Genomic DNA, 49,696 nt, shown 5'->3' on the forward strand with positions numbered 1-49,696 from the left:
GAGCCTGTCTTCGGGCCAGCGCAGGCTGTCGGCGAACAGGCGCATGCGGTGCCCGGCGGGGGCCGCTTCGTCCTCTTCGATGCACCAGCCGATGCCCTCTTCGGCCAGCAGGCGCGAGACGAAGGCGAAATCCGATTCCCGGTACTGCACACAATAGCTGCGGATGCGCGCGTCCGAGAGAAACCCGGTCACTTCCGCGCTCCACTGCCACGCGGCCTGTTCGCGGTAGCTGGAAAACACAGTCTCGACAATCTCGATCACGCTCTTGTCCTGGAAGACGCGGTTGTGCCGGCCGCGCGAGAGCAGCCAGGTCCAGGGCACCAGAGTCAGGCGGTAACGGCAGAAGCCGCCGTCGGCGCCGAGCTTGAGCGCGGCGCGCACCAGGGCCGAGCGGCCCGCGCGGCTGCCGTCGGAGAGCGTGCTGTGCAGCGTGACCGTCTGGCCGAGCAGGGCTTTGAGTTCGATGAAGGCGTCGGTCGAGAGCAGGTCGACCACCAGCTCGAAGCCCGCCGAGAGCGCCTCAGTCCCCCACCACGCTTCGACCGGCAGATCGAACGGCGCGTCGCGCCAGGTGAGCGCGAACAGGCGGGTGTCGGAGGTGAACATGGGGCGGTCCTTGCAGCCGTGACGGGTAGCGATTCTACAGTCATAAATGACATTGGCAAGGAAAAATTTTCAGGTGAAGGCCGATGTGCCTGACGACCAGCAGCGATAGGCCCGTTCCAGCTCACGCCGCCCGGCACAACTGGCGCAACAGCGCCGGCAACGCTGCCGGACCACCGTCATATCGATGCAGCGCCACCGCCGCTGGGCTGCCGGCGCGGTTCGGCGAGTCGGCCGGCAGCGTGTGCCAGGCGTCGGCCAGCGTGCGCTGCAAGAAGCGCTCATCGGTGCGCTCGTCGACCAGCAACACGCAGCGCGACAACGGCACATGGTGCGCCAGGTAGGTGAGCTCGTGCACGCAGCCGGCATGGGCGGCGCTGAAGCTGCGCAGGTCCATCAGCACCCGGTCGCCATCGCGCACCAGGGCGGCCAGCACGCGCTGCCAGCTGTCGGCATGGCAGAAGAAATTGTTGATGCGGTAGAGGCCGTCGCGGTCGGGCAGGCGGTCGCGCGCGGCCAGCCGCTCGCCCAGCGACGCGGTGTCGGCAACGAAATGGCGGGCCAGCCGGCCGCTCAGGAAATCCAGCAGTTGGTGCGGCTGCAAGGTGCTGAGCGCCAGGTCGGGGCCGGTGATCAGCTGCAGGCTGCCGACATGGCGCCAGTGCCGCGCCAGCGCATCGAACAAGCGGTCGCTGTGCCGGCCGAGCGAAAACACCCGCAGATAGGTCAGCCCGCGCCCCGCCGGCGGCGCCGGGCAGCGGCGGGTGAGGCAGCGGCCGGCCAGCTTGTAGGCGCCGAAGGCCAGCAGCGGCACCGGCGCCCAGGCCAGGCCGGCGGGCGCGTAGTACATGGCGTAGATGCCGGCGAAGTAGAGCCACAGCGCATCGCGCGCCAGGCTGCGGTCGTTGAGGGTCTTGGCCAGGTAGGCGCGGCGCACCCGGCCGAGCAGCCAGGCGCCGAGCGCCATGAAGGCCAGCAGCGCCAACAGCAGCAGCGCCGGCACGATCACCGCCACCGACAGCCCGCTGGCCACGGCGAGCGCCACCGCCAGCGCGCTGCCGCGCTCGGAAAAGAGCCACAGCCAGACCATGACGCAGCCGGCGGTGGCGACGGTCATCAGCGCCAGCAGCAGCGGGCCGACGGCACGCAGTCGGCGGCTCAGGAAGATGAGCAGCACGAGAGTCGGTACGGCATTGGCCACCGACCAGGCATAGAGCACGGCAACCGGCGTGATCGCCACGCGCAGGGCGGCGACGTCTTCAGGGTTCGGCGGGGCGAGCAGCGCCACCCCGGTGTAGATCAGCAGCGGCAGAAAATACGCCGCCAGCAGCGCCGCGCCGCCGCGCCAGCCGGCCGGGCAGTGGATCGCCGCGGCCAGCACCAGCGGCCAGGCGTAGCCCCAGGCGAACAGCGCCACCTGCGCCGGCGCACGCAGCATGGGAAAGGCCAGCCACAGCGCGGTCGTCATCACCGCCACGGCGGCCAGCCCGGCCAGGGCATCGCGCCCCAGCGCCTGCCATGGCCGGTGCAGCACATGCTGGCAACACGCGGTCGCATCGTCCGGCGCGGTGGCCTCGGGCCGAACCGGGGCAGCGGTTTCGTCGGCCCCGGCCGGAAAGCCGCCGACGCTCTCGGCCATGGCTTGCAGCACGCGCCGCCGATAGCGCCAGCGCACGCCGAGGGCGATCAGCAGCGACAGCGCCGAGGCCAGCGCGATGATCAGCAGCAAGGCCACCGCCAGCAGTTGCGGGGTAAGGGCCTGGATCACCTCAGCGGCGGCGCACGGCGGTGGCGTCCTGGTCGAGCAGCACCGAGCCCTTCCAGTCCTTGACGACGGTCTGGCAGTGGCGGGTGTTGCGGTCCGGGAAGGTGCAGTGGCTGCGGTAGGAGATCGGCAGCGAGGGCGGATTCTCCCAGCTCAGGGTGCGGCGCCGGGCATCCCAGCTGCCGGGGGCCAGGTAATACCACGCCCCGGTGGAGGAAAAGATCCAGAACGGATAGCCCTGGCCGGGCGCGTCATAGGTGGCGATGACGATGTCGCGCGTGCCGTCGGATTTGACGCCGCTGTCGCCATGCAGGAAGTGGCCGTCCAAGTCCCAGCGGTAGTTCTCGGTGTAGGTGACCACCAAGGCCTGAGGCGCACGCACCTTGACCGTGACCGCCCAGGTGCCGACGAACTGGTCGAGCACCGCCAGCTCCGGCGCCGGTGGCCCCGCGGCCGACACGGTGCCGGCGGCCGCCAGCAGCGCACCGACCCATTGCATCGCCCTTGTCTGTTTTCGCCACTCGCGCATGGCACCGCCTCCCCGGCGCCACACACACGGCACCTGATGCTGACGGTTTCACCATAGCGGATCGTTCCCGCGGCGCAAGCGCCGGGCAGGTTACACGCGCAGCAACACGACCTTCAGCGGCGGGTTGTCGTCGGGGCTGGGGAAATCGGCTTCCGGTTCGATCCACTCGAATTCGCGCACCGGCCGGCCGATCTTCTTGGCGCTGCGCTGGAGCTGGTCGAGCCACGCGTCGCGCGCCACCTGGGCCACGTTGTTGCAGCAGATCAGCGTGCCGCCCTCGGCCGTGGTGCGCAGCGCGAGGTTGAACACCGCCGGATAGTCCTTGACCAGATCGACCACGCCGAACGGGCTCTTGGCATAGCGCGGCGGGTCGAGGAAGACGATGTCGAACTGCCGCGTTTCGAAGGGCGGGAAGGGCGGCATGCGCTTGCCGCGCACCATCGTCGCCTGCCCCTGGCCGGCCAGCTGGCGTAGCGCGGGGAAGACATCGCTCTTGACGAAACGCACGCGGATCGGCAGATCGTTGAGGCGGGCGTTGTCCTTGCCCACCCGCAGGCTCGACTCCGAAAAATCGATGTTCACCACGTGTTTCGCCCCGGCCTTGGCGGCAGCCACGCCGACGCCGCAGGTGTAGGCAAACAGGTTGAGCACCGACTTGCCCTCGGCCTCGGCCATCACCCGCCGGCGCGCGGCGCGCAGGTCGAGGAACAGCCACGGGTCCTGGCCCTCGTGCCGGCCCTGGAAGGCGTAGCTCACGCCCTGCTCGGAGAAGGTGCGCGGCAGCGCCGCCGCGTCAGCCGACACGCCCTCCAAGGCGTTGGCCACGCGGGAGTTGGCGGCGCTGCGGTCATTCCAGATGACGGTCAGGCCGGGCATCGCCTCGGCGTAGAAGGCGGTCAGCTCGGCCAGCTGCGCCTCCGACAGGCGCTGGTGGAAGGTCTGTACCAGCAAGGCGTCGCCATAGCGATCGACCGTCAGGCCGGGGGCGCCTTCCACACTGCCGTGGAACACCCGGTAGGCATCCGTGTCCTCCGCGGCCAGGCGTTCGATGAGCGGCGCGCGGGTACTCAGCGCGGCGGCGAGGAGGTCGGACAGGGCGGGGAGCATGGCGGACGCCGGCGGGAATCGACCCCCATGATAGCCCGTCGGGCCCGCCGGGCTGGAAAAAACCGCTGCCGAGTCGCCGATCGGTACGCCGAAAGGATGAGCCCCCCTTCCGCGACACGCCATCACACACCTCGAAAAATTGCCACGAGGGTGAAATTTATTACCCCATTAGTAATACAGCAAACAGTAATATTAGATCGTGAGCACAAAGACCTACGCCCCCTTTCGGCCCTGGGCCGAATGGCTTTTCCTGATCGCCACCCTGGTGGCGACGGGCGCAGGCATCGCCTACCTGGCCTACCGCGATCATGCCGATATCGCGGAGCGTGAGCGCCAGCAACTGACCAGTCACGCCCGCATCGTCCACGACGGCATCGCCCGCCAACTCGATGTGATGAACCGGACGCTGCTCAAGCTGCTGGCCGACATCCCCCGCTGGCGCGCCGATGCCGACGGACCGCAGCAGGCCAAGCGGCGGCTGGAGGACTTCGTCGGGGCCATGCGCAGCGTTCAGTCCTTGCTGATCGTGGATGCCGACGGCCGGGTTTTCGCGTCGGGCAACGGGCAATGGCTCGGCCAGAATGTCAGCGGGCAGGGGTTCTTCCAGGCGGCTCGCGCGCATCCCCGCGGCGATCTGCTGATGCTCAATTCTCCGGTCGAGACCGGGTTCGGCGTGTGGACGCTGACCGTGGCGCGGGTGATCACCGGGCCAGACGGCCAGTTCGACGGCCTGGTTGCCGCGACGATGGAGCCGGACGAGGTCGCAGCCGCCCTCACATCGGCCCGATACGCACCGGATGTGGCGGTCTCCCTGGCCCATGACGACGGCACGCTGATCATGAGCGCACCGCCGCAACCGTCGCGCTACGGCACGAACCTGGACACCGCCGGCAGCTTCTTCGCCCGGCACGCGGCCAGCCGCCTGCCGGTCAGCCTGCTGAACAGTCCGCCGGGCGACGACGCGCGCATCGCGGTGCTGCGCACCGTCCGGCCGAGCGCCGTCGCCGCCGACCACGGCCTGGTGGTGGATATCGGACGCCGCCGGGCCGCCATCTTCGCCAGCTGGCGTCAGAACACGGCCGTCAAGGCCGGGCTGCTCCTGCTCCTGGCCGCCACCACCACGCTCGGCCTGGGCGCGGCCCAGCGGCGCCGGCGGCTGAGTTCGCAACAGGCCACCGACGCGGCCCGGGCCCTGGCCGACAACGAACGCTTCCTGCTGTCGCTGATCGACATCCTGCCCGGCATGGTCGGCTACTGGGACGCCGACCTGCGCTGCGGCTTCGCCAACATCGCCTATCTCGAATGGTTCGGCAAGACGCCGGCGCAGATGCGCGGCATCCATCTCAAGGAGCTGCTGGGCCCGGCGCTGTTCGCCCGCAACGCGCCCCACATCCAGGCCGCCCTGCGCGGCGAGGCGCAACGCTACGAGCGGACGCTGACCAAGGCCGACGGCAGCACCGGCTACACCTGGGCTCACTACATTCCCGACAGGGTCGGCGGCGAGGTGCGCGGCTTTTTCGTCCTGATCTCGGACATCACCGAACTCAAGCAAACCGAACTGGCCTTGCGCGCGGCGCTGACCGAGGCCGGCCGCTTCCGCGAGGCACTCGATCATGTCACCGCCTACATCTACATGAAGGACCGGGACCACCGCTACGTCTATGCCAACCGGCCCACGCTCGAACTGTTCGGCGTCTCGGCCCAGGCCCTGCCGGGCAGCCCGGACACGCGCTTCTTCCCGCCCGAGACGGTCGAGCGCCTGCATGCGATCGACGACCGCGTGTTCGCCGGCGAACGCACCACCGAAGAGATCGACACCGTCGACGGGCAGGGCAGGCGACGCATCTACTGGGAGATCAAGACCCCGATCTACACCGACGAGCACCGTGACACGGTCTGGGGCCTGTGCGGCATTTCCACCGACATCACCGCCCGCAAGCTGGCCGAAGAGGCGCTGGAGCGCGCCCGGGCCGCAGCCGAAGCCGCCAGCGAGGCCAAGAGCAGCTTCGTGGCCAACATGAGCCACGAGATCCGCACCCCGATGAACGCGGTGCTCGGCTTCCTGGCACTGCTGCAGCAGTCCCGGCTGAGCCGGCAGCAGCAGGACTACGCCCACAAGGCACACACCGCCGCCCAGTCCCTGCTCGCCATCCTCAATGACATCCTCGATTTCTCCAAGGTGGAGTCCGGCAAGCTGGTGCTCGACGACGCCCCGTTCCGGCTCGAGGCGCTGCTGCGCAACCTGTCGGTGATGCTGTCCGCCGCACCGGCCAAGCCGGATGTCGAAGTGCTGTTCGACATCGATCCGGACATTCCCGCCACCCTGCGCGGCGATGCCCTGCGCCTGCAACAGGTGCTGCTCAACCTCGCCGGCAACAGCATCAAGTTCACCCTGCGCGGCGAAGTGCTGGTGCGCCTGCGCAAGCTGGGCGACACCCCCACGGCGACGCGGATCGAATTCTCCGTGCGCGACACCGGCATCGGCATCCCGGCCGACCGGCTGGCGGCGATCTTCGAAGGCTTCACCCAGGCCGAAGCCTCCACCACCCGGCGCTTCGGCGGCACCGGACTGGGTCTGGCGATCAGCCAGCGGCTGGTGGGCCTGATGGGCGGCCGGCTGGCGGTCGACAGCACCCCCGGCAAAGGCAGCTGCTTCCACTTCACGCTGGACCTCCCCCGCGGCGCCGACGATGCATCGCCCCTCGCCCCGCCGGTCGGGCTCCATCTGCTGATCGTCGACGACAATGCCGTCGCCCGTGACGTGCTGCAACGCATGGCCATCGCGTTCGGCTGGCGCGCCGACACCGCCGCCGGCGGCGTCGAGGCGGTCGAGTGCGTACGCGCCGCGGTCGCCGCCGATGACGATTTCGACGTGATCTGCATCGACCTGGTGATGCCCGACATGGACGGATGGACCACCATCCGGCACATCCGCGCGCTGCATACCGGCCGATCGGCACCGGCAATCCTGATGGTGTCGGCCTACGGTCACGAGGTGATCGCCGAGCGCCTGGCCCCCGACCACCACCCGCTCGACGCCTTCCTGGTCAAGCCGGTCACCCCCGCCATGCTGTTCGACGCCGTCGCCCAGGCCGCCGGCGGGCGTCGCGGCACCGGGCCCGCACCGTCCGCCACGGACACCCGGCTGGCCGGGCTGCGCCTGCTGGTTGTCGAAGACAACCCCCTCAGCCGCCAGGTGGCCGAAGCCTTGCTGTCGAGCGCCGGCGCCGAGGTGCAAATGGCCGAGGACGGCCGGCAGGCGATCGCCTGCGTGCAGGCGGCGCAACGGCCCTTCGACGCGGTGCTGATGGACATCCAGATGCCCGGGATGGACGGCCACGAGACCACCCGGATCCTGCGCGGCCAGCTGGGCCTGACGGCGCCGATCATCGCCATGACGGCCAACGCCCTGCCCGCCGACCGCGACGCCTGCCTGGCCGCCGGCATGAACGCCCATGTCGCCAAGCCCATCGACATGGAGACACTGATCGGCGTGCTCCAGACACACACCGGCCGCCCCGCCCACCCCGACACCACGCCCCCCGCGCCTGCCGGCACCGCCTTCGATCTGGCCACCGCCCGGCAGCGGCTCGGCCAGGACGAGGCCTTGTTCCAGCGCCTTGCACGCCAGTTCGCGAGCGATCAGGGCGACGCCGTGGTGCGCGCACGCGCCTGTCTGGCCGCTGGCGACCGGCCCGGCGCCGCGCAGGCCCTGCACGCGCTCAAGGGGCTGGCCGGCACCCTCGGTGCCCAGGCGCTGTCGCAGGCCGCGGGCACCGCGGAAGCCGCCATCCGCCGCGGCGACGCCGCCGAGGCCGTCGGCCTCGATCGCGCCCAGGCCTGTCTGGACGAGGCGATCGCCAGCTTCGCGCAACTCACCATCGTGCCCGCCCCGCCCGCCGAGGCGCCCGGCGCCGCGCCGTCGCCGGACGCCCCGCTGGAGACGCTCGACCACCTGCTCGCCACCCACAACATGCGCGCCGTCGACCAGTTCGCCGCCCTCCCGCGCCATGGCGCCATCGGACCGGAGGAGGCCTTCGGCCGCCTCGAGGCCGCCATGGCGCGGCTGGATTTTTCCGCCGCCCGCGCCATCGTCGCCGAACTGCGAGCGGCCCAGCCATGAACGCGCCGCGCGCGACCCCCGCATCGCCGCTGCTCGCGCTGCCCGAGCGCCCGCGCCTGCTGGTGGTGGACGACCAGCCGATCAACATCCGGGCGCTCTACCAGATGTTCCGCACCGACCACGAGGTGTTCGCGACCACCTCCGGCCAGCAGGCGCTGGCGATCTGCCAGGACGTCGCCCCCGACCTGATCCTGCTCGATATCGAGATGCCGCACATGGACGGGCTGGAAACCTGCCGGCGCCTCAAGGCCGATCCGGCCACCGCGGACATTCCGGTCATCTTCATCACCGCCCAGTCGGAGCCGGCCGACGAAACGCGCGGCCTGAACGCCGGCGCGGTCGACTTCATCTCCAAACCGGTCAACCCGGCGGTGGTCCGTGCCCGCGTCAAGACCCACCTGACGCTCAAGGCACAGAGCGACCTGCTGCGCTCGCTGGTGTTCATCGACGGCCTGACCGGCGTGGCCAACCGCCGCCGCTTCGACGAGGCGCTGCAGGTCGAATGGCAGCGTTGCCGGCGCAACCAGCTGCCGCTCACGCTGTTGATGATCGACATCGATCACTTCAAGCACTACAACGACCGCTACGGGCATCCGGCCGGCGACGCCTGCCTGCAGCGGGTGGCCGCCTGCCTGAAGGCCCGCCTGGGGCGCGCCCACGATCTGGTGGCGCGCTACGGCGGCGAGGAGTTCGCCTGCCTGATGCCCGAGTGCGACCTGGCCGCCGGCCACGCCAAGGCCGCCGAACTGCGCGAGGCGGTCATGGCGCTGGCCATCCCCCACGACCGCTCGCCCACCGCCGGCGTCATCACCATCAGCCTGGGCGTGGCCTCCCGGGTCCCGGACGGCCCGGACGGTGCCGCCGCCCTGGTGCAACACGCCGACGCCGCGCTCTATACCGCCAAGCACGAAGGACGTAACCGCGTCTGCGACGTCCCGGGCGAGAGCGCGTCATAGCACGGCGCGCTGGCGCCCTTCAGCCCGCCGACGGATCCTTGGGCGGATCGTCGACCTCCAGCCCCCAGTCGCCGTACTGATACCAGTCCTCGCCGAGCATCTCGGCCGGGTGCTGGGTGCGCCCCGAGCCGTTGCCGCACATCAGGGCATCGGCGGCGCAATACTTGTCGCAGCCCCAGCAGATGCGCTCGGGATGCTTGGGATGGAGCGGAAATTTCTTGGCCATGTCGATTTCTACCGGATGGGCGTGGCCAGCCACGCTTCGAGCGCCGCTGCAGTCAGCGGCCGCGCGAACAGGAACCCCTGCAGCACGTCGCAGCCGATGTCGGCCAGGAAGCGGCGCTGAGCCTCGGTTTCCACCCCCTCGGCGACCACCGACAGGCCGAGCCGGCGCGCCAGCGTCACCACCGCCTCGGCCACCGCGGCCTCGGTCTCGGCCTCGGGCAGGCGGTGGACGAAGCTGCGGTCGAGCTTGAGCACGTTAAGTGGCAGCTTGCACAGGGTGGCCAGCGAAGAGTGGCCGGTGCCGAAGTCGTCCATGGCGATCTGCAGGCCCTGGCGGCGCAGGTGCTGCAGCGCCTCGGCGGCATCGGCGGGATGCTGCATGGCGGCGCTTTCGGTGATTTCCAGTTCGATCCATTCGGCCGGCGCGCCGGCCTCGGCGAGGATGGCCTCGATCCGCCCGGCCAAGCCGGCGTCATGGAACTGGCGCGCCGACAGGTTGACCGCCACCCGCGGCACGGCAATGCCGCGCCGGCGCCAGTCGACCATCTGCCGCGCCGCCTCGGCCAGCGCCCACTCGCCCAGTTCGGCAATGATGCCGACCTCCTCGGCGATGGGGATGAAGTCCAGCGGCGAGACCGTGCCGCGCTCGGGATGCTGCCAGCGCAGCAGCGCCTCGACGCCGGCCAGGCGGCCGTCGGCCGCATGCACCTGGGGTTGATAGACCAGCATCAGTTGCCCGCGCGCCACCGCGCGGCGCAGGTCGGTCTCCAGCGCCAGGCGCTGGCTGGCGCGGCGGTTCATGGCCTCGTCGTAGAAGCGCCAGGTGTTGCGCCCGGCCGCCTTGGCCGCATACATGGCGGCATCGGCATTACGCAGCAGGGTGTCGGCATCGGCGCCGTCGTCGGGGCACAGGGCGATGCCGAGGCTGGCCGCCACGTCGATGTCGCGCCCCTGGGCGGCGACCGGCGGTGCCAGTTCGGCCAGCACGCGGCGCGCGATGCCGGCGGCGCGCTCGGCACAGCCAGCCCCTTCGACGAGGATCACGAACTCGTCGCCGGCCAGCCGCGCCAGGGTGTCGGCGTTGCGGCACACCGCCGCCATGCGACGCGCCACCTCGACCAGCACCGCGTCGCCGGCGCCATGGCCGAGGCTGTCGTTGATCAGCTTGAAGCGGTCCAGGTCGACAAAGCACAGCGCGAAGCCGTCGCCGCGTTCGGCCCGGGCTAGCGCCTGGGCCAGGCGGTCGTCAAACAGGCTGCGGTTGGGCAGGCCGGTGAGCGTGTCGTAGTGGGCCAGGAAGGCCAGCTGGGCCTCGGCATCCTTGCGCGCGGTGACGTCGTTGAGCACGCCGACATAGTGCGAGACGCTGCCGGCATCGCTGCGCACCGGGGCGAGGAACAGCTCGATCCACTGCTGCGAGCCGTCGGCGCGCTGGCGCGACAGGGTGGTGTAGCCGTTGCGCCCCTCGGCGATGGCGGCGCGGATCACCGCCAAGCCGTCGTCGGCGCCGGTGCACAGGCAGGGGCGGCCGAGCAGTGCGCCGGGGGCGATGCCGAGCGTGCTCGCCACGGCGGCATTGGCGTAGATGAGCCGGTAGTCGGGCGGCGCGGCGGCGGCGATGAAGACGCCGTTGACGCTCGACTCGATGGCCCGGTCGCGCAGCGCGATGGCGCGCTTGTCGGCATGGATGTAGGTGTCGAGCGTGAGCCCGAGGTCGAGCATGACGACCTTGAGCAGCGCGTCGAAAGCCGGCAGGAAGGCTTCGGCCTCGCCGCCGGTGGCCCGCCAGGTAGCGCGCAGCATGTCGGAGAGGTATTTGCGAAAGGCGCCGACATACCACTTCGGCGTCAGCCCGATGCGCGCGTGGGTCATGCCGACACGCAGCCGCCCGGCCACATAGGCTTCGCCGTAGTCGCCCTCGATCAGGCTGTCGAAGTAGCGGCCGTGGGCCTGCTTGAGGCGGGCCACGGTGGCCGCGTCGGGCAGCAGCGCGGCCAGCTCGGGCAGCTGGCGCAGGTAGGCGTAGAAGCCGTCGGCAAAGCCGTGCTGGGCGCCGGCGAGGCGGTCGCGGATGGCGCGCAGGCAGTCGGCATCGGCCTCGGTGAGTTCGAGAAAGGCCTTGCGCGCAGCGATCTCGGCCGCGTCGATGTGCATTTCGGCGGCCACGCTGTCGACCTCGACCGGGGCCAGCGCCGCCGTTTCGCCATGGCAGCCCATCACGCCGCCCGGCCCGGCCCTTGGGCGAGGATCCGCTCCATGCCGGCCATCACCGTCAGGTTGGCTTCCTCCATGCGCGTCAGTGCATCCAGCGCGCCCGGCGCGTCACCGGCCAGGTAGCGCTCCACCGCGCGGCGGGCGTAGTCATGCACCGCCTTGTGCGGCGCTTCCATCTCGCGGTAGCCGGGCATGTTCGAGAAGGTCTCGCGCCCGTCACCCTCGTAGTACCACTGGCCCAGGCGGCATTGCGTCTCGTCCGGCACGTCGCCCGGCTTGAGGTCCGAGAGGCCGAGCAGCACCTTGTACACCTCGAGCTTGAGCGTCAGCTCCTCGACGTTGGCCAACTCGGCGCTGGCGATGCGCGAGGAACTGGCGATGGTGCTCTGCATCATCTGCGACAGCCCCAGCAGGTGCTGCATGCTGCGCATGGCCGCCTCGCTCTCGGCGCTGTGGCTGGCGGCGTTGCCGGCGCCCACCTCCATGATCTTGCGGGCATTGCCGGTCTCCTGCTGGATGCCGGTCACCAGTGTGCCGATCTCGGTGGTGGCCTTGGCGGTGCGTTCGGCCAGCTTGCGCACTTCGTCGGCCACCACCGCAAAGCCTCGCCCGGCCTCGCCGGCGCGCGCCGCCTCGATGGCCGCGTTGAGCGCCAGCAGGTTGGTCTGCTCGGCGATTTCCTTGATCAGCTGGACGATGCCGCCGATCTCGCCGGCGCGGCGCGACAGGTCCTCGACGCTCGCGCCGGCCACGCTGATGCGCTCGAACATGGCGTGCAGGTTGGCGGCGATCTGCTCGAAGGCGGCGCGGTTGGCGTCGGACTCGGCGGCCGCGGTCAGCGCCATGGCCGAGTCCTCGCCCAGCTGCGCGGAGAGCCCGGCGAAGGACTGGCGGATGCCGGCCAGCGACTGGCCGAAGCGCGGGATGTTGCCGGTCACCCCGTCGAGCAGCGCCTGGCGAGCGGCCATCGCCTGCTGCTGCGCCTGCGTCTCGGCCAGGCGCGCCTCGGCGTCGGCCAGAGCGCCTTCGAGGGCCGCCGTCCGTGTCTTCAATGCGCTGTTTTCGGCCTGCGCCTCGGCCAGTGCCTGTTTTGCCTTGAACCCGAACATGCTGACTCCTCACCGGCCCCACGGCCTAAAAGTTGAGTAATTTACTACGGTATTCGGGTTCGCTGCATTGATACCGATCAACGGCTGGCCGGCGCCGCGCAACGGCCACGCCATGCCTCGCCTGCGCCGTCCCGGGCCACTAGGAGCAGTGGACATTTATCCAACGCGATCCGTCGGAGAAATGTCCACAGCCGCTAGAATCACGGCCTCAGCCTGCCCGCCGCCTTGCCATGCGACCGAAGCCCCCGCCCGATTACCTCGCCGGCTATCCCGCCGCGCTGGTCGCGCAGGTCACCGACCTGATCGCCTCGGCGCAGCTCGGCCCGGCCTTGCGCCGCAAATACCCCCGCGCCCATGAGGTTCGCACCGACAAGGCGCTGTACGACCATGTGCTCGAGCTCAAGAACACCTGTCTGCGCAACGCCCCGCCGCTGAGCAAGGTGGCCTACGACAGCAAGCTGAAAGTCATTGCCCAGGCGCTGGGCACGCACACCGCCATCTCCCGGGTGCAAGGCGGCAAGCTCAAGGCGAAGCGGGAGATCCGCGTGGCGACGGTGTTTCGCGACATGCCGCCCGAGTTTCTGCAGATGATCGTGGTGCACGAGCTGGCGCACCTGAAGGTGCGCGACCACGACAAGGCCTTCTACCAGCTGTGCCAACACATGGCGCCGGCCTACCACCAGTGGGAGTTCGATACGCGGGCCTATCTGGCGTATCTGGCCGCGGGCGGCACGCCGCTGTGGTCAGCGGCCAGCGATCCGCCGCCGGCCTGAGGCCGCCCTCAATACACCGCCGGCACGAACATTTCGTCCGGCACCGGGTGGCGGATGTAGTTGGTGTTGTACACCCGCGCCGGCAGTTCGACCTGTGCGCGCTCAACCTCACCGTAAGGCACCTGGCTGAGCAGGTGGTGGATGCAGTTGAGCCGCGCGCGCTTCTTGCCGCCGGGCTGGATCACCCACCATGGCGCCTCGGGGATGTGGGTGCGCTCAAGCATGATCTCCTTGGCGATGGTGTATTGCTCCCAGCGCCGGCGCGATTCCATGTCCATGGGGCTGAGCTTCCACTGCTTGAGCGGATCGTGGATGCGCATCTGGAAGCGGCGGTTCTGCTCGTCGTCGGTGACCGAGAACCAGTATTTGACGAGGATGATGCCGGAGCGCGTCAGCATCTTTTCGAACTCGGGCACCGAGCGGAAGAATTCTTCGTACTCCTCGTCCGAACAGAAACCCATGACACGCTCGACGCCGGCGCGGTTGTACCAGCTGCGGTCGAACAGCACGATCTCGCCGCCGGCCGGCAGGTGGGTGACATAGCGCTGGAAGTACCACTGCGACATCTCGCGCTCGCTCGGCGCCGGCAGCGCGGCCACCCGGCACACGCGCGGGTTGAGGCGCTGGGTGATGCGCTTGATGGCACCGCCCTTGCCGGCGGCATCGCGCCCCTCGAACAAGACCACCAGCTTGAGCTTGTGGTGCACCACCCAGTCCTGCAGCTTGACCAGTTCGCCCTGCAGGCGCAGCAGTTCCTGGAAGTACAGCCGGCGGTCCATGTCCCGCTCGGCGCTGTCGGCGCCGGCCGTGTCGTGCTCGAGCAAGGCCTCCATGCGATAGTCGTCGAGCTCCATCTCGAGCTCTTCGTCGAAGCTGTCGAGCAACTCGTCATGCAGGTGGGGGTCGCGACCGACATCGCGCGCAAAACTGTCGGAACTCATAGGGGAATTCTCCGGCCCGGGGGACAGCTACGATGATAACCGCCCGGATAAGTTCCGAATATGACGCCCGCTATCGCCGCATCTTGCAGCGCTTGCCCTCGTACTCGTGGCGGTGCAGCACATAGGCCTTGCCGTTGAAGCGCTCGACCGGAAAGCAGAAGCCCGGCCCGCCGATCTGGATGTCGGGCCAGCCGCCCACGCCGCGGGTGTCGAGGAAGATCGGCATGCCGATGGCCGCGGCCATCTGCCGCCAGCGCCCGTCGGCCTGCTGGCTGATGACCCAGTAGCCGGTGCCGGCCATGCCGTAGCAGTAGGTGCCGCCCTCGGTGATGACCGCTTCGGGCCGGCCGTCGCCGTTGAGGTCGAGCACCTGGTCGATGCGCCCGGGGGTGTAGGTCGGTGTGCCGGGGTCGTCGCAGCCGCTGCGCCACTGGCCGCCGCGCTGGGTGAAGCCGGCGGCCTTGAAGGCCGCGGCCTGGTCGGCGGCGGAGAGCGCCGCTGGCGCGCCGATGACCGGCGCCGAGCCGGCCGCCAGGGCCAGCATCACGGAACAAACGATTCTGCGCATGGTGGCCTCCATCGGTCGCCGCTCGGGGATCCGATCCCAGCCTAGATGGCGGCTCGCGCGCGGGCAAGGCGCTTTTTTGCCGCCGCGGCGCGCGTTGCGCGCAGCGCCCACGCCCGGGATGCCAGACGTGCCACGAGCGCTCAATCGGCCAGTGCGCGCACCTTCACCGACTTGCCCTTGACCTTGCCGCGCGAAAGCCGGCGCACCGCCTCGTCGGCGATCTCGCGCAGCACGGCCACATAGGTGCTCTGGTCGGTGACGGTGATCTTGCCGACCTGCTCGCGGGTGAAGCCGGCTTCGCCGGTGAGTGCGCCGAGCACGTCGCCGGGGCGGATCTTGTCCTTGCGCCCGCCGAGGAGCTGCAGCGTCACCATCGGCGGCACCAGGGGCGCGTCGTTGCCGCTTTGCAGCGACCCGAGGGTATGCCATTCGGGCTCGCTGTCCATCGCCTGCGCCAACGCGCCCACCCGGCGCCGGTCGGCCGGGCTGCACAGGCTCAGCGCCCAGCCGTCCTCGTCGCCGCGACCGGTGCGGCCGATGCGGTGGATGTGCACCTCGGGGTCGGGCGTCATGTCGACATTGATCACCGCTTCGAGCTGCGGGATGTCGAGCCCGCGCGCCGCCACGTCGGTGGCCACCAGCACCGAGCAGCTGCGGTTGGCGAACTGGATCAGCACCTGGTCGCGCTCGCGCTGCTCCATGTCGCCGTTGAGCGTGAGGGCGTGAAAGCCCTGCGCCTGCAGCAGCGCGACCAGGTCGCGGCATTGCTGCTTGGTGTTGCAGAAGGCCAGTGTGCTGACCGGGCGGTAGTGCTTGAGCAGCACGCCGACTGCCTGCAGGCGCTCCTCGTGCTTGATGTCGTAGAAGCGCTGGCGGATCTTGCTGCCGGCGTGTTGTTCGGTCAGCGTCACCGTCTGCGGGTCGCGCAGGAAACGCCCCGCCAGCTCGGCGATGCCGGGCGGATAGGTGGCAGAGAACAGCAAGGTCTGGCGCTTGGCCGGGCAATGGCTGGCGACGTACACGATGTCGTCATGAAAGCCCATGTCGAGCATGCGGTCGGCTTCGTCGAGCACCAAGGTGTTCAGCGCGTCGAGCGCGAGGCTGCCGCGCTCGAGGTGGTCCATGATGCGCCCCGGCGTGCCGACCACGATGTGGGCGCCATGCGCCAGGCTGTCGCGCTGCGGACGCATGGTGGTGCCGCCGCACAGGGTCAGCACCTTGATGTTGTCCTCGGCGCGGGCCAGGCGGCGGATCTCCTGCGCCACCTGGTCGGCCAGCTCTCGCGTGGGGCACAGCACCATTGCCTGCACCGCGAAGCGGCGCGGGTTGAGCCGGGTGAGCAGGGGCAGCGCGAAGGCGGCGGTCTTGCCGCTGCCGGTCTTGGCCTGGGCGATGAGGTCATGGCCGGCCAGCGCCAGCGGCAGGCTGGCGGCCTGGATCGGCGTCATGCGCAGGTAGCCGAGCTGGGCCAGCGTGGCCTGCAAGGCGGGCGACAGGGGCAGGTCGGTGAAGGGGGCGGTGGTGTCGGCGGTCGGGGCGATATCGGTCATGGCCGGATTATCCCGCCTCGCGCGCGCCGCGCCGGAAAAATCTTGTGCGTCGTGCCAAACGGCAACGCTCAGCCGTTGCGCTGCGCCTTGCGCCGACGTGCGGCGGCCGCATGGCGCCACCCCGCCGCGCGCTTGGCGGCCGCTTCGGCAGCCTTGGTCTTGGGCATCAGGAGGTTGCGGCCGGTGCCGGTTTTCGAGGCCTTGTGCGCCTGGATCGCCGCATAGACCACCTCCGAGGTCAGCACCACGGCCGGATGGTCGTCCGCCTGCGGATAGCCGGCGAGGTCTTCGCGAATGCTGTCCACCTTCTCGTCCGCGCTCGCCTTCTTGGGCAGGCCGACCACCAGCTTCTCGCCCTCGGCGCTCAGCACATAGCCACCGTCACGCTCGACGATCAGGCCGTGCGCGGAGAGGCGAGCAACCGCATCGATCAGCTTGAGCGGCGGCGGGATTGCGCCTTCGAGGATCAGATCGAGCGCGGCGACGATGCCGACAAGATCGGCCGCGCGGCGCTTGGACGCCATCAGGGTGGCCAGGAGGAGCGGAGCATCGGTATCACGGAAGGGGTGCATCGAAAGACCTTTTACACGGGCGGCGAACCGCATCACCATCGGGGGCCGGGCGGTGCCGCCCCCTGCAAGAGCGCCAGTGTAATGGTTTGCGCCGCCAATGCCGCGACCGTCAATCGCCTCAGCGCCCGGCTGGTCGCATCGCCGAACCCGGCGGGCAGCGCGCATTGCCGGGCAGCGGCGGCGCCGGGTCCTGCGGACACGGGCGAACGCAGGCGGACGAGCCATCGCAGGCCGCTACGGCCAGGCCGGCACCGGCGTGGCGCAGATCGAGCGTGTCGCAGCCGGCCAGCAGCAGGGCGCAAAGCGCAAACAGGCATTTCATGACAGGGAGTCCTCGTCGGTGTGATAGGCCAGCAGGTCGCCCGGCTGGCAGTCCAGGTACTGGCAGATCTTCGCCAGCGTCTCGAAGCGCACGCCGCGCACCTTGCCCTGCTTGAGCAGCGACAGGTTGGCCTCGGTGATGCCCACATGCTCGGCCAGATCCTTGGATTTGACCTTGCGACGGGCCAGCATGATGTCGAGTTGAACCACGATCGGCATGTGTGCTTGCGCCCGCCTCAGACGAAGGACTCGTTCTCTTCGGCCAGCGACCGCCCCTGGCCGATGACCGCCGCCATCAGCCACACCATGCCGGCGAATAGCAGCATGAACACCTCGTTGGAGCCCACGCCGATCGCCAGTTGACGCATGCCGGGCGGATTGTTGACGGTAAGCACCACCGACAGCACCGTGCTGCTCAGCATGCCGACCGCCACCGAGGCCGCGACCCGGCCGGCGAAGCGGCGCAGATAACCGGTCGACTCGGCCACGAACACCCGCCCCGCGGCAAACAACCGAAAGCACCGGCGCGCCTGCACCAGCCCCGATACCAGGAGCGCCACCGGCAACAAGGTGAGCATGCCGCCGAGTGCACGCTGCCAGGGCATGAGCGGCGCCATCACGGCGTCGGCCGACAGGTTGACCTGCCGCGCCAGTTCGACCGGTTCGGCCAGCCACCAGTACAGCAGCACGGTTGCCGGCAGGCCCCAGATCAGCACCAGGCAGACCGCCGCCAGCACACGGCTGGTGCGCTGGATGCGGCGGGTGGCGTCGGCAGCGGCGGAAGCGCGGACGGGCGGCATGACAGACCTCCAGAGACGTGCGTTCGCGATACTGTATATCAGCAATTAATTTCTGTAAAACAATAATTTTTTGCCAACCGCTGACGCTCCGTTGAGCGGCGGAACGCCCCAATGGCTGCAACACGCCCCCGGCGCCCGACGAAAAAAAGCCCGGCATCTGCCGGGCGGGTGTCGGTCGGTTGCGCCGTTCAACCGAGGAACAGGCGATAGGCCGGGTTGGCGGTTTCGTCCACGTATTCGTAACCGAGCCGGTCGAGGAAGGCCTGGAAGGCGGCCTTGTCGGCGGGCGGCACCTGCATGCCGACCAGCACGCGGCCGGAATCCGAGCCGTGGTTGCGGTAATGGAACAGCGAGATGTTCCAGTCCGAGCGCAGGTTGGTGAGGAAATTCATCAGCGCGCCCGGGCGCTCGGGAAAGATGAAGCGGTAGATGACTTCGTCTTCGGCCTGTGGCGCGTGGCCGCCGACCATGTAGCGCACATGGCTCTTGGCCATCTCGTCGTCGGTCAGGTCCATGCAGGGCAGGCCGTCGGCCACCAGGCTGGTGACCAGCGCGCGCGACTCCTCGCGGTTATGCACCGACACGCCGACGAAGATGTGCGCCTCGCGGCTGTCGGCGTAGCGGTAGTTGAACTCGGTGATGTTGCGATTGCCCAGCAGGCCGCAGAAGCGCTTGAAGGAGCCGGGCTGCTCGGGGATGCTGACCGCCAGCACGGCCTCGCGCTGCTCGCCGACCTCGGCGCGCTCGGCGACGAAGCGCAGGCGGTCGAAGTTCATGTTGGCGCCCGAGGCAATCGCCACCAGCGAAGCGTCGCGCAGGCCCTCGCGCTCAGCATAGGCCTTGGCGCCGGCCACCGCCAGTGCGCCGGCCGGCTCGAGGATCGAGCGGGTGTCCTCGAACACATCCTTGATGGCGGCGCAGATGGCGTCGTTGTCGACCCGGATCATCTCGTCCACATACAGCTGGCACAGGCGGAAGGTCTCCTCGCCCACCAGCTTGACCGCCGCGCCGTCGGCGAACAGGCCGACCTGGTCGAGCTCGACCCGCCGGCCGGCGGCCAGCGATTGCGTCATGGCGTCTGCGTCCACCGCTTCGACGCCAATGATCTTGATCTCCGGGCGCACCCGCTTCACATAGGCCGCAATGCCGGCGATCAGCCCGCCGCCGCCGACACAGCAGAAGATGGCCTCGATCGGCTTGGGATGCTGGCGCAGGATCTCCATGCCGATGGTGCCCTGCCCGGCGATCACCTCCGGGTCATCGAAGGGATGCACGAAGGTCAGACCCTCGGCCGCTTCGAGCTCCTTGGCATGGGTGTAGGCCTCGGAGAAGCTCTCGCCGGCCAGCACCACCTCGCCGCCGCGGCGGCGCACCGCGTCGACCTTGATCAGCGGCGTGGTGGTCGGCATCACGATCACCGCGCGCACGCCCATCTTCTGCGCCGACAGCGCCAGGCCTTGCGCATGGTTGCCGGCCGAGGCGCACACCAGGCCGCGTGCCAGCGCTTCGGGCGGCAGCTTGGACAGCTTGTTGTAGGCGCCGCGCAGCTTGAAGCTGAACACCGGCTGCAGATCTTCGCGCTTGAAATAGATGCGGTTGCCCGTGCGCGCCGACAGGCTGGCGGCAAAATCGAGTGGCGTTTCAATGGCGGCGTCGTACACCTGCGCGTTGAGGATGCGTTCAAGATAGTCAGGGTGCGCGGCGCTCATCGGAAAAGCCTGTGGATTCAAGGGAAACGTGCACGGTAGCAGGGCATGGCGCAGCGCGGCAAGGCACAATCCGGCCTCGGATGCGAGACAATCCCCCACCCCCCATCGACGAACCCTCATGGAACTACTGACCTGGCTCGACCCCGGCCCCGATGCCGGCCTCGGCGCGGTGTTCGTCGCCAGCTTCCTGGCCGCCACACTGCTGCCCGGCGGATCGGAAATCGTCTTTGCCGGCTTTGTGCAGCTGCATCCCGACCAGGCCTGGCCGGCATTGGCGCTGGCCGCCGTCGGCAACACCCTCGGCGGCATGACGACCTATGTCATGGCGCGGGCCATCCCGCACGCTGCCACGCCGCCACGCGCCGCCTGGATCGAACGCCACGGCGCCCCGGTATTGCTGCTCGCCTGGGCGCCGGTGATCGGCGACGCGCTGTGCGCCGCCGCCGGCTGGCTGCGCCTGCCGCCGATCGCCTGCGCCGTCTGGATGGGCCTCGGCAAGCTCGCGCGCTACGGGCTGATCCTCGCCGGCATGACGCTATAGCCCGCACACCCTGGAGACACGGGCGCAAGCAGCCGATCCGCGTCACTGGCTTGGCACGCTGACATGAATCCCGCCACAATCCGGCTCGCCATTCGCCCGTCCCGGTGAAAATGCCGGGCCGGAACCGCGCTACAGTGACGGCCAGATCCCCCGGCCGCATCCACACACGCAAGGACCCGACCATGTCGCTCACCCGCTTCGGCACCACCGCTCGCTATTCCGACATCGTGGTGCACAACCACACGCTATACACGGTCGAGGTGCCCGCCAGCATCGACACCAACATCGAGACCCAGACCAGCGAGATTCTCGGCAGCATCGACCGCCTGCTGGCCCAGGCCGGCAGTGACAAGTCGCGCATCCTGATGGCCACCATCTACCTCACCGACATGGACGACTACGCCGGCATGAACGCCGTCTGGGATGCCTGGCTGCCCGCCGGCACCGCGCCCTGCCGCGCCTGCGTTCAGGTGGCCGCGCTGGCGCAGACCGGCTGGCGAATCGAGATCGCGCTGACCGCCGCGGTCGACTAGGCGCAAGCCCGCCACGGCCCAGCCGGATTGCAGTAAATTAGCGTGTCGTGTCCGGGTATGCCGAGATGACACCGCCCCCCGTGCTCACCCCTGCGCTGGCCGATTTCGTCACCAGCCACCTGTCGATCCACATCGCCGCCAGCGACGCGCGGGGCATCGCCACGCTGGTGCGCGGCCTGGGCTGTCGGCGCGACCCGGCCGACCGCGACCGGCTGCGCCTGCTGGTCGCCGGCCCGCAGGCCGAGCCGGTGCTGCGCTGCCTGGCCGCCAACGGCCGGATCGCAGCGGTGTTCAGCGAGCCGGAAAGCCATCGCACCGTCCAGCTGAAGGGGCGCGATGCCGGCCCCTGTGCGCCCGACGCCGCGGATGCGGCCTTCCTCGCCCCCTACACCGACCGGCTGGTCGCCCGTCTCGCCACCCTCGGCACGCCGGAGCCCTTCGTGCGCACCTTGCTGGCCTGCCCGGTCGAGGATCTGCGGGTCATCCGCTTCACGCCCGACGAAGTCTTCGGCCAGACACCCGGACCGCAAGCGGGCCAACGCCTGAGCGCCGGCAGCGCCGTGCCATGAGTCCGGCCCTCACCCTCGACACCCTGCGCAACTGCCTGGAGGGCATCGTCCCGGCCGGGCTGGCCACCTGCGCGCCCGACGGCACGCCCAACGTCACCTACGTGTCGCAGCTGATGTACGTGGACCCGGAGCATGTGGCGCTGTCCTTCCAGTTCTTCAACAAGACGCGCGAGAACATCCTGGCCAATCCGCACGCCACCGTGCTGATGATGGACCCGGACACCGCCGCCCGCTACCGGCTGAGCATCCGCTACCTGCGCACCGAAACCGCCGGCCCGCTGTTCGAGCGCATGAAGGCCACGCTGGCCGGCATTGCCTCGCACACCGGCATGGCCGGCGTGTTCCGTCTGCGCGGCGCGGACATCTACCGGGTGCTGGCGATCGAGGCGGTGCCGGGCCGGCAGCTGCCGCCACCGGTCGCGCGCGCTCCGCTGTTGCCGGCGCTGCGCCGCAGCGTCGACGCCCTGAGCCGCTGTCGCAGCCTGGACCAGCTCATCGACACGCTGGCGCAGTGCCTGGAACGCCAATTCGGCATCGACTACCAGATGCTGCTGATGGCCGACGAGGCCGGCCATCGCCTGTACATCGTCGCCAGCCGCGGTTATGCCAGCTCGGGCGCCGGCGCCGAGATTCCCTACGGTGTCGGCGTAATCGGCGTGGCGGCACGCGAGCAGGCACCGATCCGCATCATCTTTCCGGCCGCCGAGTACGCCTACAGCCGCGCCATCCGCGAGCAGCTCGAAGGGGGCGAACTGGCCGAGCAGCTCGAAGCCGCCATCCCCCTGCCCGGCCTGCCCGACCCGTCCAGCCAGCTCGCCGTGCCGGTGCTCGCCGGCGACCGCCTGATGGCCGTGCTGTATGTCGAAAGCGACCAGCTGTGCCGTTTCGACTACGACATGGAAGACGCGCTGGTGGCCCTGTGCGCCCTGCTCGGCCCGAGCATGTGCGCCCTGCAGTCCGAGGCCCTCGACGACGACGGCACGCCGGCCCTGCCGGCGCAGCCGCCGCCCGACGCCGCCGCGCCGCCGCTGCGGGTGCGTTATTTCGACCAGGACGGCAGCCTCTTTCTCGACGACACCTACCTGATCAAGGGCGTGGCCGGCAGCATTCTGTGGACCCTGCTGCAGGATCACCAGATGCTGGGGCGCTGCGAGTTCTCGAAACGCGAGATGCGCCTCGACGCCCGCCTGCGCCTGCCCGAGGTGTGCGACAACCTCGACGCGCGGCTGATCCTGCTCAGCCGCCGGCTCGAAGACCGCCAGGCCGACCTGCGCATCGAGAAGGCCGGCCGCGGCCGCATCCGCCTGGTGCTGTCGCGACCGGTCAGCCTCATCGCCGGCAGCGCTCAGGCGGCCTGACGCAGAGCGGCGTCGAGCCGCTGCACGCCTTCGGCCCCCAGGCGCGGCCGCAAGCTCACCAGCAGATCGTCGAAGGCCGCCGCCGGCAACTTGGCGCGCAGCGGCGCCAACATCGCCAGCCGTTCGGCCGGACGCATCGCCGGGATCATCCACCCCATGGCCAGGCGCATGTCCGCCGGCGACAGCCCGGCCACGATGCGCTCGTGCAGCCCGAGGATCTGTGCATCGCTCAGCCCGGCCCACAGGATCTCGTTGTGCTCGGTTTCCTCCAGGTACATATGCAGCAGGTTCTCGCCGACAAACGCGCCGAACTGCCGGTACAGCCGCGCCGCGGCACGGGCGCGGGCCGGCCCGCGCGCATCGCGCAACTCCTCGCCCAGATGCCCCAGCAACTGCAGGCTGGCCGCGTGATCGGCATGGTCGTGCGCGGCGCGGCGGGCGCTGCCCGGCTGCAAGGCCTCGAGCGCCGGATGGATCACCTGGTCTTCATGGGTCAGGTGATCGCGGCACAAGCCGATCAGCACCTGCAGCGCGGCCAGCGCCTCGATCACTGCCGTCTCGTCATCGGTATCGAGCCGACCGAGTTCGGTCAGCACCTCGCCCATGAACAGGCGCAGCCCCTTGTGGATGCCGTGGTAGAGGTCGGGACGCTCGGGGGTGATGGAACGCAGGAATCGCATGGATGTTCTCCTCCTCAGTGCTTGCCCGCGGCGCTGGCAACCCGGGTCGGCGGCTGCGGCACGAAGACGAAATGCGCGGTGGGGATCGGCGCGCCCGGCGGCAGGGCACCCGGTGCCGCCACACCGGCCGGGCCGAGGGCGCGCAGGTAGGCGTAGATCGCGCGCAGATCCGTGTCGCTCATGGCTTTCAAGGCCGGCCACGGCATCGGCGGCAGGCCGCCGGCACGGGCCCGGGCCAGCCAGTCGCGCTCGCTCATGCCGGCGGCCGACAGGCGCAGGTTGGCCGGATAGCTCACGCCCCACGGGCCGCTGAAGCCGACATTCATGCCGGTCAGCCGGTCGGCCTCGGGCACCGCCCCGCCCGACTCGGCGAATCCGGCGGTGTGACAGCCGTTGCAGTCGGCCACTTCCACCAGGTAGCGGCCACGCGCCACCGCGTCTGTGGCGTCGGCCAGGGCCGGCAGGCTGCTGCACAGCGCGGCGGTCAGGATCGCTTGGGTAAACCGTTTCATGCTGGACTCCATCGATTGATTCGAGTGGCCAGCTTACGAAGGCGGCAGGCCTGCCGCTCTTAAGAGTTGCATCAGCAAAGCTTCAAATTTTGCTAAAGGCGAAAACACGCGGGACACGGGGCGGATCGGCCGCAGATATGCGTCGAAAATCAAAGCCTTGTTGGAAAGAGGGGTATCGATTGGGGCTGCATGGTGCACCGCAGTTCGATAGAATGCATCGTTTCCCCCCACCCCACCGCCAGACACGCCGATGACCCAGCGCCTGCGAGAGATTCCCTATAACTACACCTCGTTCTCCGACCGCGAGATCGTGATCCGCCTGCTCGGCGAAGAGAGCTGGCAGGTGCTCGACGCCCTGCGCAGCGAGCGCGTCACCGGCCGCTCGGCGCGCATGCTCTACGAGGTGCTCGGCGACATCTGGGTGGTGCAGCGCAACCCCTACCTGATGGACGACCTGCTGGCCAACCGCGACCGCCGCGCTGCGCTGGTCGGCGCATTGCGCCACCGGCTCAACGAGATCGACAAGCGGCGGGTCGATTCGCAGGCCGAGGATGAGGATCGCAGCGGCAAGGTCGAGCAACTGGTGCGCGCCGCACGCGAGGCGGTGGCGCGCTTCGAAGTGCAGTTCCAGGAAACCCTCGACCTGCGCCGCCAGGCCACCCGCGTGCTGTCGCGCCATACCCGCAAGGACAACATCTGCTTCGACGGCCATGCGCGCGTCTCGCATGTGACCGACGCCACCGACTGGCGGGTCGAGTACCCCTTCGTGGTGCTGTACCCGGACACCGAGGCCGAAATCGGCCATCTGGTGCGCGACTGTATCGAGCTGGGCCTGACCATCATCCCGCGCGGGGGCGGCACCGGCTACACCGGCGGCGCCGTGCCACTGGATGCGCGCTCGGTGGTGATCAACACCGAAAAGCTGATCGACATCGGCCCGGTCGAGGACAAGGTGCTGCCCGGCCTCGACGGCCCGATGCGCGAACCCTACGCCACCATCCGCACCAGCGCCGGCGTGGTCACCGCGCGTGTGGCCGAAGCGGCGACGGCGGCCGGGCGCGTGTTCGCGGTGGACCCGACCTCGGCCTCGGCCTCCTGTGTCGGCGGCAACGTGGCGATGAACGCCGGCGGCAAGAAGGCCGTGCTGTGGGGCACCGCGCTCGACAACCTGGCCTGGTGGAAGATGGTCACGCCGGACGGCACCTGGCTGGAGGTCGAGCGCCTCGACCACAACTTCGGCAAGATCCACGAGCAGGAGGTGGTGCGCTTCCGCCTCAAGCGCTTCGACGCCTCGGGCACCAAGCCGCTGGGCGAGGAAATCCTCGAAATGCCCGGCGCGGCCTGTCGCAAGGACGGCCTGGGCAAGGACGTGACCGACAAGTTCCTCGGCGGCCTGCCGGGCGTGCAAAAGGAAGGCACCGACGGCATCATCGTCGCCGCGCGCTGGGTGCTGCACAAGATGCCGCCGGTGACCCGCACGGTGTGCCTGGAGTTCTTCGGCCAGGTGCGCGAAGCGGTGCCGGCCATCGTCGAGATCACCGACTACTTCAAGCCCGGCGGCGAAGGCCACGGCCTGGGCGTGCAGCTGGCCGGCCTGGAGCACCTCGACGAGCGTTACGTGAAGGCGGTCGGCTACACCACCAAGGCCAAGCGCCACGGTCGGCCCAAGATGGTGCTGGTGGGCGACATCGTCGGCGCCGACGAAGACGCGGTGATGAAGGCCGCCTCGAGCGTGATCCGCATGACCAACGCGCGCGGCTCGGAGGGTTTCATTGCCGTCTCCGACGAGCAGCGCAAGAAGTTCTGGCTGGACCGCTCGCGCACCGCCGCCATCTCGCGCCACACCAACGCCTTCAAGATCAACGAAGACGTGGTGATTCCGCTGCCGCGCATGGGCGACTACTGCGACCACATCGAGCGCATCAACATCGAGCTGTCGACACAGAACAAGCTCGCCCTGTGCGATGCGCTGACCGAGGTGCTGCTCGGCGACCTGCCGCTGCACGCCCATGATGCCGACATCGACCCGGCCGAGATCATCGGCGACCGCCGCCAGGCCGCGCTCGACTACGTGTCGCGCGTGCGCACCCGCTGGCAGTGGCTGCTCAATCACCTCGACACCCCGCTGGCCGAGGCCGAGGCGCGCTTCGACGAGTTCGGCATCGTTGCCGGCGAGCTGACCAACACCGCGACCGACCCGGTGCTCTTCCACCGTCTGCAGGACTACTCGGTGCGCACCTCGTGGAAGAACGAGCTGCGCGCCCGCCTGGTCAAGATCTTCGACGGCGACGTGTTCCGCCCGGTGCGCGAAAAGATCGACGCCACCCATGCGCAGGTGCTGCGCGGCCGCCTCTTCGTGGCCCTGCACATGCATGCCGGCGACGGCAACGTGCACACCAACATCCCGGTCAACTCCGACAACTACGCCATGCTGCAGACCGCCAACGAGACGGTGGACCGCATCATGGCCATCGCCCGCGCGCTCGACGGCGTGATCTCCGGCGAACACGGCATCGGCATCACCAAGCTCGACTTCCTCACCGATGAGGAAATGGCCAGCTACTGGACCTACAAGCAGAAGGTCGACCCCGAAGGCCGCTTCAACCGCGGCAAGCTGCAGCGCGGCGCCAACCTCGACCGCGCCTATACCCCCAGCTTCGGGCTGATGGGCCACGAGTCGCTGATCATGGAGCAGACCGAGATCGGCGAGATCGCCCACGACATCAAGGACTGCCTGCGCTGCGGCAAGTGCAAGCCGGTGTGCTCCACCCATGTGCCGCGCGCCAACCTGCTCTACAGCCCGCGCAACAAGATCCTGTCCACCTCGCTGCTGGTCGAAGCCTTCCTCTACGAGGAGCAGACCCGCCGCGGCGTGTCGCTGGCGCACTGGGCCGAGTTCGAAGACGTGGCCGACCACTGCACCATCTGCCACAAGTGCGAGAAGCCCTGTCCGGTGGATATCGACTTCGGCGATGTCTCGGTCAAGATGCGCAACCTCTTGCGCAACCAGGGCAAGAAGTCCTTCAACCCCGGCAAGGCGGCCGCCATGGCCTTCCTCACCGTCAAGGACCCGGCGACCATCAAGCTGATGCGCAAGGGCATGATCGAGTGGGGCTACAAGGCGCAGCGCTGGGCGCACAAGGCCGCCCGCTCGCTCGGCCTGATCCAGTCGCAGGTCACGCAACCGCCGGCCACCTTGCACAAGGCACCGATCAAGGCGCAGGTGATCCACTTCATCAACAAGCCGATGCCGGGCAACCTGCCCAAGCGCACCAGCCGCGCGCTGATGGACATCGAGGACGACAAGGTCATCCCCGTCATCCGCAATCCGCAGGTGCCGGCCGAGCAGTCCGAGGCGGTGTTCTATTTCCCCGGCTGCGGCTCCGAGCGCCTGTTCAGCCAGGTCGGCCTGGCCACCCAGGCCATGCTCTATCACGTGGGCAGCACCACCGTGTTGCCGCCGGGCTACCTGTGCTGCGGCTATCCGCAGACCGCCGCCGGCGAGGAAGACAAGGGCCAGAAGATCACCACCGACAACCGCGTGCTCTTCCACCGTGTCGCCAACACGCTCAACTACCTCGACATCAAGACCGTGGTGGTGTCCTGCGGCACCTGCATGGATCAGCTGATGAAATATCAGTTCGACAAGATCTTCCCCGGCTGCCGCCTGATCGACATCCATGAATACCTGATGGAAAAGGGCGTCAAGCTGGAGGGCATTACCGGCCAGAAGTACATGTACCACGAGCCCTGCCATGCGCCGATGAAGATCTACTCGGGCATCAAGGTGGCCAACGAGCTGATGGGCACGCGGGTCGACCTCAACGACCGCTGCTGCGGCGAGTCGGGCACCCTGGCCGTGGCACGGCCGGATGTGTCCACCCAGGTGCGCTTCCGCAAGCAGGAAGAGATGGAAAAGGGCGCCGCCGCGCTGCGCGAGGGCGATGCCGACGCGCAGGTGAAGATCCTCACCTCCTGCCCCAGCTGCCTGCAGGGCCTGTCGCGCTACGCCAACGACGGCGGCGGCATCGAGGCCGACTACATCGTGGTCGAGATCGCCAAGCACCTGCTCGGCGACAACTGGCTGCCCGAGTATGTCGACCGCGCCAACCACGGCGGCATCGAGCGGGTGCTGCTGTGAACGCCCGCCGCTGAAGCGCTGACCGCCTCAGCCACCCATCCCGCCAGGGGCCGCGATCGCGGCCCCTTTTTTTGTTTTGTGCGGAACGCCGCCCCGGGCTTTCGGAATGCCAAATACCTCACACAAGGGCCGCCTCAGTCTATGACTTTAGTCATGTATGTTGAATAGCTCACGGTCGTAGAATCGCGCCTGAACTACCGTGCGCAGCGAAACAACCCAGGGCTCTTTCCATGACGTGCTTATACGACGTTTGGCTAGGAACAAGAGCCACTCTGAACATGACACGTTACAAGGACTGACACACCCATGGATCGCCCGAATCCTGCCGCCTTCATGCGGCCCGAAGACACCCACAAGCAGCCGGACGTCGCCGATCTGATCGTCGCCCACCTGGAACAGATCGGCGTCGAGTACGTGTTCGGCGTCCCCGGCGGCGCCATCGAACCGATCTACAACGCGCTCGCCCGCAGCGCCCGCCGCAACGGCCCGCGTGTCATCACCACGCGCCATGAGGCCGGCGCCGCCTACATGGCCGAAGGCTATGCGCGCGAGAGCGGCCGGCTCGGCGTGTGCATCGCCACCTCCGGCCCCGGCGCCACCAACCTGATCACCGGCGTCGCCTGCGCCCACGACAACGGCATCCCGCTGCTGGCCATCACCGGCCAGCCCAAGCTGACCGCCTTCGGCCGGCGCGCGCTGCAGGAATCGGGCTGCACCGGCGTCAACACGCTGGGCATGTTCCGCCACTGCACCGGCTACAACACGCTGCTGTCCCATCCGGAACAGGCCGAGCCGAAGATCGTCAGCGCGCTCGCCTATGCCTTCCAGAACCGCGGCGCCGCCCACCTGACCATCCCGGTGGACATCCAGCGCAGCGCCGCCCCCGCCGAATGGCAGGGGCCGGCCAAGGGGCTCCGGCGCATGCTGCGCTCGCCCGCGCTGGTGGACGAAGACGCCGTGCAGGCCGTCTTCGACGCCCTCGGCGCAGCGCGCCGGCCGGTCTTCCTGCTCGGCGGCGGCGCCGGCGGCGCGGTGGACCTGTTCCTGCAGCTCATCGAGCGTCACGGCGCCGCCTTCGTCACCACGCCGGACGCCAAGGGTTTCGTGAACCCCGCCCACCCGCTGTATCACGGCGTCTTCGGTTTTGCCGGCCACCCGCAGGCGCGCGAGTTGCTGACGGCCGATCCCGACCTGATCGTCGCGGTCGGCGTGAGCCTGGGCGAGTGGACCAGCGCCGGCTGGAGCGATGTGCTGCTGAACGATCGCCTGATCCACATCGACAGCCGGGCCGAGCATCTGCAACGCTCATCCATGGCACGCCTGCAGGTGTCGGGCAATCCGGTCAGCGTCGCCCACCGCCTGCTGGCGATGGACGCGGCACGCCCCGTCACGCCGGCGCCGGCGGCCCCTGTGAAGAGCTCACGCCTGCCGGCCACGCCGGCACACATCGCGCCGGGCGTGCGCCCGCAGGTGTTGATGGAAGTGCTCTCCGAGCGCTGCCCGCCGACCGTCAACTTCGTCGCCGACCCCGGCAACAGCACCGCCTGGGCCATCCACCACCTGGAACTGAACTGTCGCCGCCACCGCCCGGCGAGCGCCGATGCTCGCCATCAACGCAACCCGGCGGCCAGCTGGTTGCGCGTACTGATGGACTTCGCCCCCATGGCTTGGGCGATCAGCTGTTCCATCGGTGTCGCACTGGCACGACGCGGCCGGCCGGTGGTCTGCCTCACCGGCGACGGCAGCTACCTGATGAGTGGCCAGGAAATCACGGTCGCCCAGACCGAGCGCCTGCCGGTGCTGTTCGTGGTGCTCAACGACGCCTCGCTGGGCATGGTCAAGCACGGCCAGCGCCTGGCCAACGCCGAGCCGATCGGCTTCCATCTGCCGACCATCGACTTCGCCGCACAGGCCCGCGCCCTGGGCATCGAAGGCATCGCCATTCGTTCGGAAGCCGAACTGGCCGCCCTCGATCTGGTCGGCCTGCTCTCGCGCAACGGCCCCACGCTGCTCGACGTGCGCATCGACACGGAGCAGGAGCCGCCCATCCGCATGCGCCTCGAAGCGCTGGGGACGGTGTGATGAGCGAGCGCATCCATACCCGCATCTGGGACGAGTCGCCGGACCCCAGATCGCCGTTTCTCGGACAGAACGTTCGCCTCTTCGGCTACGACTACTACGGCGATCTGGTGGGCCGTGCCCGTTGGGTGGAGATGCTGTGGCTGCTGTTCACCGGCGAGGCACCGACCCCGGACCAGTCGGCACTGCTCGAACGCCTGGCCGTCGCGCTGGCCAACCCGGGCCCGCGCGACCCGTCGGTGCACGCGGCCATGTGCGGCGGCGTCGGCGGATCGCCTCCGGCCGCCAGCCTGGTGGCGGCACTGGCCGTCGCCAGCGGAGATCACGGCGGCGCCGGCGAACTGCGACGCGCCATGAGCGCCTGGGCGACCGCCGGGGAGGCATTCGATCGCGTCACGGACGCGCTCACCGACCAAGCCGACGACACCGGCATGTGGCCCGGCTTCTCGCCCTTGAGCCACCATACCGCGCACAGCGTTCTCGACTGCCTTGCCGCGCTGGGCCGGGCCTCGCTGGCACGCCGACTCACCTGGCTGCACCAGCACGAGCCATCGCTCTCCGACGCCGCCCGATGCGGCCTGAGCCTGACCGGCGTGGCGGCCGCCGCACTCACCGACCTGGGCATGGACCTGGATCAGGGCGAGGCGCTGTTTCTGTTGTTGCGCCTGCCCGGCACGCTGGCCCATGCCGTCGAGCAATCGGGCAAGCGCCACAAGCAGTTCCCGTTTTTCGCCCTCAACGACATCACAAGGAGTGACGACGCATGAGCCGAGTCGATCCGAAAGACTATGAAGCCCGAATCGGCCATGTGACGACCCGTCTGGGCGGCTTTTTCCCCGGCCACAGCGCACGCGTTCGCGGCCACGACCTGCACGAATTCACCGTCGACAAGCGCTGGTTCGATCTGTATCTGTTCTCGCTGACCGGACGCGAGCTTGGCGACAACGAGCGCGACATGCTCGAAGCACTGTGGACCTTCACCAGCTATCCCGATCCGCGCATCTGGAACAACCGCGTCGCCGCACTCGCCGGCTCGAGCCGTGCCTCCGCCGCGCTGGGCATCGGCGCCGCCATCGCCGTGACCGATGCGGACATCTACGGCCTGGGGCCCTGTCTGGCCGCCTTCGACTTCATCGGCGCGCATGTCGCCGACTCCGACGAGGCGCTCCTGCAGGCCGCGACCGACAAGCTGCGCCGCGAACGGCGGCTGGGCGGCTACGGCCGGCCGGTGGTGGCCGAGGACGAGCGGATCGCCCCCACCATGGCCAAGGCGCGGGCCCTGGGCCTCGCCGACGGGCCGCATGTGCGTACCGCTTTCCGCCTAGACGCGCTGCTCGCCGAAGGCCGCTGGCGGATGCGCATCAATTACGCGGCGCTGTGCTCGGCCCTCCACCTCGATATCGGCCTGACACGCGACGACTACGAGTGCATTTTGGCCACCATTTTTCTCGGCGGAATGCCGCCGGTATGGAAAGAACACAACCAGGAAGCGGCGGGCGGGTTGTTTCCGATTCCGGTCGATGCCGTGCATTATGACGGTGTCACACCCCGGCGTTGGCCGGACTGAGGACCCCATGCGGCAAACAGGCCGGGAATGCCCCTGCATTTTCGGCTTGGCGCGCACATGAAAAAAACATATAACGTTCGCTTGTGCTTGACTTCGGGGTTTGCATGAAACATTTTCGTGCGCTGATCGTGGGCGGTTCGATCCTCCTGGCGGGCAGTGCGTCGGCAGCCACCGACGCCTTTGCCGACCCGGACCTGCTGGCCGCCTATGGCGGTACGGACTTCGTGAGCATTGCCACCGGCAGCCGCCAGCCCCTGCGGCGCGCGCCGGCCGTTGCCAGCGTGGTCACTCGGGACGACATCCTCGCACTGGGCGCGCGCGATCTGACCGAGGCGCTGGCAGGTGTGCCGGGGCTTCATATCGCCTACTCCAGCCTGGTCTTCAACCCCATCTTCAGTTTCCGCGGCAATTTTTCGCAGTTCAACCCCCAGGTGCTGCTGCTGATCAACGGCATCCCGATGACCAGCGTCTTCGCCGGCGACCGCGGCAGTGTCTGGGGCGGCATGCCGGTGGACAACATCGAGCGAATCGAAGTCATCCGCGGCCCCGGCAGCGCGCTCTACGGCGCCGATGCCTTCACCGGCGTGATCAACGTCATTACCCGCAGCCCCAACGATTGGCAGGGCACGGATGTCGGTGTGCGCACCGGCAGCTTCAACACGCGCGACGTCTGGCTCAATCACGCAGGCACCGCCGGGCCGGTCAAGCTCGGCTTCTATGTCGGCTGGCAAAAGACCGACGGCGACGACCAGACGATTGCCTACGACGCCCAGACCGGGCTCGATCGATTGTTCAGTACTCAAAGCTCGCTCGCCCCCGGCCCGATGTCACTCGGCCGGGAGGGACTCGATCTCGGGCTCGACCTGATCATGGGCGACTGGCAATTGCGCGCCGCCTTGAAAGACTACAAGGATGTCGGGATGGGGGCCGGCGTGGCCAACGCGCTGGACCCGGCCGGCCGCGGGCGCAATGAGCGGTGGACCGCCGATCTGACCTGGCATCCGCAAGACCTGGCGCCGGACTGGGATGTCACGGTACAGGCCCACTTCCTGCACATGAAGGACTTCTCCGACATCCAGCTCTTTCCGCCCGGCGCCTTCGGCGGCGCCTTTCCCGAAGGCATGCTGGGCCAGCCGGACAAATGGGAGCGCCATGGCGGTCTGTCGGCCGCCGCGGTGTATACCGGCTGGGCCGACCATCGCGTGCGCATCGGCGGTGGCTACCAGAAGCTCGACCTCTACAAGGTGCGCGAGACCAAGAACTACCGCTTCGTCGGACTGACGCCGACGCCACTGCCCGGCGGCCTGACCGAAGTGTCGGCGGAAGACGCCTTCATGCGCCCGCACACCCGCCACAACCGCTACCTGTACGCCCAGGACGAATGGAGCCTGTCACGCAACTGGACGCTGACCTCGGGCGTACGCCACGATGCCTACTCCGATTTCGGCCACACCACCAATCCGCGCCTCGCCCTGGTGTGGGACGCCGGCTACACGGTCAGTGCCAAGCTGCTCTATGGCCGCGCCTTCCGCGCCCCGTCCTTCGTCGAGCAATACAACGTCAACAACCCGATCGCGTTGGGCAACCCGGATGTCGCTCCGGAAAAGATGGAAACCTGGGAAGCCGCCCTGACCTGGCAGCCCGACCAGGACACCCTGCTGTCGGCCAACCTCTTCCAGTACGCCATCCGCGACACCCTGCGCCAGGTGCCCAACAGCAACCCGACCACCGGGTCGACCGCACAGAACACCGGCCGCGTGGACGGCAAGGGCCTGGAAGTGGAGTTCAGCTGGCGCGCCGACCCCTCGCTCAAGTTCAGCGGCAACTACGCCTACCAGTACAGCAGCGACCGCGAGACCGGCAAGAACCCGGGCAACGCGCCCCGCCAGACCGCCTACCTGCGCGCCGACTGGCGTCCCGCCGACGGCTTTGTCTTCACGCCGAGGCTGCGCTGGGTGGCCGACCGCAGCCGGGAACCGGCCCGTCCCAATCAAACCGCGGACACCCGTTCCCCGCTCTCCGACTACGTCGTCCTCGACCTCACCGTCCGCGCCGAAAATGTCCTCAAGGATGTAGACCTGTCCTTGACGGTCAACAATGTCGCCGATGCCGCGGCCTACGAGCCCAGCCAATCCCCCGGCCAGCAAGACGACTTCCCCCTGCCGGGCCGCACATGGCTGCTGTCCGGGACGCTGCGCTTTTGAGCTGGATCTCTCCATCCATGCGCACCCCCGTCCACTCCCTGCTGGCCGCCGCCCTCATGCTGCTGGCCGCCGACGCGCCCGTATGGGCCGACAGCGGCCCCTCGCTCGCCCGCATCGAGACGCCGATCTTCCACAACCGCCTCTACACGCTGGCGGCCAACACCGAAACGATCCTCCCCAGCGCCGAGGCGGGGCGCATTGCCGTGGTCTATCCGGACCTGGGCGAACCCTATCGCAGCGTGTTCCAACAGATCCTGTCGGGCATCGAGCTGACCGCCCCTGACCGGGTCGTCAGAGTCGCCCTGAGCAACCCGGAAACCCCCGGGCAACTGGCCGACACGCTCCAGAAGAACGGTGCCACGGTGGTGATTGCGCTGGGCCGCCACGGACTGAAGGCCGCCAGCGCGCTGCCGGCCGCCTTCCCCGTGGTCGGTGGCGCGGTGCTCGCCGCACCCGACGACGGGCCGGGCGCCACCGCCCTGGTCAGCCTCACCCCCGATCCCCGGCTCCTGTTCCAGCACCTGAAACAACTCGCCCCCTCGGTGCGCCGGGTGTTCACGGTGTACTCGGCTCGGCAGAACGACTGGCTGATCGCCCATGCGAAAAAGGCCGCCAAGGCGCAGGGCCTGGAGCTGGTGACTATCGAAACGGACGACCTGCGCATCGCGCTGCAACGCTTCCGCGAGATCACCGAAAGCGCCGACCCTGCCCGTGATGCCATCTGGCTACCGCAAGACACGGCGGTGCTCGACGACCAGGTCGTTTTGCCTTTTGTCCTTCAGCAAGCCTGGGATCGGTCGTTGATTGTCTTTTCCAGCACGCTGGCCCATGTCCGGCGCGGGGCGCTGTTCGCCCTCTATCCCGACAACATCGACATGGGCCGCCAACTGGCGACCACTGCGCTCGCCCTCGGCAACACCCCGGGCCAGGCCCGCACGGTGCAACCGCTGCGCGAAGTGCGACTTGCCCTCAACACCCGGACTGCCGGCCATCTCGGCATCACTCTGGAGACTTCGCTGAAAGATGTGGCCCTGCTCTTTCCCGTTCGCTGACCCGACCGCGACCACATGCCGAGCCTGACCGCCCGCCTGCGCCGCAGCAGCTTCGGTGCCCAACTGAGCATGACCATCGCCGTCGGGCTGGTCCTGCTGGCCGTGGTCGCATCGGTCGCCAGCTCGCTGCGCGGCGACCGCCAGATCCGCGAGACGCTGCTGCGCCAGGGCGCCAGCGTGGTCGCCAGTCTGGCCGACCAGAGCCGCTTGGCGCTGCTGTCGGCGGCGCCCGAGAACGCCGCCGCCGCCATCGACGCCACCCTCTCCTTCCCCGACGTGGTGGCGGTGCAGATGTTCGATGCCAGCGGTAAGCTGCTGCTGTCGCGGATCAAGGCCGGGGCGCCCACGCTGCTGCTGCCCGACGTGCCGCGCGACCCCTACGCCGGGACCGCCTCGGTCGAACTCGAAAACGACGACATCTGGAGCTTTACCGCCACGGTCCAGATCACCCCCGACGCCAATTCGCCGTTCTCCATGGACGAGACACCGCAGATCCAGCGCCTGGGCATCGTCCGCGTGGTGCAGAGCAAGAGCGTGATCAACGCCCTGCGCACCGACCTGTTCCTCTCCAACCTGGCCATCTCGCTGCTGTTCGCGGTCTTCTTCGTGGTGCTGGTCGAGATGCTCTCGCGCCGCCTCACCCGCCCGCTGCGCGAGCTGTCCCGCGCCATGTCCTCGGCCATGGCCGGCGAACGGGGCGTCCGCGCCAAGCTCGACGGCCCGCACGACATCGCCGACATGGAGCATGCCTTCAACCGCATGATGGAAGAGCTCGAAGGGCGCGAGCACGAGCTGATCACCGCGCGCGACAGCGCCGTCGCCTACGCGGAGCTCAAGAGCCAGTTCGCCGCCACCGTCAGCCACGAAATCCGTACCCCGCTCAACGGCGTGATCGGCAGCCTCAACATGCTGCGCGCCAGCCGCCTGCCCGCCAAGGTGCAGCTGCTCACCGAAATGGCCTGGGATTCGGCGCGCCACCTGCTCGACATGGTCAACGGCGTGCTCGACTTCTCGCGTCTCGAAGCCGGCAAGATCGCGCTCGACGCCCAGCCGCTCGACCTGCGTCAGCTGGTCGAAGACCTGATCGATGCCCTCAGCCCGCAAGCCTACGAAAAAGGCCTGGAGCTGGGCCACCATATGGCCCCGGACCTGCCCGCCGCCTGGATCGGCGACGCCGACCGCCTCCGCCAGATCCTCACCAACCTGCTCGGCAACGCCATCAAGTTCACCGACCGGGGCGAAGCCTGGGTGCGCATCGACCGCAGCGAGATGCCCGGCACCGGCGCCAGCGCCGTGCGCTTCACGGTCTGCGACACCGGCCCGGGCATCGACCCCGCCCTGCAGGGACGCATCTTCGACTCCTTCACCCAGGGCGACGCCTCCAGCACCCGGCGCCATCCGGGCAGCGGCCTGGGCCTGGCCATCAGCCGCCAGCTGGTCGAGTTGATGGGCGGCACCATCGCGCTCGACAGCGCCCCCGGCCAGGGCAGCCGCTTCACCGTCACCCTGCCGCTGCAGGCCGCCCCGGCTGCCGCGACGCCGCCGCCCGCGCCGATCGCCGCCGGGCTGCGCATCCTGGTGATCGAAGACAGCGCCATCTGCCGCGACTACCTCGACACCGAACTGGCCCTGCAAGGCGCCCGCACGGTGATCTGCCCCGCCCCCCGGCTGGCCGAGCAGGCCCTCGTCACGCCGGACGGCGACCCGCTGCCGGTCGACCTGGTGCTGGTCGACGGCGCCGTCGCCGCGGCCGATCTGCAAAAACTGCGCAAGAGCGCCGCCTGCGCCTCGGCACGCTGGGTGCTCATGGCGCCGCTGGCCCGCTTCGGCGACGAAGACGACCGCTACTGGAGCACCACGCTGGCCAAACCGCTGCGCCGCTCCCGGCTGTCGGGCGTGCTGCGCCTGCTCGCCGACCCCACGGCCGAGCTGCCGGCCGCCGTGCCCGACGCCGTCGGCAGCTTCAAGGTCCTGGTGGTCGACGACAACCGGACCAACCAGGTGGTGGTGCGCAGCATGCTCGAGATGCTCGGCCTGACGGTGGAGCTGGCCGGCGACGGCAAGGCCGCCCTCGCCGCCCATGCCCGCGACGGTTGGGACCTGATCCTGATGGACTGCCACATGCCCGGCATGGACGGCAACGCCGCCACCCGCGCCATCCGTGAGCGCGAGCAGATCACCGGGCACCACACCCCGATCATCGCCATGACGGCCGACACCGAGCGCGACGACATCGCACGCAGCCTCGACGCGGGCATGGACGACCACCTCGCCAAGCCGCTCACCCTCGACACCCTCGCCGCCACGCTGCGCCGCTGGTTCGACCGGCCCTTTGCCCTGCGCGCCCCGGACGCCACCACCGACGCCCTGGAAACACGCAGCCACATCGTCGACCCGACCGTGCTCGAACGCCTGCGCGATGCGCTCGGCGGCGCCATCGACAAGGCCATCGGGCCCTTCCTCGAAGACATGCCGCAGATCCTCGCGGCCCTGCAGACGGCGGCCACCGCCGGCGACCTGCCGGCGCTCAAGACCAACGCCCATCAAATCAAGGGCGCCGCCGGCAACCTCGGCGCCTGGACCCTGGCACAAAAGGCCGAGACCCTGGAGCTCGAACTGAACGACCCGGCGCTCGACGCCGTCGGCCTCGCCACCGATCTGTCCGCCGAGTTCAGCCGCGTCGCCACCGCGCTGCGCGACTTCCTGCCCGAACCGCTGGCCAACGCCCCCGTCCCGACCGATGCCGAAGCGCGCGTGCTGGTCGTCGACGACGACCGCAGCACCCGCTCCGCCCTGCGCTATGCCCTCGAACTGAACGGCTTCATGGTGGACGAAGCCGACGCCGGCGCCTCCGCCATCGACCTGGTCGCGCGGCGCAACCCCGACCTCGTCCTGCTCGACGCCGTCATGCCCGGCGCCGACGGCTTCGCCACCTGCACCCGGCTCAAGGAGCTGCCGCAGGGCAAGGACATCCCGGTGCTGATGATCACCTCGCTCGACGACCGCCACTCCATCGAGCGCGCCTTCGCCGCCGGCGCCAGCGACTACATCACCAAGCCGCTGCATCTCAACGTCGTCGTCCAGCGCGTGCGCCGCACCATCGATGCCAGCCGCTCCGAGCGCCATGTGCGCCACCTGGCCTACACCGACACCCTCACCGGCCTGCCCAACCGCGCGCAATTCCAGGAGCACCTGCAACGCCAGCTCGATGCGGCCGCCGAGCACAACAAGCTGCTCGCCGTGCTCTTCCTCGACCTCGACCGCTTCAAGTTCGTCAACGACACGCTCGGCCACGAAATCGGCGACCGCCTGCTCAAGACCGTCGGGCGCCGCATCACCCACAGCGTGCGCGCCGGCGACTGCGTGGCCCGCCTGGGCGGCGACGAATTCACCGTGGTGCTGGAAAACCTCGGCTCGACCACGGTCGCCGCCGCCGTCGCCAAGAAGATCGCCACCGACCTGGCCGAACCCTACGTGGTCGACGGCCACGACATCTTCGTCACCGCCAGCATCGGCATCGCCCTCTATCCGCGCGACGGCACCGACCTGAGCACGCTGCTGCGCCATGCCGACACCGCGATGTACCGCGCCAAGCACTCCAAGCACAGCTTCGTTTTCTACGAAGACGCCATGGAGACCAGCGCCAGCGAACACCTGCGCCTCGAGAGCGACCTGCGCCACGCGGTCGAGCGGCGCGAGTTCGAACTGCACTACCAGCCCGAGATCGATGCCCAGAGCGGCCGCCTGGTCGCCGCCGAAGCCCTGGTGCGCTGGCGCCACCCCACGCGCGGCCTGCTCGGTCCCAACGAATTCATCCCCATCGCCGAAGAGACCGGCCTCATCCTGCCCATCGGCGAATGGGTGCTGAGCGCCGCCTGCGAGCAACTCAGGTCCTGGCGTGCCGACGGCCACGGCGTGCGGGTGGCCGTGAACTTCTCCGGCCAGCAGCTGCAGGACGAGCAGATCGCCGCCACCGTCGAACGCGTGCTCGACGAATACGGCGTGGTCCCCGACGATCTCATCGTCGAGCTCACCGAAAGCGTCTGGATGGAGCGTCAGGGCGAGGCCATCGACAACCTCTACCGCCTCAAGCGCCTCGGCATCCGCCTGGCCATCGACGATTTCGGCACCGGCTACTCCTCGCTCAGCTACCTCAAGCGCATGCCGGTCGACATCCTCAAGGTCGACCGCAGCTTCGTCACCGATCTGGGCGGCGCGTCGAGCGGCGCGGACGCCGACACCGATGTGGCCATCGTGCGCGGCATCGTCGCGCTGGCGCACAACCTCGACCTCGAAGTGGTGGCCGAAGGCGTCGAAACCCAGGCCCAGCGCGACTTGCTGAAAACCATGGGCTGCGACCTGATCCAGGGCTACCTGATCAGCAAGCCGCTACCCGCCGAGGCCTTCACCACCCGCTTCCTGCATGACGCGGCCGTCCGGCCGGAAGAGCCGGCCGCACGCTGCGCGGCCAAGAGCCGGCGCAGCGTGCCGGGCTGAGCGCCGGCCGCGCCGCTCGTCGGGCCGCTGTCGAATTCTCCCAAGTGCCAGCGACTAGGGGGTGAGCGCACCACAGCGCGCCAGCCCACCGCACAAGGAGACTCTCATGAGCGCACCCCACCCCGTCCTGCTCATCGCCACCCGCAAGGGCGCCTGGCTGCTTCACGGCGACACCGAGCGCCAGCACTGGCGGCTCGACGGCCCGCACTTTCTCGGCCACATCATCAACCACCTGGTGCTCGACCCGCGCGACGGCCGCACCCTGCTGGCCGCCGCCTCGACCGGCCACCTCGGCCCGACGCTGTTCCGCTCCACCGATCTGGGCGCGAACTGGCAGGAAGTGGCGCAACCGCCGGCCTTCGCGCCGGCCGCCGACGGCAGCGGGCGCAGCGTCAAGCACACCTTCTGGCTCGAACCCGGCCCGGCCGACGAGCCCGGCGTCTGGTATGCCGGCACCTCGCCGCAAGGCCTGTTCCGCTCGGCCGACGGCGGCGACACCTGGGCGCCGTTCTCCTGCCTCAACGACGATGCGCAATACCGCGAATGGATGGGCAGCGAGCAGGACGGCACGCCCGACGGCCCCAAGCTGCACTCGATCCAGATCGACCCGCGCGACCCGGCCCACCTGTACATCGCCATGTCCGGCGGCGGGGTGCACGAATCCACCGACGGCGGGCGCAGCTTCGCGCCGCTGATCGATGGCCTGGACGTGGTCGAAGGCTTCCCGCGCGACCAGCCGACCTTCCACGACCCGCACTGCGTGCGCCTGTGCCCCTCACGCCCCGACCGGCTCTACCAGCAGAACCACTGCGGCATCTACCGCCTCGACCGCCCCGCCACCACCTGGCAGCGCATCGGCGACAGCCTGCCCGAGGCGGTCGGCGACATCGGCTTTCCGCTGGTGGTGCATCCGCGCGATGCGGACACGCTGTGGGTGTTTCCCATGGACGGCACCGCCGTATGGCCGCGCACCAGCCCCGACGGCCGGCCGGCGGCGTATCGCAGCCGCGACGGCGGCAACCGCTGGCAACGGCTCGACCACGGCCTGCCCACCGAACAGGCCTGGTGGACCGTCAAGCGCCAGGCCATGTGCGCCGACCTTGAGGCGCCGCTCGGCCTCTACCTGGGCACCACCAGCGGCGAGGTATGGGGCAGTGCCGACGAGGGCGACAGCTGGACCTGCCTGGCCCGCCATCTGCCCGAGATCTATGCCGTGACGATCGGCTATCCGCGGGACTGAGAACTGGTGAAGAAATCGTAGCGAGCAGGGCCGAGTGCAAGGCGCGAGAGCGCGAACGAAGAGACATATCAACTCGATAGGCGAGGAGAGAGCAAATGAGCAACGCAGCAATCGGCACGCGCAGTAGATTTATTCACCAGTTCTGAACCATGCGCGTACTCATCCCCTCCGCCCTGCACGACTACACCCACGCGCCCTGGGTCGAGGCGCAGGGCGAGACGCTGGGCGCACTGCTCGACGATCTCGACCGGCAGTTTCCGGGCCTGCGCTTTCGCATGGTGGACGAACAAGGCCACATCCGCCGCCACATGCGCTGCTTCATCGGCGGGGTGCAGATCTTCGCCTTGTCGCATCCACTGGCGACGGCCGACGAAGTGCTGATCGTGCAGGCGCTCAGCGGCGGCTGAAAACGTGTGAAGACATCGTTGCGAGCGAGGTTGGCAACGACGTGAGCGCGTGCGCAATGCTGCAATCGGCACGCGCCGTCGATTGATTCCCTGGTACCGAGGCGGTCGGCTGGCGGCGCGGTTACTGCCCGTTCTCCAGCACCCATTCGAAGGCGGCCAGATGACACCGGGCGGCCGCCTCCGGCGCCAGCCCGAGACGCGCGCAACCGGCCAGCACGGCCGCGCTGTCGCCGTCGTCCCAGGCGCGGGCCAGGGCCAGGTAGGGCGCATAGGGGCTGTCGTCGGGCGCCGCGTCGCCCAGTGCCGCGCGCACCGTGGCGCTCATCGGCAAGGTGTCGAGCACCCGCGGCACGGGCACCTGCAGCACCGTGTCGAGCTGCGACAACATGCCCAGCACGAACAACTCGTCGCGCTGCGACACGTGCAAGGACTCGCCCAGCAACTCCATGAAGCGCGCCCGCACCAGCGTGGCCTCGCCGCGCACCTCGGTCAGCGCCGCCTTGGGCGCGCCGGCCAGTAGCAGCAGCATCAGCCAGCGATAGAGCGGGCGTCGGCCGAGCATCAGCAGAGCATGCTCGATCGAGCTGATCGGCGTGGTCATGCCCCAGGCCGCCGCATTCACATAGCGCAGCAGACGATAGGACAGGGCCACGTCCTGTTTGAGCACGCCGGCCATCTCGCGGATCTCGGCGCCTTGGCGCAGCTGGCTGAGCAACGAAGTGACGCGCAGGCCGTCGGGCGAAAAGCGCCCGCCCAGGCAAGACGTCCGCGCGCTGACCACCGGACCGGTGATGGCGACACAGCCCATCTGCTGGGCCAGCAACATATCGTCGAGCGTCGGCACATCGAGGGCACACCAGGCCACGCCCGGATACGCCGCCTGCAGGCGCGGTGCATCTATCGCGGCGGCACCGAAGCGCAGCGCCAGGCTGCCCGCCTGCCCGACGAGCGAGCTCAGCCACGGCCCGTCGTCGCGCGCCTCGAGAAAGACGGCAAAGCCGATCGCCCGCAGGCGGTCGATCGCCTGCCGCGTCGCCGCGCCGGCCGGCTCGCTGCGGTGGGTCGAATCGAGAATCAGGTTGGCGCCCTGCCCGCCGAGCTGCACCAGGGCCTCGACATCCAGCGCCTCGGCATCGAGTTCGACAAAGAGCTGGCGACGACGGCGCCAGCCCGGCGACAACGCCGCCACCTGCTGGATCAAGCGCGTATCGCGCATCACCCGCGGCGGTGGGCTGCCGGCGTCGGGCATGTCGGTGGCCGAGCAGAAGAAACGGTAGCCGAGCGGCTCGGCGCGCGGGCCCACCACGGCCTGCCACATCAACACGCCGCCCGCAGCCGCGAAGGCGTCTGGCAGCGGCGCAGGCTGTGGCATCGGCGCGGGCGCAGCAGCCGGCGTGGGCACAGCGTGGGGCGTATCGTCCCGCGTCGGCGCCGTCTGCGCTGTCCGTCCCAACCAATGTCGCAACCAACCCACGAGCGTCCTCGCAATCCCTGTCTGGCTGCCCATTCTATCGGCACGCCGCCACGCAAACTGAAGCCCCCTGTCTCGCCGGCCGTTCGGCGCCAACACGTCAGAGCTTGTGTCATGCACTGGCCGGTGTCACCCGATCTGGCTAAGGTGGCAGAGCGACCCGAACATCGCGTTCGGCGGCGGCTCGACCCGCCCCAGATCAACGCCAGCGGGCGCCAGGACAGGATAGATCATGAATTACGCCGTTTCTCTTTCGGAATGTGGTCGCTTCGTGCATTGCTGCGTTTCCGACGACATCACCGTCGAGCGGGCCACCCAGTTCACCCGCGACGCCGCCGCCCTGGGCGCCCGGCGCGGGGTGTCGTGCTACCTGTTCGACATGCGCGGCGCCAGCAACGTGGCCTCGGTGTTCGGCAACTACCAGTTCGCCTATGCCAGCCTGGCCATGATCGGCATGGCACGGACCGACCGGGTGGCGATGCTGGTCGATGCCGACGACCACTCCCACGATTTTGTCGAAACCGCCGCCCGCAACGCCGGTTACGACATGAAGCTGTTCACCGACCACGAGGCCGCACTCGCCTGGCTGAAGGCGTCCGCCCAGTGCCAGGCCCGCCCCCAGGCCTCGCCGCCCTGCTCGCCGCGCCAGATCTAGCAAGCACCGGACGCTCGCCGACCGTAAGCAATCGACGCGTCGGCCGGTCTATCTCCCCGACAACGCATTCCGCCCGTCGCGGCGGATGCTTCATCGACCCGAGCGCGCCGCCCGCCGGCCCGCTCCTTGTCCAGGAGAGACCCCATGAAGCCTCACACCCACTCGATCACCGCCGCGCTGCTCGTCATCGGCCTGGGCGCCGGCATGGCCCATGCCGCGGCAGAGCCGACCGTAGTGAGCTTGCGCCAGATCGGCTGCCAGTTCCTCGAAAGCGAAAACGGGGTCGACCACGGCTACACGCCGAAGAGCGCCGACGACTGTCGCGAGATCAACGCCAAGACCGGCGATCAGCGGCTGGCCAAGGCCAAGGTGCTGAGGCTCAAGCCGGGGCGCACCATCTTCCGTGTCAGCAACGAAAACGTGCCTTACGAGCTCGGTTTCTGGGTACGCGGCGACGGCCTCGCCAACCGCGCCCTGCTGCCCAGCGCCTCGGGCGGCGGCCTGGTGACGGGCAAGACGCAGGACTACGAGATCGATCTCAAGCCGGGCGAGTATGTCTATTCGTGCCCGCTGAACCCAACACCCGACTACAAGCTGGTGGTGCAATAAGCCCCGCCGGGCGCAAAAACGGGCCGATGAACGGCCCGTTTTTTTTGCTGACCAGGTGTCAGCGCAGGGATTCGGTCAGCGCATCGGAGAAGGTATCGACGGCGATCGGCAGATAGCCGATCACATCGATGTTGCGGTCCTCGTACACATCCTCGCCCGGCCGGGCGGCCTGGCAGCGCGCCATGACCTCGTCACGGTGGCGCAGCAGGCCTTCGATCTGCGGGCCGTAGAGGCGCAACAGGGCGCTCAGCCAGCGATTGGTCGGCCACGAAGGAAAGGCATGGTCGATCTCGAAACGCGGCAGGATCGCGATCGCCGCTTCGGCCGGATACCACGACTCATCGGTCACCCAGCGGTTGGTGGTGAACAGGCCCGACGGGTAACCCCAGCCGTCCATCGACACCGCGATCAGGTGGCAGATGGCGTCGTCGCCGCTCGGCCGGGGGGCGCTGGCATGCGGCAGCGCCAGCGGCGCCAGCCCCTCGGGAATGCCGGCCGCGCGCACGAAGGTGTGGAAGTGACCATGCTCGGCGTCGACGCCGCGGTGCGCATGGTAGTAGTACTGGGCATGGCTGTCGCGGTCGTACACATCGTCTTCGGGGTAGTGCGACATTTCCACGAACGCCCCGCCGCCGCGCAACACCTCGCCGACCACGTTCAAACCACCCTTGCGCAGCACCCGGTAGCACTCGGCCATATCCCGCGCCGCCGCCTGCATCTGCAGCCGCCGGGCGCGGGGGATGCTGGCCAGCGCTGGCAGGAAATCGTCCAGTCGAAGCGTCGCAGACATGAGCTGTTCTCCAAGACAACGGGCGCCCGCAGGCGCCCATTTTTTTAACTCGCCGTCATGCCGACAATAGCGGCGGCGAACGACGGGGGCAAGCTCAGCGTGCCGCGCAGGGGTTCTTCGCGGCACAGGGATTTTTCGCCGCACACGGATTCCGGGCCGCACACGGGTTGGGCCTGAAGGTTTTCTGCACCTCGCCTAGATAGGCCACCAGCGCAGCCAGTTCCTTTGACTGCCAGTCCAGCGGCTGAGCGGCCATCGGCATCACCATGCACAGCTGCACCATTTCATCGAGGTGGATCTGCGCCATGCCGAAATTGTCCAGGGCCATCTGCACCGGGTGCGGATAGGGTTGGGCGAAGCTCGCCGCATAGGCCGCGCCGCCGGTGTGGCAGGTATTGCAGGACATCCCGTTGGTCGACAACTTGGGATCGTTGAACAGGCGCTCGCCCAGCCGGGCATCGCCCTTCATCGGCGTATAGCCCGCCGGACGCATGATGGCCTTGGCCGCACACGGATTGGGAGCCTTGGCCGCGCACGGGTTGGCCGCGCAGGGATTTTTTGCCGCGCACGGGTTCTTTGCCGCGCATGGATTCCGGGTGGCGGCCTCCTTGCGATCGCGGGCCGAACAGGGGCTGCACGGGCTGGCCGCCGCCATGCCGCCCAGGGACATCAGACCGGCTGCCAGCAAGGTAGTAGCCAGGACGTGTGATTTCGATGCATCTGCCATGAATGTCTCCAGTGTCTCGTTTGTCGGTTGGTGTGGGTGACGCGCACCCCGCTGCGAACACGGCATTCGCCCGGGCTTGAGCATGAGACACTCGCGCACGGGCATTCCTTACACCCCGGCCGGCCGCCAGAAAAATTCTGGGCCGGACGCTGTACTGCTGCAGCTTGAACTGGACGAACGGGAGACTACGGCCCCGTCCTGTCCGGTCGCGCCACCCAGTGCAATGCGCCTCGCCGGCGGTGTCGACGACGACAAGCTGGCGCTCGCCGACCGTCCCCGCATGGCGGACGGAACGGCATCGACACACCCGGAGATAGCTCCTCGTCATATTCATCGCGATGCCCCGGTTATAATCCAGTCCCCCGTTTCCCGATGACGTGAATCTCGATGTCACCTCCCTTCAAGATCGCCACTTTGTTCGCCGCCCTTGCCTTTCTTGGCACCGGATGTGCAAACGCCGATTCAACTCGATTCGTCTACGAACCGTTCGTGCCCGGCGGCAAGCCCTTTCCCAAGGACGTCGAGCGGCCCGATCTTGCGCTGCCGCTGCCGCCGGGAGCCGTGAGACGCACCAGTGATGGCAATCCGAAGGATGAGAAGAACCGCCTTGTCCTGGATGCCGAGTTCCTCAACCGCGCCCTGGATACACCATCACCGCAACCCTGGGTCTGGGAGCGGTATGGGCAGTTTTTCCGGATGGCAAAGCCCGAAGTCAAAGCGCAGTTCTGGGAGCAGTTCCGCGCCCACCTGCGCCGTGGCGGGCCGCCCGATGCGCAGGAGCTGGCCAGCTTCATCGAACACGTGAAGAAGAACATGGTGTTCGTCGAAGGCGGCAGCTTCTGGTTCGGGGATTGGGGAGCGCGCGAGGGACAACCCGGTCCGGTCACCGGAGACGACAACAACAAACCGCCGCAGCATGTGACGGTGAGCAGCTTTTCGATTTACCGGACGCAGGTGACTTATGGCGACTATGACGTCTATTCGCGCGCGACGGGCGGAAAGTTCTTGGCGGACGGAGAGAGTATTGTTCTCGAATTCCGCTACCCAGACTATCCAGTATGGAGTTCACGCTGGGATGACGCGAAGAACTACTGCCAATGGCTGGCCAAGGTCACTGGAGAACCCTTTGATCTGCCCACAGAAACACAATGGGAATACGCCGCAAGGGACGGTGGAAAGGAGATCCATTTTGCAGGTCCTCATCCATTCGACTGGGATGCACTGGAACAACTTTTCAAGTCCAACAGGGGACGATCCGCCGGTCTCACAATATCGCTACCCGTTGGTAGCATGCTGTCAGGTGAACTAGGAATCGCTGATATGTCGGGAGCCGGCCACGAGTGGGTCAACGACTGGTATTCCCAAGACATCTCCGGCCGAAGCGGGTCCGTCGATCCCAAAGGGCCTGCTCATGGAACCGAGCGTGTTGCCAGACCGGTCTCTGGGGGATTCGAAACTGTCGTCACGCGAAGAGGAAGGGATCCAAACAAACGCCTCGGTCCTGGATTTCGGTGCGTACTCAATAGCAGAACCGCTTGGCGCTAAGGCGCAATTACGTCGTAGTGCCGTGCGCCCACCATGCCCTCTCGTTCCAGGCCACATGCACCGAGTCTTGCAACTGGTAGGCAAGCTCGGTGTTGCGCATCAAACGATGGCCCGACGTCGGGGCATCCTTGAGCCGAGCATCCAGCGCGGCAACCTGCACCTCGCCGAGCATGCGGCTCACGAAGGTCTTGGCTTGAGCGGTATCTGCCACCTTGCTGAAATCCACCGTGGCGTGCTGATAGACGTTCTCAAGCTCCGTCTTCTGCTCGACACTGCTCAATAGCCATTCAAGGGTTTCCTTGACGTCCAGTTTCATTTGCCGCCACTGCACATCGAACTCGTCCTTCGCTTCCTCCAGATCTTTGTTGATCTGACGCAGTTGTTCGAGCAGGTAGCCTTTCACGTTCGCCGAGGCCATTAGCAGGATGTCGTCCGACGACTTGATTGCTTTCAGAAAGGCTGCTCTGTTGTTTCGAATGAGCAGTCGAAGTTCTTCCGTCATCTCCCTTGCTTCTCGGCCCAAATATGCTGCCAACTCCTTCCCTTCCACGATGGCGAGCGTGTACATAGCACTGAACGACTCGAAAGCCCGTTCTTCGAAATACTCCAAATTCTGATCCCCCGCCGCGACCACCTGGTGCCGGAACCAGCAGGCGAACTCCCAGATGTGCTCGGCGCCGATTTCGGCTGCGATCTTTCCCGACAGCCCCAACCCGACGCAACCCGAGAGCTTGGCGACGATCTTGAACTTGCCGCCGGTGTAGCCGATGGAGAAGGCCGCGCTGCCGCCGATACCGGCCAGGCCGGCGATCTTCGGCTCGATCAGCGCGAAATCACCAAACTCTTTTGATTCCGGCTTTTGCCATTGCAGCGCGCCTTTGACCGAGCCTTCGGCCGAGGCGCCGGCAAAGGCAGTGATCTCGGCCTTGGCTCCCGCCTCGGCCTTGATCGCCTTCTTGTCGTTCACCACCATGCTGCGGCGACCGATCTGGTCGGCGGTGCGCGCGGTGGCGCGGCCCTTGATCTTCTGAGTGCCATTGGCATCAAATTCGACCTCGACACCCCCTTCGGCCAGCAGGCTGGCGCCGACCGCGCCATTGACGCCGAGAGTGAAGCTCAGGCGCACATAGCCCATCGGCAGCAGGTCGACGACGGTCTTGCCGCTCATCAGTTCTTCACGCAGCGCGGGGATGCCCAGGAGTTGCAGCCCTTTGCGATGCGGCAGAAACAGCTTGAAATCGGCCTGCCCTTCGGCGAGCATCACACCGGCTTCGGCCTTGCCCTTGACCGCCGCCTTGAGCGTCGGCAACTCGCCCTTGAGGATGCCGCCCAGCGAGCCGTCGAAGTTACCTTCGAGCGCACCGGAAGCGCCCGCGAACGCCCTCAGCACGCGAGCCGATCCGCCATACTCGGCCATGTCGCCCGCCTCTTCGGGCGAGGCGAAATGCGCGTTGTCGTTGAAGGCCTGTGCAAAATCGGGCATCCATTCGTCTTCGATTTTGGCCAATTCGTGTTCGAGTTTCGCCGTGGTCTTGACCTGCCCCAGTTGCTTGAGCACATCGCCGCGCACGTAGCGCAGCCCCTCGCGCAGTTTCCTGTCGTCCAGGCGCCAGCCCTGGCCTGGCGTGTGGGTCAGAAAGGACTTGAGTTCGGGCTTGTCGGCGCCGCTCAGCTTGTAGCCGCGCCAGTGATTCCTGACTTTCTGGCTGCGCACGTAGACGAACTTCTTGCCCCGCGGCAGCCCTTGCGGGTTGGTCCGTGTCGACAGGGGCAGCAGTTCGATCAAGTCGGCACCGGGATTCAAATCGATGCCGTCGAGCGCTTCCTTGGCCTTTTGCCGTGCGGCCGCCTCCTCGGCAAGCGCCCTGTCGAGCCTGAACGCCAGATGGTGCCGGTCACTGTCGGATGGCGCCCTGTCGCACAGCAGATCGTCTTCCAGTGTCTGCGCCTTGGCGCGGGCAAGCACCATCTGCGCAATGACGCTCTCGACGACACTGGCGTCGCGCAAGAAGCCCGCCCGGTGTTCCGGCATCACGACGACGATCTCGGCCGTTGCCGGACGAAAGAACAGCAGCGGTTCGGGTTTGATTTTCGCGACCACCTCCGAACCTTCGGTGCGGTTCATCTGCCCTTCGGCAATCACCCTCATCTGCGGTACGCCATCGGCGCCATCAGCATCTCGATACACGCGTCACCTCTGCATACGTTGTTTGGTTCATGGCACGCTTACCCGATCAACAACTTGAGCTTCGATTTTCGCGAGCCTTTGACACGCGGCGCTCTGCCTTCCGAGTCCGTCGTGCCCGATGCCAGCACCTCGCCTCGTTCGTCGACAATCTGGTAGCCAGTCATCGGTAGCGGATCACCCGACACCTCATCCCGAACGACAAACTGCTCGTCAAACAGCTCGCGCACATGGTCTTGGATGGCCGGATCGCCCCCCTTGGGGAATCTCAGCCCCGTCACCGACGCGCTGGCCGGCCCGGTCAGATTCTTCATGCTCGCCTTGAGCTTGACCGGCCCCGGGGCGTGCAACTCGATGTTGCCGCCTTCGAGCTTGAGATAGGCGCCCTTCGCGGTGAGCAGGAGGTGGGTTTTGGCGCTGGCGTGGATGCTGGCGCTAGTGCTGGCGAGAGTGACGGTCTTGTCGGCGG

At 68.3% G+C, this 49,696-nt stretch carries 41 protein-coding genes and 1 pseudogene; 19 read left to right on the forward strand and 23 right to left on the reverse strand.

Features of this window, described 5'->3' with window-relative positions:
- The 4 genes from I8J34_RS20525 to I8J34_RS20540 form a co-directional block, all read right to left on the reverse strand.
- Nucleotides 1-606: type VI secretion system Vgr family protein (locus I8J34_RS20525; protein WP_214363508.1), on the reverse strand; the 606-nt coding region annotated here is incomplete at its 3' end.
- Nucleotides 607-727: 121 nt separating this feature from the next.
- On the reverse strand, nt 728-2,371 hold the full coding sequence (locus I8J34_RS20530) for a hypothetical protein (RefSeq protein WP_214363509.1): 1,644 nt from the start codon (nt 2,369-2,371) through the stop codon (nt 728-730).
- Nucleotide 2,372: 1 nt separating this feature from the next.
- Nucleotides 2,373-2,897 carry a DUF1579 family protein gene (locus I8J34_RS20535; protein ID WP_214363510.1) on the reverse strand — a complete coding sequence of 175 codons (525 nt, stop codon included), beginning with the start codon at nt 2,895-2,897 and terminating at the stop codon, nt 2,373-2,375.
- Nucleotides 2,898-2,987: 90 nt separating this feature from the next.
- Nucleotides 2,988-4,004: a class I SAM-dependent rRNA methyltransferase gene (locus I8J34_RS20540; RefSeq protein WP_214363511.1), complete on the reverse strand. Its 1,017-nt coding sequence runs from the start codon at nt 4,002-4,004 to the stop codon at nt 2,988-2,990.
- Between the two features lie 199 nt (nt 4,005-4,203).
- Here I8J34_RS20540 and I8J34_RS20545 point away from each other — a divergent pair, with 199 nt between their 5' ends.
- Together I8J34_RS20545 and I8J34_RS20550 are read left to right on the forward strand one after the other, a co-directional pair.
- Nucleotides 4,204-8,127 carry a response regulator gene (locus I8J34_RS20545; protein ID WP_214363512.1) on the forward strand — a complete coding sequence of 1,308 codons (3,924 nt, stop codon included), beginning with the start codon at nt 4,204-4,206 and terminating at the stop codon, nt 8,125-8,127.
- Nucleotides 8,124-9,083: a diguanylate cyclase gene (locus I8J34_RS20550; protein ID WP_214363513.1), complete on the forward strand. Its 960-nt coding sequence runs from the start codon at nt 8,124-8,126 to the stop codon at nt 9,081-9,083. Before I8J34_RS20545 ends, I8J34_RS20550 begins: the two co-directional genes overlap by 4 nt.
- Before the next feature lie 19 nt (nt 9,084-9,102).
- On the opposite strand, the gene I8J34_RS20555 is transcribed toward I8J34_RS20550, so the two are convergent.
- The 4 genes and pseudogenes from I8J34_RS20555 to I8J34_RS25215 all read right to left on the reverse strand — a co-directional run.
- The gene (locus I8J34_RS20555) at nt 9,103-9,309 is read right to left on the reverse strand and encodes a DUF3079 domain-containing protein (RefSeq protein WP_214363514.1); all 207 of its coding nucleotides are present in this window, start codon (nt 9,307-9,309) and stop codon (nt 9,103-9,105) included.
- 8 nt (nt 9,310-9,317) lie between these two features.
- Nucleotides 9,318-11,525, reverse strand: coding sequence for a putative bifunctional diguanylate cyclase/phosphodiesterase (locus I8J34_RS20560; protein ID WP_230411938.1), 2,208 nt, complete (start codon nt 11,523-11,525; stop codon nt 9,318-9,320).
- Nucleotides 11,525-11,953, reverse strand: a complete 429-nt coding sequence (locus tag I8J34_RS25210; RefSeq protein WP_370661895.1) for a CZB domain-containing protein — start codon at nt 11,951-11,953, stop codon at nt 11,525-11,527. The genes I8J34_RS20560 and I8J34_RS25210 overlap by 1 nt, the downstream gene beginning before the upstream one ends.
- A pseudogene (locus I8J34_RS25215) lies at nt 11,951-12,208 on the reverse strand (methyl-accepting chemotaxis protein); the annotation flags it as partial. The pseudogene I8J34_RS25215 and the gene I8J34_RS25210, both read right to left, overlap by 3 nt.
- A 653-nt stretch (nt 12,209-12,861) precedes the next feature.
- On the opposite strand from I8J34_RS25215, the gene I8J34_RS20570 reads away from it, so the two are divergent.
- Complete coding sequence (locus tag I8J34_RS20570) at nt 12,862-13,404, forward strand: YgjP-like metallopeptidase domain-containing protein (protein WP_214363516.1); 543 nt, start codon at nt 12,862-12,864, stop codon at nt 13,402-13,404.
- An 8-nt stretch (nt 13,405-13,412) separates the two neighbouring features.
- Here I8J34_RS20570 and ppk2 read toward each other — a convergent pair whose 3' ends face one another.
- The 8 genes from ppk2 to ilvA all read right to left on the reverse strand — a co-directional run bounded on the left by ppk2 (nt 13,413) and on the right by ilvA (nt 19,865).
- Complete coding sequence (gene ppk2 / locus I8J34_RS20575) at nt 13,413-14,345, reverse strand: polyphosphate kinase 2 (protein WP_214363517.1); 933 nt, start codon at nt 14,343-14,345, stop codon at nt 13,413-13,415.
- Between the two features lie 70 nt (nt 14,346-14,415).
- A complete protein-coding gene (locus I8J34_RS20580; protein WP_214363518.1) occupies nt 14,416-14,913 on the reverse strand; it encodes a hypothetical protein in 498 nt (165 codons plus the stop codon).
- A gap of 140 nt (nt 14,914-15,053) precedes the next feature.
- Nucleotides 15,054-16,463 (reverse strand): ATP-dependent RNA helicase DbpA, encoded by a 1,410-nt coding sequence (gene dbpA / locus I8J34_RS20585; protein WP_214363519.1) that lies wholly within the window; start codon nt 16,461-16,463, stop codon nt 15,054-15,056.
- A 68-nt stretch (nt 16,464-16,531) separates the two neighbouring features.
- Entirely contained in the window at nt 16,532-17,035 is a 504-nt protein-coding gene (locus I8J34_RS20590) for a hypothetical protein (RefSeq protein ID WP_214363520.1), read from the reverse strand.
- A gap of 118 nt (nt 17,036-17,153) precedes the next feature.
- Nucleotides 17,154-17,357, reverse strand: a complete 204-nt coding sequence (locus tag I8J34_RS20595; RefSeq protein WP_214363521.1) for a hypothetical protein — start codon at nt 17,355-17,357, stop codon at nt 17,154-17,156.
- The gene (locus I8J34_RS20600; RefSeq protein ID WP_214363522.1) at nt 17,354-17,575 is read right to left on the reverse strand and encodes a helix-turn-helix domain-containing protein; all 222 of its coding nucleotides are present in this window, start codon (nt 17,573-17,575) and stop codon (nt 17,354-17,356) included. Before I8J34_RS20600 ends, I8J34_RS20595 begins: the two co-directional genes overlap by 4 nt.
- A gap of 17 nt (nt 17,576-17,592) precedes the next feature.
- Entirely contained in the window at nt 17,593-18,156 is a 564-nt protein-coding gene (locus tag I8J34_RS20605; RefSeq protein WP_214363523.1) for a DUF2975 domain-containing protein, read from the reverse strand.
- A gap of 188 nt (nt 18,157-18,344) precedes the next feature.
- Nucleotides 18,345-19,865 carry a threonine ammonia-lyase, biosynthetic gene (gene ilvA, locus I8J34_RS20610; protein WP_214363524.1) on the reverse strand — a complete coding sequence of 507 codons (1,521 nt, stop codon included), beginning with the start codon at nt 19,863-19,865 and terminating at the stop codon, nt 18,345-18,347.
- Nucleotides 19,866-19,983: 118 nt separating this feature from the next.
- Between ilvA and I8J34_RS20615 the strand changes: the two genes are divergently transcribed.
- From I8J34_RS20615 to I8J34_RS20630, 4 genes are all read left to right on the forward strand, one after another.
- A complete protein-coding gene (locus tag I8J34_RS20615; RefSeq protein WP_214363525.1) occupies nt 19,984-20,406 on the forward strand; it encodes a YqaA family protein in 423 nt (140 codons plus the stop codon).
- Nucleotides 20,407-20,588: 182 nt separating this feature from the next.
- Nucleotides 20,589-20,939: a RidA family protein gene (locus I8J34_RS20620; RefSeq protein WP_214363526.1), complete on the forward strand. Its 351-nt coding sequence runs from the start codon at nt 20,589-20,591 to the stop codon at nt 20,937-20,939.
- A gap of 65 nt (nt 20,940-21,004) precedes the next feature.
- Nucleotides 21,005-21,508, forward strand: coding sequence for a pyridoxamine 5'-phosphate oxidase family protein (locus I8J34_RS20625; protein WP_214363527.1), 504 nt, complete (start codon nt 21,005-21,007; stop codon nt 21,506-21,508).
- Entirely contained in the window at nt 21,505-22,866 is a 1,362-nt protein-coding gene (locus tag I8J34_RS20630; protein WP_214363528.1) for a pyridoxamine 5'-phosphate oxidase family protein, read from the forward strand. Before I8J34_RS20625 ends, I8J34_RS20630 begins: the two co-directional genes overlap by 4 nt.
- On the opposite strand, the gene I8J34_RS20635 is transcribed toward I8J34_RS20630, so the two are convergent.
- Complete coding sequence (locus tag I8J34_RS20635) at nt 22,854-23,546, reverse strand: hemerythrin domain-containing protein (protein ID WP_214363529.1); 693 nt, start codon at nt 23,544-23,546, stop codon at nt 22,854-22,856. The two genes, I8J34_RS20630 and I8J34_RS20635, sit on opposite strands and share 13 nt — an antisense overlap.
- A gap of 14 nt (nt 23,547-23,560) precedes the next feature.
- On the reverse strand, nt 23,561-24,058 hold the full coding sequence (locus tag I8J34_RS20640) for a c-type cytochrome (protein ID WP_214363530.1): 498 nt from the start codon (nt 24,056-24,058) through the stop codon (nt 23,561-23,563).
- 250 nt (nt 24,059-24,308) lie between these two features.
- Here I8J34_RS20640 and I8J34_RS20645 point away from each other — a divergent pair, with 250 nt between their 5' ends.
- The 9 genes from I8J34_RS20645 to I8J34_RS20685 all read left to right on the forward strand — a co-directional run bounded on the left by I8J34_RS20645 (nt 24,309) and on the right by I8J34_RS20685 (nt 41,245).
- On the forward strand, nt 24,309-28,199 hold the full coding sequence (locus I8J34_RS20645) for a DUF3683 domain-containing protein (protein ID WP_214363531.1): 3,891 nt from the start codon (nt 24,309-24,311) through the stop codon (nt 28,197-28,199).
- Nucleotides 28,200-28,505: 306 nt separating this feature from the next.
- Nucleotides 28,506-30,281, forward strand: coding sequence for a thiamine pyrophosphate-binding protein (locus I8J34_RS20650; RefSeq protein ID WP_214363532.1), 1,776 nt, complete (start codon nt 28,506-28,508; stop codon nt 30,279-30,281).
- Nucleotides 30,281-31,045 (forward strand): citrate synthase family protein, encoded by a 765-nt coding sequence (locus I8J34_RS20655; RefSeq protein ID WP_214363533.1) that lies wholly within the window; start codon nt 30,281-30,283, stop codon nt 31,043-31,045. Before I8J34_RS20650 ends, I8J34_RS20655 begins: the two co-directional genes overlap by 1 nt.
- The gene (locus I8J34_RS20660) at nt 31,042-31,845 is read left to right on the forward strand and encodes a citrate synthase family protein (protein WP_214363534.1); all 804 of its coding nucleotides are present in this window, start codon (nt 31,042-31,044) and stop codon (nt 31,843-31,845) included. The genes I8J34_RS20655 and I8J34_RS20660 overlap by 4 nt, the downstream gene beginning before the upstream one ends.
- A 104-nt stretch (nt 31,846-31,949) precedes the next feature.
- Nucleotides 31,950-34,049, forward strand: a complete 2,100-nt coding sequence (locus I8J34_RS20665; protein ID WP_214363535.1) for a TonB-dependent receptor plug domain-containing protein — start codon at nt 31,950-31,952, stop codon at nt 34,047-34,049.
- A 17-nt stretch (nt 34,050-34,066) separates the two neighbouring features.
- Nucleotides 34,067-35,101 (forward strand): ABC transporter substrate binding protein, encoded by a 1,035-nt coding sequence (locus I8J34_RS20670; RefSeq protein WP_214363536.1) that lies wholly within the window; start codon nt 34,067-34,069, stop codon nt 35,099-35,101.
- Nucleotides 35,102-35,116: 15 nt separating this feature from the next.
- The gene (locus I8J34_RS20675) at nt 35,117-39,598 is read left to right on the forward strand and encodes an EAL domain-containing protein (protein ID WP_214363537.1); all 4,482 of its coding nucleotides are present in this window, start codon (nt 35,117-35,119) and stop codon (nt 39,596-39,598) included.
- 106 nt (nt 39,599-39,704) lie between these two features.
- A complete protein-coding gene (locus I8J34_RS20680; RefSeq protein WP_214363538.1) occupies nt 39,705-40,838 on the forward strand; it encodes a WD40/YVTN/BNR-like repeat-containing protein in 1,134 nt (377 codons plus the stop codon).
- Nucleotides 40,839-40,987: 149 nt separating this feature from the next.
- Nucleotides 40,988-41,245: a MoaD/ThiS family protein gene (locus tag I8J34_RS20685; protein WP_214363539.1), complete on the forward strand. Its 258-nt coding sequence runs from the start codon at nt 40,988-40,990 to the stop codon at nt 41,243-41,245.
- A gap of 121 nt (nt 41,246-41,366) precedes the next feature.
- On the opposite strand, the gene I8J34_RS20690 is transcribed toward I8J34_RS20685, so the two are convergent.
- The gene (locus tag I8J34_RS20690; protein WP_214363540.1) at nt 41,367-42,617 is read right to left on the reverse strand and encodes an EAL and HDOD domain-containing protein; all 1,251 of its coding nucleotides are present in this window, start codon (nt 42,615-42,617) and stop codon (nt 41,367-41,369) included.
- 331 nt (nt 42,618-42,948) lie between these two features.
- Here I8J34_RS20690 and I8J34_RS20695 point away from each other — a divergent pair, with 331 nt between their 5' ends.
- Together I8J34_RS20695 and I8J34_RS20700 are read left to right on the forward strand one after the other, a co-directional pair.
- The gene (locus tag I8J34_RS20695; RefSeq protein WP_214363541.1) at nt 42,949-43,371 is read left to right on the forward strand and encodes an STAS/SEC14 domain-containing protein; all 423 of its coding nucleotides are present in this window, start codon (nt 42,949-42,951) and stop codon (nt 43,369-43,371) included.
- A 144-nt stretch (nt 43,372-43,515) separates the two neighbouring features.
- Nucleotides 43,516-43,980: a hypothetical protein gene (locus I8J34_RS20700; RefSeq protein ID WP_214363542.1), complete on the forward strand. Its 465-nt coding sequence runs from the start codon at nt 43,516-43,518 to the stop codon at nt 43,978-43,980.
- 58 nt (nt 43,981-44,038) lie between these two features.
- Here I8J34_RS20700 and I8J34_RS20705 read toward each other — a convergent pair whose 3' ends face one another.
- Together I8J34_RS20705 and I8J34_RS20710 are read right to left on the reverse strand one after the other, a co-directional pair.
- Nucleotides 44,039-44,770 carry a DUF6969 family protein gene (locus I8J34_RS20705; protein ID WP_214363543.1) on the reverse strand — a complete coding sequence of 244 codons (732 nt, stop codon included), beginning with the start codon at nt 44,768-44,770 and terminating at the stop codon, nt 44,039-44,041.
- A gap of 94 nt (nt 44,771-44,864) precedes the next feature.
- The gene (locus tag I8J34_RS20710) at nt 44,865-45,581 is read right to left on the reverse strand and encodes a c-type cytochrome (RefSeq protein ID WP_230411939.1); all 717 of its coding nucleotides are present in this window, start codon (nt 45,579-45,581) and stop codon (nt 44,865-44,867) included.
- A 303-nt stretch (nt 45,582-45,884) separates the two neighbouring features.
- Here I8J34_RS20710 and I8J34_RS20715 point away from each other — a divergent pair, with 303 nt between their 5' ends.
- Nucleotides 45,885-47,042 carry a formylglycine-generating enzyme family protein gene (locus I8J34_RS20715; protein ID WP_214363544.1) on the forward strand — a complete coding sequence of 386 codons (1,158 nt, stop codon included), beginning with the start codon at nt 45,885-45,887 and terminating at the stop codon, nt 47,040-47,042.
- A gap of 7 nt (nt 47,043-47,049) precedes the next feature.
- On the opposite strand, the gene I8J34_RS20720 is transcribed toward I8J34_RS20715, so the two are convergent.
- Nucleotides 47,050-49,191: a hypothetical protein gene (locus I8J34_RS20720; protein WP_214363545.1), complete on the reverse strand. Its 2,142-nt coding sequence runs from the start codon at nt 49,189-49,191 to the stop codon at nt 47,050-47,052.
- A 77-nt stretch (nt 49,192-49,268) separates the two neighbouring features.
- Nucleotides 49,269-49,696 (reverse strand): DUF2345 domain-containing protein (locus tag I8J34_RS20725; RefSeq protein WP_214363546.1); only part of this gene is annotated, 428 nt, incomplete at its 5' end.

It is taken from the genome of Denitromonas iodatirespirans, from assembly GCF_018524365.1.
GTDB lineage: Bacteria > Pseudomonadota > Gammaproteobacteria > Burkholderiales > Rhodocyclaceae > Nitrogeniibacter > Nitrogeniibacter iodatirespirans.

What these genes read in the sequence shown, in the direction of transcription:
- I8J34_RS20535 (WP_214363510.1), bottom strand. Translation starts at nt 2,897, where the DNA reads ATGCGCGAGTGGCGAAAACAGACAAGGGCGATGCAATGGGTCGGTGCG.
- I8J34_RS20540 (WP_214363511.1), bottom strand. Translation starts at nt 4,004, where the DNA reads ATGCTCCCCGCCCTGTCCGACCTCCTCGCCGCCGCGCTGAGTACCCGC.
- I8J34_RS20550 (WP_214363513.1), top strand. Translation starts at nt 8,124, where the DNA reads ATGAACGCGCCGCGCGCGACCCCCGCATCGCCGCTGCTCGCGCTGCCC.
- I8J34_RS20555 (WP_214363514.1), bottom strand. Translation starts at nt 9,309, where the DNA reads ATGGCCAAGAAATTTCCGCTCCATCCCAAGCATCCCGAGCGCATCTGC.
- I8J34_RS20560 (WP_230411938.1), bottom strand. Translation starts at nt 11,525, where the DNA reads ATGGGCTGCCATGGCGAAACGGCGGCGCTGGCCCCGGTCGAGGTCGAC.
- I8J34_RS25210 (WP_370661895.1), bottom strand. Translation starts at nt 11,953, where the DNA reads ATGCGCAGCATGCAGCACCTGCTGGGGCTGTCGCAGATGATGCAGAGC.
- I8J34_RS20570 (WP_214363516.1), top strand. Translation starts at nt 12,862, where the DNA reads ATGCGACCGAAGCCCCCGCCCGATTACCTCGCCGGCTATCCCGCCGCG.
- ppk2 (WP_214363517.1), bottom strand. Translation starts at nt 14,345, where the DNA reads ATGAGTTCCGACAGTTTTGCGCGCGATGTCGGTCGCGACCCCCACCTG.
- I8J34_RS20580 (WP_214363518.1), bottom strand. Translation starts at nt 14,913, where the DNA reads ATGCGCAGAATCGTTTGTTCCGTGATGCTGGCCCTGGCGGCCGGCTCG.
- dbpA (WP_214363519.1), bottom strand. Translation starts at nt 16,463, where the DNA reads ATGACCGATATCGCCCCGACCGCCGACACCACCGCCCCCTTCACCGAC.
- I8J34_RS20590 (WP_214363520.1), bottom strand. Translation starts at nt 17,035, where the DNA reads ATGCACCCCTTCCGTGATACCGATGCTCCGCTCCTCCTGGCCACCCTG.
- I8J34_RS20595 (WP_214363521.1), bottom strand. Translation starts at nt 17,357, where the DNA reads ATGAAATGCCTGTTTGCGCTTTGCGCCCTGCTGCTGGCCGGCTGCGAC.
- I8J34_RS20600 (WP_214363522.1), bottom strand. Translation starts at nt 17,575, where the DNA reads ATGCCGATCGTGGTTCAACTCGACATCATGCTGGCCCGTCGCAAGGTC.
- I8J34_RS20605 (WP_214363523.1), bottom strand. Translation starts at nt 18,156, where the DNA reads ATGCCGCCCGTCCGCGCTTCCGCCGCTGCCGACGCCACCCGCCGCATC.
- ilvA (WP_214363524.1), bottom strand. Translation starts at nt 19,865, where the DNA reads ATGAGCGCCGCGCACCCTGACTATCTTGAACGCATCCTCAACGCGCAG.
- I8J34_RS20615 (WP_214363525.1), top strand. Translation starts at nt 19,984, where the DNA reads ATGGAACTACTGACCTGGCTCGACCCCGGCCCCGATGCCGGCCTCGGC.
- I8J34_RS20620 (WP_214363526.1), top strand. Translation starts at nt 20,589, where the DNA reads ATGTCGCTCACCCGCTTCGGCACCACCGCTCGCTATTCCGACATCGTG.
- I8J34_RS20625 (WP_214363527.1), top strand. Translation starts at nt 21,005, where the DNA reads ATGACACCGCCCCCCGTGCTCACCCCTGCGCTGGCCGATTTCGTCACC.
- I8J34_RS20630 (WP_214363528.1), top strand. Translation starts at nt 21,505, where the DNA reads ATGAGTCCGGCCCTCACCCTCGACACCCTGCGCAACTGCCTGGAGGGC.
- I8J34_RS20635 (WP_214363529.1), bottom strand. Translation starts at nt 23,546, where the DNA reads ATGCGATTCCTGCGTTCCATCACCCCCGAGCGTCCCGACCTCTACCAC.
- I8J34_RS20640 (WP_214363530.1), bottom strand. Translation starts at nt 24,058, where the DNA reads ATGAAACGGTTTACCCAAGCGATCCTGACCGCCGCGCTGTGCAGCAGC.
- I8J34_RS20645 (WP_214363531.1), top strand. Translation starts at nt 24,309, where the DNA reads ATGACCCAGCGCCTGCGAGAGATTCCCTATAACTACACCTCGTTCTCC.
- I8J34_RS20650 (WP_214363532.1), top strand. Translation starts at nt 28,506, where the DNA reads ATGGATCGCCCGAATCCTGCCGCCTTCATGCGGCCCGAAGACACCCAC.
- I8J34_RS20655 (WP_214363533.1), top strand. Translation starts at nt 30,281, where the DNA reads ATGAGCGAGCGCATCCATACCCGCATCTGGGACGAGTCGCCGGACCCC.
- I8J34_RS20660 (WP_214363534.1), top strand. Translation starts at nt 31,042, where the DNA reads ATGAGCCGAGTCGATCCGAAAGACTATGAAGCCCGAATCGGCCATGTG.
- I8J34_RS20665 (WP_214363535.1), top strand. Translation starts at nt 31,950, where the DNA reads ATGAAACATTTTCGTGCGCTGATCGTGGGCGGTTCGATCCTCCTGGCG.
- I8J34_RS20670 (WP_214363536.1), top strand. Translation starts at nt 34,067, where the DNA reads ATGCGCACCCCCGTCCACTCCCTGCTGGCCGCCGCCCTCATGCTGCTG.
- I8J34_RS20675 (WP_214363537.1), top strand. Translation starts at nt 35,117, where the DNA reads ATGCCGAGCCTGACCGCCCGCCTGCGCCGCAGCAGCTTCGGTGCCCAA.
- I8J34_RS20680 (WP_214363538.1), top strand. Translation starts at nt 39,705, where the DNA reads ATGAGCGCACCCCACCCCGTCCTGCTCATCGCCACCCGCAAGGGCGCC.
- I8J34_RS20685 (WP_214363539.1), top strand. Translation starts at nt 40,988, where the DNA reads ATGCGCGTACTCATCCCCTCCGCCCTGCACGACTACACCCACGCGCCC.
- I8J34_RS20690 (WP_214363540.1), bottom strand. Translation starts at nt 42,617, where the DNA reads ATGCCACAGCCTGCGCCGCTGCCAGACGCCTTCGCGGCTGCGGGCGGC.
- I8J34_RS20695 (WP_214363541.1), top strand. Translation starts at nt 42,949, where the DNA reads ATGAATTACGCCGTTTCTCTTTCGGAATGTGGTCGCTTCGTGCATTGC.
- I8J34_RS20700 (WP_214363542.1), top strand. Translation starts at nt 43,516, where the DNA reads ATGAAGCCTCACACCCACTCGATCACCGCCGCGCTGCTCGTCATCGGC.
- I8J34_RS20705 (WP_214363543.1), bottom strand. Translation starts at nt 44,770, where the DNA reads ATGTCTGCGACGCTTCGACTGGACGATTTCCTGCCAGCGCTGGCCAGC.
- I8J34_RS20710 (WP_230411939.1), bottom strand. Translation starts at nt 45,581, where the DNA reads ATGCTCAAGCCCGGGCGAATGCCGTGTTCGCAGCGGGGTGCGCGTCAC.
- I8J34_RS20715 (WP_214363544.1), top strand. Translation starts at nt 45,885, where the DNA reads ATGTCACCTCCCTTCAAGATCGCCACTTTGTTCGCCGCCCTTGCCTTT.
- I8J34_RS20720 (WP_214363545.1), bottom strand. Translation starts at nt 49,191, where the DNA reads ATGAGGGTGATTGCCGAAGGGCAGATGAACCGCACCGAAGGTTCGGAG.